Here is a 55,150-nt window from a genome sequence, read left to right on the forward strand (position 1 = left end):
AGCTACACATCACTGCTCTTTCAACTCCTTCCAGGCTTCGATGATCTGAAGCAAGCCGCTGTCGAAAACTGCGCAACTCTTTGAATTTCAAGGAGTTTTCCGTTTCGACTGCGCCGGAAGTGGGGCGAATTATAGACCTATGGAATCTGCCGTCAACCGTTAATTTCGCTTTTCTTTCAATAACTTGCGAATTGGTTAAAAAACATCCAATCAGATGAGAAAAGAGCGTCTTCTATATAGAAGAAGACTTAAAGGACGCCTTCTTCCTTCAACATAGCCACCCCACCTGCCCCCAGACCCAGCACCCGCTGCAGAACCTCTAACGTGTGCTCACCCAATAAAGGAGGCGCATGACGATATTCAACGGGGGTCTCCGATAATCGAATCGGGCTGGCCACCTGGGGCACCATTCCCGCCAATGCATGAGGCAGTTCGATCGCCAGACCGCGCGCCTTCACCTGTGGATCTTCAAACACCTGCGACAGATCATTGATCGGCCCACAAGGCACACCCGCCTGCTCCAATTGAGCAACCCACTCGGCCGTGGTCTTGAAGACCGTAGCTTGGCGGATCAACGGGATCAGCAGCGCGCGGTTCGCTACCCGCAGCTTGTTGGTCGCGAAGCGCGGATCATCCGCCCACTGCGGTTGCCCCGCGACTTCGGCGAACTTGCGGAACTGCCCGTCATTGCCCACGGTGAGGATGAAGTCGCCATCCGCCGTAGGAAAGTCCTGATAAGGCACGATGTTGGGATGGGCATTGCCCAGACGCTTTGGCGCACTGCCGGTGGTCAGGTAGTTCATCGCCTGGTTCGCCAGACATGCGACCTGTACATCCAGCAACGCCATATCGATGTGCTGGCCGCCACCGTCGTGATCGCGATGAGCCAATGCCGCGAGGATCGCTACCGTCGAATACAGCCCGGTAAGAATATCCGTTAGCGCCACGCCCACTTTCACCGGGCCAGCGCCTTCATCTCCTTCAGGTCGACCAGTCAGACTCATCAAGCCGCCGAGCCCCTGGATCATGAAGTCATAGCCCGCACGCTTGGCATAAGGCCCGGTCTGACCGAAGCCGGTAATGGAGCAATAGATCAAATTCGGGTTGAGCGCCTTCAGCGACTCATAGTCCAGACCATAGGCCGCCAGACCACCTACTTTGAAATTCTCAATCAGAATGTCCGACTTTGCCGCCAGGTCACGCACCAGCTTCTGCCCTTCAGGCCGGGTGAAGTCGATGGTGACCGATTGCTTGTTGCGGTTTGCCGAGAGGTAATAAGCCGCTTCCGACGTGTTCTCGCCGTAGGCGTCTTTAAGGAAGGGCGGGCCCCAGGCGCGGGTGTCATCACCATTGCCCGGGCGCTCGACCTTGATCACTTCGGCGCCAAGGTCGGCGAGGATCTGTCCGGCCCAAGGCCCGGCCAGCACTCGTGATAAATCCAGTACCCGTAGATGTGACAGCGCGCCCATGGTCCGCTCTCCTATTAATAGAACGCTTGCAGACCAGTTTGCGCACGCCCGAGGATCAGCGCGTGAACGTCATGGGTACCTTCATAGGTATTCACCACTTCCAGATTGACTAGATGACGAGCGACACCGAACTCATCGGAGATGCCATTGCCACCGAGCATGTCCCGCGCCATCCGCGCGATATCCAGCGACTTGCCGCAGGAGTTGCGCTTCATGATCGAAGTGATTTCAACGGCGGCGGTACCTTCGTCCTTCATCCGGCCCAAGCGCAGGCAGCCTTGCAGTGCCAGAGTGATTTCGGTCTGCATGTCGGCGAGTTTCTTCTGTACCAGCTGAGTTGCGGCCAGCGGACGACCGAACTGCTGACGATCCAGAGTGTATTGGCGCGCAGTGTGCCAGCAGAATTCGGCAGCGCCCAGCGCGCCCCAGGAAATGCCATAGCGTGCGGAATTGAGGCAGGTGAAAGGACCTTTCAGGCCACGGACATCCGGGAAGATGTTTTCTTCCGGCACGAACACGTTGTCCATGACAATCTCACCGGTGATCGAAGCGCGCAGGCCGACCTTGCCGTGAATCGCCGGAGCGCTCAGACCTTTCCAGCCTTTCTCCAGAACGAAACCACGGATGTCGCCAGCATCGTCCTTGGCCCAGACCACGAATACGTCAGCGATCGGGCTGTTGGTGATCCACATCTTCGCGCCAGTCAGGCTGTAGCCGCCATCGACTTTGCGCGCCCGGCTTATCATCGCGCCCGGATCGGAACCATGGTTCGGCTCGGTCAGGCCAAAGCAACCGATCCATTCGCCGGATGCCAGCTTCGGCAGGTACTTCTGCTTCTGTGCTTCGGTACCGAATTCGTTGATCGGCACCATCACCAGTGAGGATTGCACGCTCATCATCGAGCGATAGCCAGAGTCGACGCGCTCGACCTCTCGGGCAATCAGGCCGTAGCTGACATAGTTCAGACCGCTGCCACCGTATTGTTCGGGAATGGTCGCACCGAGCAGGCCGACTTCACCCATCTCGCGGAAGATTGCCGGGTCGGTCTTTTCATGACGGAAAGCTTCGAGCACACGCGGAGCGAGACTCTGTTGAGCGAACTGCGCGGCGGTGTCGCGGATCATCCGCTCTTCTTCAGTGAGCTGTTGATCCAGCAGCAGGGGATCGATCCAGTTGAAGCTAGCTTTACCGCCCATGAGTGTGCCCTCGCAATCGGGTGAATTAACGTGGCATTGATCCTAGGCGCGGTTCGCCGTCGGGGCAAACGAGGATTTCGCATTCTGTTGTGCTAATTTCTCACTCCGTACCGTCGCGAATAGCCTTTTATGCGGCGCATTAGTGAGGTTGACGTACATGCGCAGGAAGATCCCCAGCACCGCCGCCCTGATCAGTTTCGAAGCTGCCGCCCGCCATGAGAGCTTTACCCGTGCTGCTGAAGAACTGTCGCTCACCCAAGGCGCCATTTGCCGACAGATCGCCAGCCTGGAAGATTTCCTCAGCGTGGAACTGTTCCGACGCTCGCGACGTGGAGTGAAACTGACCGAGGCGGGTCTTTCCTACAGTCGTCGGGTGGCGACTCAGCTCGATGCAGTGGAGCGCGACACCCTCTCGGTAATGGGCCAGCAGGGCACCAACGTCATCGAGCTCGCCGTCGTCCCGACCTTCGGCACGCAATGGCTGCTGCCACGGCTCAAGGATTTTCAGCTCAAGCACCCGGAAGTGACCGTCAACCTGACCAACCGCACTCGGCCTTTCCTGTTTGCCGATACCGAATTCGATGCCGCGATCTATTTCGGTGATGCCGATTGGTCGGGTACCGAATCCCACAGGTTGATGGGCGAAAATCCGATGCCGGTGTGCAGCCCCTCCCTACTCGGCGATCACACGCAGCTGACAGCGCAAGCCATCGCTGAACTACCGCTGCTGCAGCAAACCACCCGACCTTACGCCTGGCGCCAATGGTTCAACTCGCAACAGCTGAATATTCCGCGCGACATGACCGGCCCACGCTACGAGCTATTCTCCATGCTTGCCCAGGCAGCCATGCACGACATGGGCGTCGCGCTGATTCCGCCGTTTCTGATCCAGCGCGAGCTGGCAGAGAAACGTCTGGTGGTTGCCAACCCTCAAGCGCTCTCCAGCATCAAGGCCTATTACCTGATGATTCCAGAGCGAAAGGTCGAATCGGCATCGCTGAAGGCATTTCGCGACTGGCTGGTAAATCAAGCGCAGAGCTACAGCCTAGAAGAATAAAGGCTTTGCGCAATACTTAACCCCGTAGTCAGAAAAACCAAAGCCCTACAGATATAACTATTTGTCGCTTTTGCGCAGACTGTATCCGAAAGTCGTACAGACGTCCCACAAGCTGCCAAACACGTGGCTTTGAGCCTCTAATGGCGACTCATTACTGCCCATTCACGCCACCGATGCGAATTTTTTTCAAATTCAGCCAGAATCCATGCAGGGCACGGCCTGCAAGGGGTTCAACTGGCCATCTGCGACATTCGGTCACGGCATGACTTGTAGTTAATTTTCCGTCACCCGTCATAATCCCTTGAAGGGCATAAAGTTCGCCTGCAAAATGCCGCGCCCCGCCCTGATTCGGCGGGATCGTGCTGATCGGCCGCCCCAGTCGCACCATCCGTAGTGCATGGGTTTACTCAATAAGATCACGCAGGAGATTTGACGTGCACATTGGTGTTCCTCTCGAAACCCAGACCGGTGAAACACGGGTTGCTGCAACCCCGGAAACCATCAAGAAGCTGATCAGCCAAGGCCATAAGGTCACTGTGCAAAGCGGCGCTGGCGTCAAAGCCAGTGTCGTCGACAGTGCCTATGAAGCGGCCGGCGCAAGCATTGGCAGCGCCAATGACGCGTTTGGCGCCGAGCTGATTCTCAAAGTGATCGCGCCAAGCGATGCCGAACTGACGCTGATCAAGCGCGGTGCGGTGCTGGTGGGCATGCTCAACCCATTCAACAACGAGACCATCGCGAAGATGGCCGAGTGCGGCATTACCGCGTTCGCCCTCGAAGCGGCGCCGCGTACCTCGCGGGCGCAGAGTCTTGATGTGCTGTCGTCGCAGGCGAATATCGCCGGCTACAAAGCGGTGTTGCTCGCGGCTCACTATTACCCACGCTTCATGCCGATGCTGATGACTGCTGCGGGCACCGTGAAAGCGGCGCGCGTGCTGATTCTCGGCGCGGGCGTGGCCGGTTTGCAGGCGATTGCCACAGCGAAACGTCTGGGTGCGGTGATCGAAGCCTCCGACGTGCGTCCAGCGGTGAAGGAACAGATCGAATCCCTCGGCGCGAAGTTCGTCGACGTGCCTTACGAGACCGATGAAGAGCGCGAATGTGCCGTCGGTGTCGGCGGTTACGCGCGGCCGATGCCGGCGAGCTGGATGCAGCGCCAGGCGCAGGCTGTGCACGAGCGCGCCAAGCAGGCCGATATCGTCATCACCACCGCACTGATTCCGGGCCGCAAAGCGCCGACGCTGCTCAGCGCCGAGACCGTGGCACAGATGAAACCGGGCTCGGTGGTCATCGACCTCGCCGCCGCCCAGGGTGGCAACTGCCCACTGACCGTCGCCGATCAGGTCGTTGTGGAAAACGGTGTGACCATCGTCGGCCCGACCAACCTCGCCGGTGAAGTCGCTGCCGATGCTTCGGCGCTGTACGCACGCAACCTGCTGGACTTCCTCAAGCTGGTGTTCACCAAGGAAGGCCAGTTCGACGTCAACCTCGAAGACGACATCGTCGCCGCGTGCCTGATGTGCCGCGACGGCCAAGTCATCCGCAAAAACGCCTAAGCAGGGATTCAGACGATGGAAGAGCTTATCTCCCCCGGTATCTACAACCTGATCATCTTCGTGCTGGCGATTTATGTCGGTTACCACGTGGTCTGGAACGTTACGCCTGCGCTGCACACGCCGTTGATGGCGGTGACCAACGCCATTTCCGCGATCGTGATCGTCGGCGCCATGCTCGCCGCTGCGCTGACCGTCACGCCGCTGGGCAAGACCATGGGCACGCTGGCAGTGGCACTGGCGGCGGTCAATGTGTTTGGTGGCTTCCTGGTCACCCGCCGCATGCTTGAGATGTTCAAGAAGAAAGCCCCGAAAGCAAAAGAAGAGGCGCCGAAGTAATGAGCATGAATCTCGTCACGACGCTCTACCTGATCGCGTCGATCTGCTTTATCCAGGCCCTCAAAGGCCTGTCGCACCCGACCACTTCGCGGCGCGGCAACCTGTTCGGCATGCTTGGCATGGCGTTGGCGATCCTCACCACGGTCGGCCTCATCTATAAATTGGGCGCTGAGCTGGCTACGGCTGGTATCGGTTATGTGATCGTTGGCTTGCTGGTCGGCGGTACCGCCGGCTCGATCATGGCCAAGCGCGTTGAAATGACCAAGATGCCGGAACTGGTAGCGTTCATGCACAGCATGATCGGCCTCGCGGCGGTGTTCATTGCTATTGCGGCGGTAGTTGAGCCGCAGTCGTTGGGTATCGTTAAACAACTGGGCGATGCGATTCCGGCAGGCAACCGTCTGGAGCTGTTCCTCGGTGCTGCGATCGGTGCGATCACCTTCTCGGGTTCGGTGATCGCCTTCGGCAAGCTCTCGGGCAAATACAAGTTCCGTCTGTTCCAGGGCGCACCGGTACAGTTCGCCGGTCAGCACAAACTCAATGCGGTTCTGGGTCTGGCTACGCTGGTGCTCGGCCTGACCTTCATGTTCACCGGCAACCTCACTGCATTCGCACTGATGCTGGCGCTGGCGTTCGTGATGGGCGTGCTGATCATCATCCCGATCGGCGGCGCCGACATGCCGGTGGTGGTGTCGATGCTCAACAGCTATTCCGGCTGGGCGGCGGCGGGCATCGGTTTTTCGCTGAACAACTCGATGCTGATCATTGCCGGCTCGCTGGTGGGTTCGAGCGGTGCGATCCTCTCGTACATCATGTGCAAGGCGATGAACCGCTCCTTCTTTAATGTACTGCTCGGCGGTTTCGGCAATACGGCAGACGCAGGTCCTGCCGGTGCGCAGGAAGCCCGTCCGGTGAAATCCGGCTCGGCTGATGACGCAACCTTCCTGCTGACCAACGCCGACACCGTGATCATCGTCCCGGGCTACGGTCTGGCAGTGGCCCGTGCACAACACGCACTGAAGGAACTGACCGAGAAGCTGACCCATCGCGGCGTGACCGTGAAGTACGCGATTCACCCGGTGGCCGGTCGCATGCCTGGGCACATGAACGTCCTGCTCGCCGAGGCCGAAGTGCCTTACGACCAGGTGTTCGAGATGGAAGACATCAACTCCGAGTTCGGTCAGGCCGACGTGGTGCTGGTGCTCGGCGCAAACGACGTGGTCAACCCGGCCGCGAAGAACGATCCGAAGTCACCGATTGCCGGTATGCCGATTCTCGAAGCGTTCAAGGCCAAGACCATCATCGTCAACAAGCGCTCGATGGCCAGCGGCTATGCCGGTCTGGACAACGAACTGTTCTATCTGGACAAGACCATGATGGTCTTCGGCGATGCGAAGAAAGTCATCGAAGACATGGTCAAAGCGGTCGAGTAATTCACCGCTGCAATAGCGAACGCCCCGACTTGTCGGGGCGTTTTTGTTTGCGCCAGACGCTGGACCATTTGCCTCGTTGTTGCAGATCCGGTAACGGTGTTTTACTGCAAACCCGCGAAATAGAGGCCTCGTTTGCGACCTTGGTAGCGGGACAGGCGCCGGCCAAATTAACTAGACTGCGCATCCTGCTACTCGTTGCCCGAGATAATAATCCATGTACCGTGACCGTATTCGCCTGCCTTCGTTGTTGGACAAAGTGATGAGCGCTGCCGACGCCGCTGCTCTGATTGAGGATGGCATGACCGTCGGCATGAGCGGTTTCACCCGCGCCGGCGAAGCCAAGGCCGTTCCCCATGCACTGGCCGAGCGCGCCAAGGTCACGCCGCTGAAGATCAGCCTGATGACCGGCGCCAGTCTGGGTAACGACCTCGACAAGCAACTGACCGAGGCCGGCGTGCTGTCGCGGCGCATGCCGTTTCAGGTCGACAGCACGTTGCGCAAAGCAATCAACGCCGGCGAAGTAATGTTCATTGACCAGCATCTCTCGGAAACCGTAGAGCAACTGCGCAACCAACAGTTGAAGCTGCCGGACATTGCCGTCATCGAGGCAGTCGCCATCACCGAACAAGGCCATATCGTGCCGACCACTTCGGTGGGCAACTCGGCCAGCTTCGCGATTTTCGCCAAACAAGTGATCGTCGAGATCAACCTGGCCCACAACGCCAACCTCGAAGGCCTGCACGACATCTATATCCCGACGTACCGCCCGACGCGGACGCCAATCCCGCTGGTGAAAGTCGACGATCGCATCGGCAGCACGGCAATTCCGATTCCGCCGGAGAAGATCGTTGCGATTGTCGTCACTCAACAATCGGACTCGCCGTCCACGGTGTCGGTACCGGACATCGACACCAACGCTATCGCCGAACACCTGATCACGTTCTTCAAGCAGGAAGTCGCGGCCGGCCGCATGACCAACAAGCTCGGCCCGCTGCAGGCTGGCATTGGCAACATCGCCAACGCGGTGATGTGCGGCTTGATCGACTCGCCGTTCGAAGAGCTGACCATGTATTCGGAAGTGCTGCAGGACTCGACTTTCGACCTGATCGATGCCGGCAAGCTGAGCTTCGCCTCGGGCAGCTCGATCACCCTGTCCGAGCGGCGCAACAGCGACGTGTTCGGCAACTTGGAGAAGTACAAGGACAAACTGGTTCTGCGGCCGCAGGAGATCTCCAATCACCCCGAGGTGGTGCGCCGTCTGGGCATCATCGGCATCAACACCGCGCTGGAGTTCGATATCTACGGCAACGTCAACTCCACCCATGTCTGCGGCACGCGGATGATGAACGGCATCGGCGGCTCCGGCGACTTCGCGCGCAATGCGCATCTGGCGGTATTCGTGACCAAGTCGATCGCCAAGGGTGGCGCGATTTCCAGCGTGGTGCCGATGGTCAGCCACGTCGACCATACCGAGCATGACGTCGACATCCTGGTGACCGAAGTCGGCCTCGCCGACCTGCGTGGCCTGGCGCCACGGGAGCGTGCACGAGTGATCATCGACAACTGCGTGCATCCGGACTTTCGCCAGGCACTGAATGACTACTTCAGCGCTGCCTGTGCAATCGGCGGTCATACCCCGCACATTTTGCGCGAAGCCCTGAGCTGGCATATGAACCTGGAAGAAACCGGGCGCATGCTGGCGGTGTGATTCACACAGATAACCACCGAGGCAAACACAGTTTTGCCTCGGTAGATGCGCGCGAGAAGCAGGATTTCAAAAAAACTGTACTGCTGTACCGGTCTTTTCCTACAGCAAAGCCCTACTCAATCCCCTGATACGAGCGGAAATGCACCAATCAAGTGCGGACAGGTACAGTTTGCCCAATTTCGACCCGTACACCATCCATAAACAGTTAACTGCTCACTCACAATACAAATGAACTGTATCTACAGAGACTATCCAAACGAGAGGATCATGGGCACCAGTCAAACCACTACCTGATCCCGCCACAAGCGGAAGGATGTCAACCATGGAACGTACACTCAGTTCCGAACTGTTCTTCGAAGACAAAGCTGTAAACACCCAGGCTTCCCTGCCTCTGCGCGTTATTGCCAACCTGATGTTGTGGCAGCGCCGCATCTCCAGCCGCCACCAACTGGCCCGTCTGGATTCGCGTCTGCTGGCTGACGCCGGTATCAGCGAAGCACAACGCTACGAAGAGCTGAGCAAGCCGTTCTGGCGCTAAGCAGCGTCGCTGGCTCTGGTCGTCAGACCCACCGCCAGCAACCCGAATTGCACAAGCAGAACCCGTCGTGGGAAACCACGACGGGTTTTGTTGTTTCAGGGCCTTGAATGCTCTAAACGCATATATGAACGAGTACAGGTACAATTTACGAAATACTCGAACATACCGGTACAGTTATCCAGAACCTTTGAAGTATCACTGGCCACCACTGGGCGAACCGCATCTGGCAGCCTAATATCCATGCAGAACGTGGCGAACGTTGCGCAACAGGCGTCTGACTCCTCAGATACCGAGCCACCTCTCACTACGGTTTATCCAAAGGAGTTCCATCATGACCCGTCTTCGCCTGCTCAGTGCCGCCGCCCTGCTGGCCGTGGCTGCCAACGCCAGTGCTACCAGTTTCATCGTGACCACCGACTCGATCGTCGGCGCGCTGAAAGCCACTTCCGACGCCACTTCCGATGTGACCTCCTCGTTCCGTGACGACAAGATCGTCCTCGCCGCCCGAGACGATGCCGCCAGCTTCGTGGCCAGCGAAGGCGATATCCGTGGAGTGAAGCTGGAAAGCGCGCTCGATCACATCCGCCATCAGGCGCCACAACTCAATGCCACCGATGCCCAATTGGCTCAGGCCATTCTGACCCTCTGATCGTTTGCGGAATTGCGGGACACGCCAGCCGTGTCCCGATGTTTCAACGCTGGCTCTGGCCCGGGCATTTGCGCTAGCCTTCAGGCTCGTTAACAGTTGTCGAGTCCCATGCGCTTTCTTCCAACTCTGCTCATCTCTTCTACTTTATTCACGGCCTGCTGGGCGATGTCCGCCAACGCCTTCGATGCTTTCAATGCGTCGACCCAAGGCACGGTGGTCAGCGGTTACGCTACCAGCATGGTGTCTTCTGCGCCGTTCGACCGTAAACTGCTGCTCGCCGCCCATGATGATGCGGCCGCCTTTGTTGCCAGTGACGGTGAATGGCGAGGCGCACGGCTGGAATCCGCGCTGCATTACCTGCGCAAAACCCGGCCGAAACTTCATGCCAGCGACCTTGAACTGGCAGAGGCAATTCTCGTCCAATAGTTATCCTTGTCCTTCCGGAGTCGTTCCATGCGTAGCCCGCTGATTGCTGCCGCCCTTGGCCTGTTTGTGTTGGCCGATGTGGCCCAGGCGCACACCCTGGTAGCCACCAGTAACATCATCGTTCGTGCCTCCCAGCGCAGCATCGATTTCACTTCCGATACCACCACGTCGATTCGCGATTCGAAAATCATCCGCGAAGCCCACGACGACGCCGCCAGTTTCGTCGCCAGCAACGGCGACATCCGTGGCGCGCACCTAGAAGCCGCCCTCAACACCTTGCGCACTCGCGTGCCGGAAGCGCGCGACGCCAGTGATCAGGTACTCGCCGAAGCCATTCTCGCACTGTGAAGTCCGTTGGCGCCTGGCTGCTGGCCGGGGTGTTGTTGCTGCTTGGCAACAGCGCCCACGCCGGCCTGCAATTGCGGCTCAAGACCGAGGGTCTGAGCCCGGCTCAACAACAGGCCAGTCAGGCGCTGATCGATGAGGCGATGGCGAAACTGCCGCCGAGCTTCATCGAGCGGCTGGATCGGCGCATCGACGTCGGCTGGACCGACGACATGCCTGCCAACGCTTACGGGCAGGCGACGCTGGTGTCCGAGCTCGATCTGAATCGCAAGCTGCTCGCCGGCCTCACCGATGGCAGCGCGGCGAAAGAGAAAACCAATCGCCCCCACGGCACTGTGCGCGAGGAACTGCTGGCCACGGTGCTGCACGAAATTACCCACATTTATGATCGCGCGCGTTTATGGCCGAGCGCCGAGCGCACGTTGATCCAACGCTGCACCCGACGCTTCAACAGCGCCGGGCTGATCGGCATTCCCGATGAGTGTCGCGGGCAGAACGGTCGCCGCTTCACCATCAGCGATGACCCGCGCATGCTTGACCTGGCCGGGTGGCAGCAATACGTTGGCCGCCGTGGCGAGCGTGAACAACACAACCGCCAGATCGCCCGCAGTCCGGATCTTTACGAGATCTCCAGTCCCAAGGAATTCGTTGCGGTCAACATGGAGTACTTCCTCCTCGACCCGAGTTACGCCTGCCGCCGCCCGGCGCTGTATCGCTACTACAAGGAACATTTCGGCTGGGCGCCGCCAGCGCAGGACGCCTGCAGCAAGAGCTTCGCCTTTCTCAATGCGGGCAATGACTTCGCCAAGCAGCCTCTGGGGCAAGTCGATCCGGAACGGGTCTACGCGGTCGATTACCTGCTGGCCGAGGCCAATCAGAACTGGGTCAGCCGCTGGGGCCACAGCATGTTGCGCCTGGTGATCTGCGCCCCCGGTCGCCCGCGTGGCCCGGATTGCCGCCTCGACCTCGATCAGCACCTGGTGCTGTCCTATCGCGCCTTCGTTGGCGATGTGCAGCTGTCGAGCTGGGACGGACTGGTCGGCAAATACCCGTCGCGGCTGTTCGTGTTGCCGCTGGCACAGGTGATCGACGAGTACACCAAGACCGAGCTGCGCAGCCTCGCTTCGGTGCCGCTGAACCTGTCTCGCAAGGAAATCGAAGGCGTGGTCGAACATGCTGCCGAAATGCACTGGAGCTACGACGGCAACTACTTCTTCCTGTCCAACAATTGCGCGGTAGAAGGCTTGAAACTGTTGCGCAGCGGCAGCAATAACAGCCAACTGGTCGGCCTCGACAGCATCATGCCCAACGGCTTGCTGGAAGTGCTCAAGGGCCGTGGTCTGGCCGACACCAGTGTGCTCGACGATCCGAAAGAAGCGCTGCGTCTGGGTTACCGCTTCGACTCCTTCCGCGATCGCTATCAAGCGATGTTCGATGTATTGAAGAAGCAGCTGCCGATCAAGCAGACCACTGTCGAAGACTGGCTGTCACTCAGCGCTGAACAACGCCGCGAATGGTTCGACCGCGCCGACCTGCGCACCAGCGCGGCGCTGTTGCTGCTCGAGCAAGCCAGTTTCCGCCGGCAGTTGTTGCTGGCGCAGGATGAGGTCAAGCAACGCTACCTCGGCGCCCGCGAGCTGGAAAACGGCGGCATGGACAAGGCCAACGCGACCTTGCAGCAGATCCTCGCCAACAGTGGTTTCCTCAGCCGCCCGGCGGAACTGCTCGACTCCAAGGGTTACGGACTGCCCCAGCCGAGCGAGTTCGGCCGACTGGAAGCGGAAAGCAGCCAGCGGCAGAAGAAGCTGCTGGCGCTGTCCGGCGACCTCGATACTGAAGTGCGCAAGCTGCTCGAACCCAAGCGCGCCGCCGAGATTGCCGCCAGCGAGGCCAACGTGAAGCAGATTGGCGAGCATTTGCGCAAACTGCACAAAGCTTCGGGCGGACTGCAATTACCCTGAGCAGAAAAAAAGGCTTCAGAACGCCTGTTCTGAAGCCTTTTTGTTTTCCCCTGCGGTCTTAGACGCGAGCCTTGCGCACGCCTTGGGACAGCGCCGAACAAAGGCTCAACACGCCATCGATGGCCTGTTCAGGCGTATCGGCACTGGCGATGTGATCGATCAACGCCGAGCCCACCACCACACCGTCAGCCAGACGCGCGATGGCCGCAGCCTGCTCCGGCGTACGGATACCGAAACCGATGCTGATCGGCAGATCGGTATGCCGACGCAGACGTGCAACCGCCTCTTCCACATGTTCCAGAGTCGCTGCACCGGCACCGGTGACACCGGCCACCGACACGTAGTAGACGAAACCGGAGCTGCCGTTGAGCACACGCGGCAGACGCGCGTCGTCGGTGGTCGGCGTGGTCAGGCGGATGAAGTCCAGGCCAGCAGCCTGCGCCGGGTCGCACAGCTCTTCGTTGTGCTCTGGTGGCATGTCGACCACGATCAGGCCGTCAACGCCAGCCTCTTTGGCTTCGGCGATGAAACGCTCGACGCCGAATTTGTGAATCGGGTTGAAGTAGCCCATCAACACTAGCGGCGTGTCGCTGTTGCCTTCACGGAACTCGCGAACCATTTGCAGGGTTTTCGCCAGATTCTGTTTGGCGCCCAGTGCGCGGATATTGGCCAGCTGGATCGCCGGGCCATCGGCCATCGGATCGGTGAACGGCATGCCCAGCTCGATCACATCGGCACCTGCGGCAGGCAGGCCTTTGAGGATTGCCAGCGAAGTGTCGTAGTCAGGATCACCTGCAGTGACAAAGGTCACCAGCGCGGCGCGGTTCTGTTGCTTGAGGTCGGCAAAGCGGGTTTGCAGGCGGCTCATCAGTGTTTCTCCTGCTGCGACTGTTGCATATGGTGCATCACGGTTTGCATGTCCTTGTCACCACGGCCCGAGAGGTTGACCACCATCAGGTGATCCTTCGGCAGCTTCGGTGCGCGCTTGAACACTTCGGCCAGAGCGTGGGCGCTTTCCAGGGCAGGAATGATCCCTTCCAGGCGGCAGCATTTGTGGAACGCTTCAAGAGCTTCGTCATCGGTTACCGAGGTGTACTGGACGCGGCCGATGTCATGCAACCAGGCGTGTTCAGGGCCGATGCCCGGATAGTCGAGGCCAGCGGAAATCGAGTGAGCGTCGATGATCTGCCCATCGTCGTCCTGCAGCAGGAAGGTGCGGTTACCGTGCAGCACGCCCGGCACCCCGCCGTTGAGGCTGGCCGCGTGCTTGCCGGTTTCGATGCCGTAACCGGCGGCTTCGACGCCGATGATCTCCACGCTCTTGTCATCGAGGAACGGGTGGAACAGGCCCATGGCGTTGGAACCGCCACCGATGCACGCCACCAGGCTGTCCGGCAGACGACCTTCCTGAGCTTGCAGTTGATCGCGTGTTTCCTTGCCGATGACGGCCTGGAAGTCGCGGACCATTGCTGGATAAGGGTGTGGGCCGGCCACAGTACCGATCAGATAGAAAGTGTTGTCGACGTTGGTCACCCAGTCACGCAGAGCTTCGTTCATCGCATCTTTGAGGGTGCCTGTACCGGCAACGACCGGAATGACTTCAGCGCCGAGCAGCTTCATGCGGAAGACGTTGGCCTGCTGACGTTCGATGTCGGTGGTACCCATGTAGATCACGCAGTCCAGCCCGAAACGCGCAGCAACGGTGGCCGTGGCCACGCCGTGCATGCCGGCGCCGGTCTCGGCGATGATGCGCTTCTTGCCCATGCGCCGCGCCAGCAGGATCTGGCCGATGCAGTTGTTGATCTTGTGCGCGCCGGTGTGATTCAGCTCTTCACGCTTGAGGTAGATCTTCGCGCCGCCGCAGAACTCGGTCAGGCGTTCGGCGAAATACAACGGGCTTGGACGTCCGACGTAGTCTCGCTGGAAGTAGGCCAATTCTTCCTTGAACGCCGGATCTTCCTTGGCCGCTTCGTATTCGCGAGCCAGGTCGAGGATCAACGGCATCAGGGTTTCCGCTACATAACGGCCACCGAACGCACCGAACAGGCCGTTGGCGTCAGGGCCGTTACGCAGATCAGAGGTGTTCGAAGTCTGGGTCATGGGTCGCTCCAGGTGAATTCGGTCAGAAGACAATGACGATCACTCTACCCCTGACTTTCCAGGCTGAAAACCGATAAGATCGCCACAACCTGTCAGGAAAACTCACAGATACCATGAGCCATGACCTTCCCCCGCTGAATGCCTTGCGCGCCTTCGAGGCCACCGCCCGTCTGAACAGTGTGAGTCAGGCTGCCGAACAGCTGCACGTCACCCACGGTGCGGTCAGCCGCCAGCTCAAGGTGCTTGAAGAACATCTAGGGGTGAGCCTGTTCGTCAAGGACGGACGCGGCTTGAAACTCACAGATGCCGGAGCGCGTCTGCGCGATGCCAGCGCTGAGGCGTTTGATCGGTTGCGCAGTGTTTGCGCCGAACTTACGCAAAGCACAGCGGATGCGCCGTTCGTGCTGGGTTGTTCCGGGAGCCTGCTGGCGCGCTGGTTTATTCCGCGTCTGGGGCGGCTGAATGCCGATTTGCCGGATCTGCGTCTGCACCTGTCGGCCGGTGAAGGCGATCTCGATCCCCGGCGCCCGGGCCTTGATGCGTTGTTGCTGTTCGCCGAACCACCGTGGCCGGCCGATATGCAGGTCTATGAACTGGCGGCGGAACGCATCGGCCCCGTAATGAGCCCGTTGTATAGCGGTTATCAGAAGCTGCACACCGCTGTGGCCGCAGATCTTTTTGATGAGCCCTTGCTGCACACCACCTCTCGCCCACAAGCCTGGCCCAGCTGGGCGCAGCAAAACCACCTCGATCCCAAGGCGTTGAAGCTCGGGCAAGGGTTTGAGCATTTGTATTATTTGCTGGAGGCGGCTGTTGCAGGTCTCGGCGTGGCAATCGCGCCGGAGCCGCTGGTAACCGAAGATCTGAAGGCGGGTCGCCTGGTTGCGCCGTGGGGCTTCTGCGAAACCCCGGCGCAACTGGCGTTGTGGCTACCCAAGCGCGCCGCAGATGGACGCGCCCGGCAACTGGCGCAATGGCTCAAGAACGAGCTGCGCCAGCCTGATCACTCACCGCGCTTGAACAAAAAGTAGGCGGCGAGCAGACCGATTGCACCGACAGCCACGCCGGCTGTGGTCCATGGGTGTTCCTGCGCGTAGTCACGAGTGGCAATGCCGGTCTCGCGGGTTTTCACTTTGACTTCTTCGTACGCGTCGCTGAGCAGATGACGGGAATGTTTCAGCGCACTTTCGGCGTTGCTTTTCAGCGCCTTGAGGGTCTTGCGCGACTCGTCCGAAGCATCGTCTTTCAAGCTTTCCAACGATTTGAGCAGACTCTCGATCTCGGCTTCCATGCTTTGCAACGAGGCTTTACGTAAAGAGGTGTTGGCCATGGTGGCTCTCCTGCATTGGTGATGAGTGGCGTGTGTTGGTTGGGACTTCAGCATGTCCAGAAAGTGCAGAAATTCTGAACTTCGGCAGCGCAGCGGCGCCGAATTCATCAGTGCAATTGCCTGCTAGGCTCAATTTCACACGCCATTCCAACCCAAGGAGAACGCCATGAGTGATCATCACACCTACAAGAAAGTCGAGCTGGTCGGCTCGTCCACTACCAGCATCGAAGACGCCATCAACAATGCACTGGCCGAGGCGAACAAAACCCTGCGCAATCTGGAATGGTTTGAAGTGACCGAAACCCGTGGCCACATCGAAAATGGCCAGGTAGCGCACTTTCAGGTCACGCTGAAAGTCGGCTTCAAGATTGCCGCCAGCTGAGTTTGAGCTAGTCTTCTGAACTTGCGCGCTGGCCGAGTGCCATAGGGAATGGCAAAGCGCTACAAGGTGAGCGCATCGGGTGGATGACTCGATGCCCGCCTCTTTCAATCCGACCAGGGAGTGCGACCGATGAAGAAGTTCATGTTGGCAGTAGGTTTGTTGAGCCTTGCGGGTGGTGCGTTTGCAGCCGGCAAGCCATGTGACGAGCTGAAAAGCGAAATCGCCGCGAAGCTCGACGCCAAAGGCGTTTCCGGATATTCGCTGGAAGTTGTCGACAAGGGTGCGGCGGCTGATGGTGACGTCGTCGGCAGTTGCGAAGGCGGCAGCAAGGAAATCGTCTACAAACGCGGTTGATTGCGCCTGAAATACAAAAGCCGACGTGGATGCGTCGGCTTTTTTGTGGGCTCCATGTGCCCGATGTGGGAGCGAGCTTGCTCGCGAAACCGGTGGGTCAGTCGACATATCGAGTGCCTGACACTCCGTCTTCGCGAGCAAGCTCGCTCCCACAAGGTATGTGTGGTGAATCTTAGCCCTTCATCACCTGCGCCAGCAGCTCGTACGAGCGCACGCGATCAGCATGCTCATACAAATCACTGGTGAAAATCAGCTCGTCCGCCTGGGTCTGCTCGATCAACACCTCAAGCTTGGCGCGGATCTTCTGCGGGCCGCCGACCATGGCGAGGCCGAGAAAATCGCCCACCGCCTCACGTTCATGGGGCAGCCACAGACCGTCCATGGTTTTCACCGGCGGACGCTGCACCAGGCTCTGGCCACGCATCAACGCAAGAATGCGCTGGTACACCGACGTCGCCAGGTAATCGGCTTGCTCATCGGTATCCGCTGCCACCAGCGGCACGCCGAGCATCACGTACGGCTTGTCGAGCACCGCCGACGGTTTGAAGTGATTGCGGTAGATACGGATCGCCTCGTGCATGAAGCGCGGCGCGAAGTGCGAGGCGAAGGCGTAAGGCAAGCCGCGCTCACCCGCCAATTGCGCACTGAACAGACTTGAGCCGAGCAGCCAGATCGGCACGTTGGTGCCGGTGCCGGGCATGGCGATCACCCGTTGCTCCGGGGTGCGCGGGCCGAGGTAGCGCATCAGTTCGGCAACGTCTTCAGGGAAGTCGTCAGCGCTGCCCGAGCGCTCACGGCGCAAGGCGCGGGCGGTCATCTGGTCAGAGCCGGGCGCGCGGCCCAGACCCAAGTCGATGCGTCCCGGGTACAGGCTCTCGAGGGTGCCGAACTGCTCGGCAATCACCAGCGGCGCATGGTTGGGGAGCATCACCCCGCCGGAACCGACGCGGATCGTCGACGTGCCTCCGGCCAGATAGCCGAGCAACACCGAAGTGGCCGAACTGGCGATGCCGTCCATGTTGTGGTGTTCGGCGACCCAGAAGCGCGTGTAGCCGAATTTCTCGGCATGCTGCGCCAGGTCCAGCGAGTTGCGCAGCGATTGCCCCGCGCTGCCGTTTTCGCGCACCGGCACCAGATCGAGGGTGGAAAATTTAACATCGGACAGTTTTTTCATGAACCTGCATCTCCGGGTGGGGAGGCAGGTTTTTCTTGCGAACGAAAACCTGCCAAATCCATAAGCGTGTTTTATGGAATGAGGGCATATACCCGAGATTCAATAGCAGCGACGAAATTTCCTACTAAAAAAGTCAACGATTCAGCCAGGCTGAACTTTGTTCCGCCGTCTATCCTCAGAAGCCTTGCTAGTAAAAACCGCGACGGCGCGGCGTTCCGCGCCATATTTGAGGAGGCAGACATGGCTATCGTGAAAAAGGCATCGGCGCATTGGGAAGGCGATCTGAAAACCGGTCTCGGCTCGATCTCCACCGAAACCGGCGTACTGCGCGAAGCGCCGTACGGCTTCAAGGCGCGCTTTGAAGGCGGCAAAGGCACCAACCCGGAAGAATTGATCGGCGCGGCCCACGCCGGGTGCTTCTCCATGGCGTTTTCGATGATTCTCGGCGATGCCGGCCTGAAGGCAGACAGCATCGACACCAACGCCGAAGTCACCCTCGATCAGGTTGACGGCGGCTTCGCGATCACTGCGGTGAAGCTGATTCTCAAGGCGAAAATCCCGGGCGCAACTCAGCAGCAGTTTGAAGAGCTGAGCAACAAGGCCAAGGAAGGGTGCCCGGTTTCCAAGGTGCTGAATGCGAAGATCACGCTTGAGGCTTCGCTGGTCAGTTGATTCGGCGTTTGCCGGGCTGACGCCTTCGCGAGCAGGCTCGCTCCCAGAGGGGGATTTGTGCACGTCGCAGATCCAGTGTGTTAGCGAGCTTGCTCGCGAAGGCAGTCTCGAAACCTGCTCAGCGGCCGGCAATTAATACAAGGTGTGAGCAAAGTCAGAACCCGCTCTGCAGAATTGTGGTCGAATAATCGACAGCAGCTTCAGCGCACACCCGTGCGCGCTGCCTCAAGGAGCTTCATCGATGAAACGTATTGGCTTGGCGATTCTTTGCAGTGCACTGGCCACGTCCGCTTTCGCAGCCCCCAAAAAATGCGAGGAGCTTAGAAAGGAGATCGAGATCAAGATCCAGGCGAAGGCGATCCCAACGTACACCCTTGAAATCATCACGGCAGAAGAGGCGAAGCAGCACGACTCGGCCATGATCGTCGGTTCTTGCGAGAACGGCACCAAGCGGATTATCTATCAGAGAAACGATAGCTGATTGCCTATCACGGCACGCAATTGATCTGCCGCTCGTTGGCAACGATCTGCCCCTGACGATTGATCAAGCGTGCACTTGGCGTGAAGGCCAGCGATCGGGCCTCAAGGCGGTAACGCTGCCCGGCCTCGAAGTGTTCATAGGGCACGGTCATGTAACACAGCCGCTCTTGCGGATCGGTATCCATGCCCTGACCACCCCCGAATACTTCGAAGTCAAAGCGCACGGTGAGCTCATGACTACCGGGCGTCACCTGAAAAAACCGTCCGTCGCGCAAGCGCTGTTTATCCAGGCGCTCGGCCATCAGCACTTTGCCGCCGGGGGTAGGCATGGCGAAGTCGACCCAGGCTTTGTCTGGATCGGCCGCCGGCAACGGGCTCTGACAACCGGCGAGCACACTGGCGGCCAGCAATGTCGTCAACTTGCGCATGATCGATATCCTTTGACGGGATTTGCAGCATAGCGCCGATCAACTGCTCTGACAGCCCGCCGGTGTGCCCTGGCCGACAACCTTGCGCTGTTCGTCATAAAGCTTGGCCCAAGGCCGGAAGCCGATGCTGCCCGCCTGCAGCTGATAGCGCTGGCCGGCGTTGAAATCCTTGAATTTCACGCTCAACTGGCAATCGCGCCACAGCGGTTCGGCAGTCGGGCCGATGTTGGTGGCCTCGACCGGGAATTGATAGCGCACCTTCAGCTCATGGCTGCCGGGCTGCACTTCGAAATAACGTTTGTCGACAGCCTGTGTGGCATCGACTTGTACGGCTTGCAGCGCCGTGTCGTGTTGGCGAGCGTCAAGATCGATCCAGGCTTGCGAAGGGTCGGGGTCGGGCATTCCGAATCCGGCACAACCGGCCAGCGTCAGCAGGCCTCCTGTCAGCATCAACATGCGCATAGCGGTGCTCCTTGAGGCGGGATAGTCTTGGGGCAGACTTTCCGGGGAATTTCTTATTTTGATCAGGCCATTTTCTAGCCTTGGGTTACTTGATCGCGTTTTTCCGATTTTGTTTCCGGGTGTGTTGTTTTTGTTGCTCAACGGTTGCACCAGCGTCAGCTATTACAGCCAGTTGGCCAGCGGCCAACTGCAATTGCTGCGCGCACGGGAGCCGGTCGAAAAAGTCATTGCCGACCCCAGCCGCGATGCCAGATTGCGCGCGCATCTGGCTCAATCACAAAAGGCCCGCACGTTCGCCAGCGAGCATCTGCACTTGCCGGACAACCAGAGCTATCGTCTCTACGCCGACATCGGCCGGCCGTTCGTGGTGTGGAACGTGTTCGCCACCGCAGAGTTTTCCCTGACGCCGCAGAATCACTGCTTCCCGATTGCCGGCTGCGTGGCCTATCGCGGCTACTACAGCCAGAGCGCCGCCCGTGGCGAAGCGGCGCTTCAGCGCTTGCAGGGCATGGACGTGTCGATCGGCGGGGTCGAGGCGTACTCGACGCTCGGCTGGTTCAATGACCCGATCCTCAATTCGATGATGGGCTGGGGCGACGAACGACTGGCCACGCTGATCTTTCATGAACTGGCGCACCAGAAGTTCTATGTGAAGGACGACACTGAATTCAACGAGTCTTTCGCCACCTTCGTCGAGCAGGAAGGCACGCGGCAATGGCGCGCGTTCCGCGGGCTGCCGGCGGAGTCGGATGCCAGGCTCAAGCAGCGTGACCAGTTCATCGGTCTGGTACTCGACACGCGCTCACGGCTGGAGACGCTGTATGCGCAGCCGCTGTCGGTTGAGCAGATGCGTGAGCGCAAAGCAGCTGAATTCGAGCGCTTGCGCCGGGAGTATCGGGTCATGCGCGACAGTCAGTGGGCCGGGGACAAACGCTATGACGCTTGGGTCAATGCGCCACTGAACAACGCGCGGTTGTTGCCGTTCGGGCTGTATGACCAGTGGGTGCCGGCGTTTGCGGCGCTGTTCAGGCAAATGGATGGGGATTGGCTGAGGTTTTATGCCGAGGTTGAGCGGTTGGGACGGTTGCCGGTTGATGAGCGTAAGGCGGCTTTGAGGGCCTTGGCAGTTCCTGAGTCCTCCAGCGGCTGACGGGCCTCATCGCTGGCAAGCCAGCTCCCACAGGGACAGCGGTGAGCCTGAAGAATCGCTAACCTGTGGGAGCTGGCTTGCCAGCGATAGCCATCTGCTCAGCGCTGCAAAAACGCCTGATGCAACTCGTCCAAAGTTTCAAAGTGATAAGCCGGCGCCTCGGCATTCAGTTCTTCAAAACTGCCGAACCCATAGCCCACCGCCGCTGCATCCAGGCCATTGCTGCGCGCGCCGATCAGGTCGTGCTTGCGATCGCCGATCATCAGGGTCTGCGCGGGGTCCAGGCGTTCTTCCTCAAGCAAGTGCGCAATCAGCTCAACCTTGTTGGTCCGCGTGCCGTCCAGTTCGCTGCCGTAGATCACTTTGAAGTGGCGGGCGAAGTCGAAGTGCCGGGCGATCTCGCGGGCGAACACCCACGGTTTGGAGGTGGCGATGTACAACTGCCGCCCCTGCCCGCTCAAGGTTTCCAGCAACGGCGTGACCCCGTCGAACACCCGATTCTCATAGAGGCCGGTGACCTTGAAGCGCTCGCGATAGAAATTCACCGCTTCCCAGGCCCTGGCCTCGTCGAAGTCGTAGAACTGCATGAACGCTTGCAGCAGCGGCGGGCCGATGAAGTGTTCCAGTTTGCTCAGGTCCGGTTCGTCGATGCCGAGATTGGCCAAGGCAAATTGAATTGAGCGGGTGATGCCCTCACGCGGGTCGGTCAGGGTGCCATCGAGGTCGAACAGTACGGTCTGGTAATGCATGGAAATTCCCGAGCAGGTGTAGGCGATTCAGAGCTGGTCGTAGCCTTCGGCCAGATGCAGGTCCTTGAGCTTGACGTAATTCGCCGCGCTGTAGGTGAAGAAGGCGTTTTCCTTGTCGGTCAGCGGGCGCACTTGCTTGACCGGGCTGCCGACATACAGAAAGCCACTCTGCAGGCGCTTGCCCGGCGGCACCAGGCTGCCGGCGCCGATGATCACATCGTCTTCCACCACGGCACCGTCCATGACGATGCTGCCCATGCCGATCAATACGCGGCTGCCCACGGTGCAGCCGTGCAGCATGACCTTGTGGGCGATGGTCACGTCGTCCCCGATCAGCAATGGAAAGCCGTCCGGGTTGAACGGGCCGGCGTGGGTGATGTGCAGCACACAGCCGTCCTGCACGCTGGTGCGCGCACCGATGCGGATGCGGTGCATGTCGCCACGGATCACCGTCAGCGGCCAGACCGAGCTGTCTGCGCCAATTTCGACGTCGCCGATCACCACCGCCGAACCGTCGACGAATGCGCCGTTGCTCAGGCGGGGGGTGTGATTCTGGTATTTGCGAAGGGACACGATTAGTTCTCTCTCTGTCGCCGATAGCTGCGGTGAGTGTCGATTGTAATTAAGATGGGCGCATGTTTCTTCCAGCCAAGGTGCCAACCGTGAGCGTGAACAACCCTCTTTTGCAGTCCTACGACCTGCCGCCGTTCTCCACGATCCGTGCCGAACACGTCCTGCCCGCCATCGAAACCATCCTCGCGGACAACCGCGCCGCCATCGCCGAAATTCTCAAGACCCAGGGCAAGAACCCGACCTGGGCCGGTCTGGTGCTGGCGATGGACGAACTCAATGATCGTCTCGGTGCGGCGTGGAGCCCGGTCAGCCATCTTAACGCCGTGTGCAACAGCGCCGAACTGCGTGAAGCCTACGAGTCGTGCCTGCCGGCCCTGAGCGCCTACTCCACCGAGATGGGCCAGAACCGCGAACTGTTCCAGGCGTATGAAGCGTTGGCCAACAGTCCGGAAGCTGCCAATTTTGACGTCGCGCAAAAAACCATCCTGGAACACGCCCTGCGCGATTTCCGTCTGTCGGGTATCGATCTGCCGGAAGCCGAGCAGAAACGTTACGCCGAAGTGCAGAGCAAACTGTCAGAGCTGGGCAGCCGCTTCTCCAACCAACTACTCGACGCCACCCAGGCGTGGACCAAGCACATCACCGACGAAGCCGCCCTCGCCGGTCTGACCGATTCGGCCAAGGCGCAGATGGCTGCCGCAGCCCAGGCCAAAGGCCTCGACGGCTGGCTGATCACCCTGGAATTCCCCAGCTACTACGCCGTGATGACCTATGCGCAGGACCGCGCACTGCGCGAAGAAGTCTACGCCGCCTACTGCACCCGTGCCTCGGACCAAGGCCCGAATGCTGGCCAGAACGACAACGGTCCGGTGATGGAAGAAATCCTCGAACTGCGTCAGGAAGTGGCCCGATTGCTGGGCTTCGCCAGTTTCGCCGAGCTGAGCCTGGCGACGAAAATGGCCGAATCCAGCGATCAGGTGCTGAGCTTCCTGCGCGATCTGGCCCAACGCAGCAAGCCGTTCGCCGCGCAGGATCTGCAACAGCTGCGCGCTTACGCCGCCGAACAGGGCTGCGCCGACCTGCAAAGCTGGGACAGTGGTTTCTACGGCGAAAAACTCCGCGAGCAGCGTTACAGCGTCGCTCAGGAAACCCTGCGAGCCTACTTCCCGATCGACAAAGTCCTCAGCGGCCTGTTCGCCATCGTCCAGCGTTTGTACGGCATCGAGATCGCCGAGCAGAAAGGCTTCGACACCTGGCATCCGGACGTCCGCCTGTTCGAGATCAAGGAAAACGGCCAGCACGTCGGCCGCTTCTTCTTCGACCTGTATGCCCGCGCCAACAAGCGTGGCGGCGCATGGATGGACGGCGCCCGCGACCGTCGTCGCACCGTCGACGGTGTGCTGCAAAGCCCAGTCGCCAATCTGGTGTGCAACTTCACCCCGGCCGACAGCGGCAAGCCTGCGCTGCTGACCCATGATGAAGTGACCACCCTGTTCCACGAGTTCGGCCACGGCCTGCATCACCTGCTGACCCGCGTCGAACACGCTGGCGTATCCGGCATCAATGGCGTGGCCTGGGACGCAGTCGAGCTGCCGAGCCAGTTCATGGAAAACTGGTGCTGGGAGCCGGAAGGCCTCGCGCTGATCTCCGGCCACTACGAGACCGGCGAGCCACTGCCGCAGGACCTGCTGGAAAAAATGCTCGCGGCGAAGAATTTCCAGTCCGGGCTGATGATGGTGCGTCAGCTGGAATTTTCGCTGTTCGACTTCGAACTGCACGCCACCCACGGCGATGGCCGCAGCGTGGCGCAAGTGCTCGAGGGCGTGCGTGACGAAGTGTCGGTGATGCGTCCACCGGCTTACAACCGCTTCCCCAACAGCTTTGCGCACATTTTCGCCGGCGGTTACGCAGCGGGTTACTACAGCTACAAGTGGGCTGAAGTGCTGTCCGCCGATGCCTTTTCGAAATTCGAGGAAGACGGCGTGCTTAACGCTGAAACCGGTCGGGCGTTCCGCGAGGCGATTCTGGCGCGCGGCGGCTCGCAGGCACCGATGGTGCTGTTCGTCGACTTCCGTGGCCGTGAGCCGTCGATCGACGCGCTGTTGCGCCACAGCGGCCTGAGTGAGGACGCGGCAGCATGAGCGACGGCCCTGTGATCACCAAGAAGCGCTTTATCGCCGGGGCGGTCTGCCCGGCGTGCAGCGAGCCGGACAAGTTGATGATGTGGAACGAAGACGGCGTGCCGCACCGCGAATGCGTGGCTTGCGGCTACTCCGACACCCTCAACGAGCAGGGCCTGTCGGTGCCCAAAGAACTGGGCACGCGGGTCAATACCAGTGCGCTGAAGCCTGCCGCCGACAAAAAGGTCCAGGCCGTGCAGTTCTTCCCCAACCCCAAGTTGAAGAAAAAGCCCGACGAGCAACAGTGACAACTACCGCCACCTGCCGATGATCGTCGTCAGGTGGCGGTAACTATCTACCACCTCGCCCCCGCGCTTCGTGATTAGGCTGGTCAATCCAGCCCTCTCTCACGGAAGACGCCATGCCTGACACCAACCCACTCCTGCAACAATGGCAGTTGCCGCCCTGGTCGGCGATACGCGCCGAACATCTGCTGCCGGCAGTCGAGCGCATCGTTGCCGACAACCTGCTGGTTATTGAAAACGTCATCGCCACTCAAGTCGATCATCCCAACTGGGACGACGTGGTCATTGCCATTGATGAAGCCGATGCACGCCTGAATGAAACCATGGCGATTATCGAATTCCTTTCGGTCAGACATGCCGATGATCCCGAGTGGTTGGCGCAGGAAGCGCTCAGCACCCACGCTGCACAGCATTACAAGGCTGCGAAGGCCGGCAATCGACAGTTGCTCCAGGTTTATCAACGATTGGCACAGAGCTCCATAGCCGCCAGCTTCAGTGATGCACGCAAAGCCTCGCTGGCGAAAATCCTGCGCAGGTTTCACCTGGCCGGCAGCGAATTGTCGAGTGCGCAGCGCACGGATCTGACGCGATTGAACGGCGAAATCGATCTGCTGGAAAAGCGCTTCATGAGCAATCTCAGATCGGTCAACGCTGCATGGAGCAAGGACATCGACGATGCAGCGCTGTTGGCAGGACTGCCGGCCGAAACGCAGGCGCATCTGGCCGCCAATGCCAAGAATGCCGGGCTGTCCGGGTGGCGGCTGACACTCGATCAGAACACTTACGATCAGGTCATGAAGCGGGCGCGGCACCGCGGTTTACGTGAAGAGTGTTTCAAAGCCTGGTGCACCCGCGCTTCGGATCAGGGGCCATACGCCGGCCGCTTCGACAACGGACCGGTGCTGCACAAGCTGCTGGCGGCGCGTCATGCCAAAGCCCGTCTGTTGGGTTTCGACAATTTCGCTCAACTGCGACTGCTCGACCGCATGGCCGTGGATACTGACCAGGTCCGCCGTTTTCTGCAGCAGCAGATCGCCCTCAACGCAGCGGCGCTTGCGCGCGAAACCGATGACCTGCAAGCCTCTGCACGCCAGTACGGTATTGATCAGATAGAAGCGTGGGATCACGACTTCCTCGCCGAGCAATTGCGCTTGAAACAGTTGGGCGGCGAGGAGCAGGACCTGCGCCTGTTTTTTCCGCTGGACGCCATACTGCAGAGCCTGTGCCGCTTCAGTGAGCACATGTTCGGCATCAGGATCAGCGAAAACATTCGCCTGGAGACTTTCAACGAAAACGTGCGCCTGTTCGAAGTCAGCGAGCATGAGCAAGCGGTCGGCTTCATCTACATCGACCCGTTCCACCGCGCCGCTGGCGCCGACTACGCCTGGACAGGTGTACTGCGCAACCGACGGATCAATGCGGAAGGCCGGCCATCACTGCCGATAGCCTCGCTTCAATGCAATTACACGGCCGCCGCCGACGGGCTGAATCTGCTGGCACATCAGGATCTGCGCGTGCTGCTGCACGAATTCGGCCATTGCCTGCATCACGTGCTGACACATTCGCCGCACTACAATCTTTCCGGCATTTCGCAACTGAGCCGCGACGCTGCCGAGTTTGTCGGGCAGCTGTTCGAGAAATGGGCGCTATCCGGGCAATTCCTGCGCTGGCTGGGTACGCATCATCAGAGCGGTGAGCGCCTGTCGCAAACGCAGGCCGACGCCGCGTTTTCCACCACCGACATCCAGCGCAGCCGAGAGACGGCGATGCTGCTGCTGAGCGCGCTGTTCGACTTCGAACTGCATCGCAGTCACGGCGACGGTCGCACTGTTCAACAAGTGATGGCGGATGTGCAAAGCGCATTCCCGGGCCTGCATATTCCAGCCTACTGCCGCTTCGCCAACAGCTGCGATTATCTGGTCACCGGTTACGAGGCTTCGCTTTACGCCTACAAATGGTCGGGTGTGCTGGCGAGCGAGGCGTTCAAACGCTTCGAACGTGAAGGTCTGTTCAATGAACAGACGGGCCGGGACCTGCGCAAGCACCTGCTGTCGGGAGACAGACAGTCACTCCCCGCCGCGCTGCAAGCGTTCTTGGGTAAACCGATCGACAGCGCGCTGTTTCCTGCACCAGCCGATTGAGCTGATCAACGCTGGACGTGCGCCGAGTCGAACCAGCTCTTCATCGAACACATGGCGAATGCACTGGTGCTGCATTCGCCATTGATCAGGGCTTCGTGCAACCGATCGACATCGGCCTGCATCACGTAGCGCACGCTGTCGTGGAAATGCTGACTGTCACCAAAACCGCCCTCGGTCATTTCCTTGAGCGCCTGCTCTTTGCTCCAGCCCTGCACCACCACGCGGTACATCGCCGCCATCAGACCGGTGCGGTCAGAACCGTGCTTGCAGTGCATGAGCACCGGGCCGTCGGCTTCGGCGGACTGAATCGCGCGCAGAGCCTTGAGCACATCGCTGTCGTCGACGTGATTGGTGCGATACGGCAGTTGCACTTGCTTGATGCCCGGCGCGGAGAGCCAATCGCTATCAGCATCAGGCAGGAAGTTGATTACGGTGACGACATGCAGATCGTTCAACAGCGGCACCGCGCTGCGGCTGGGCAAGGCGCTGCGATACAGCGTCGGTGACATGCGGAACAGGTTGAACTGCGCCTCAACCGGCTGTGCCCACTCGGCCGGGCGAGATGCCGTGGCGTCGGCCGCCCGGGCTGCAATGCCATGCAACAGGGCAACAAGCGAAAAACATAACGCGGGGAAAAAGCGCACTCGAGACATGCTGGGCTGACCGTTTCGGCAATCTTCATTGAAGGAATTGCAGCTTCGCTTTTGAGCGGTCAACGCGCCGTGAGCCGGTCGTCAAAGAAACGTGAATCGTCGCTTCGCCGGGCTTTTTTCCAGGAAAACGGTTTTTCTTGATGCTTAGCCTGCTACCATTTGTCACATGATGTTGCAGACGTGGCGCCCTTTTTCGGGACAGCCCCTCGTCATCGCGACGCAAAATTCCTCGAGCTGCTCGCAGAAGCGGCTGACTTCTATGCCTGATGAGGTGCCCCCCATGTCTGATCAAGATCGAGACAACCCGCGGCGTGAGTTCTTGCGCAAATCCCTGACCCTGATTCCGGTGGTCACACTTGCCGGTACCGGCCTGGGCAGCAGCGTGCTGCAAGCCGCACCTGAAAGCACACCGGCGCCTGCCGCAGCAAAACCGGCCGCGGCTGGCGCCGGTGAGTATCAGCCGAGCTTTTTCACCGCCGAAGAATGGGCGTTCATCAACGCTGCCGTCGCCCAGTTGATCCCCAACGATGCGCAGGGCCCGGGCGCGCTTGAAGCCGGCGTGCCGGAATACATCGACCGGCAGATGAACACCCCGTACGCCGCCGGTGCCCTGTGGTACATGCAAGGCCCATTCAATGCCGACGCTGCGCCGGAGATGGGCTGGCAGAGCAAACTGGTACCCAAAGACATCTATCGCCTCGGCATCGCCGCCACGGATCAGTGGGTAAAAGGTCTCAGCGGTAAAACATTTGCCGAGCAAGACAGCGCTACCCGAGACGATTTGCTCAAGCAACTCGAAGCCGGCAAGCCGCAGTTCGATGCGGTGCCGGCGAAGATTTTCTTCAATCTGCTGCTGCAAAACACCAAGGAAGGTTTCTTCTGCGACCCGATCCACGGTGGCAATAAAGGCATGGTCGGCTGGACGATGATCGGTTTCCCCGGCGCCCGCGCCGATTTCATGGATTGGGTGGAACGCAACGAGCAATACCCCTTCCCGGCAGTGTCGATTCGCGGCGAGAGGGCGTAAGCATGGCAACGGTAATGAAGAAGGTTGATGCAGTCATCGTCGGTTTCGGCTGGACGGGGGCGATCATGGCCAAGGAACTCACCGAGGCGGGCCTCAACGTGCTGGCGCTGGAGCGTGGGCCGATGCAGGACACTTACCCCGACGGCAACTATCCGCAGGTGATCGACGAACTCACCTACAGCGTGCGCAAGAAACTCTTTCAGGACATCTCCAAAGAGACGGTGACCATTCGCCACAGCGTCAACGACATCGCCCTGCCCAACCGCCAGTTGGGCGCGTTCCTGCCGGGGAATGGCGCCGGCGGCGCCGGTCTGCACTGGTCGGGCGTGCACTTTCGCGTCGACCCGATCGAGTTGCGCATGCGCAGCCACTATGAAGAACGCTACGGCAAAAGCTTCATCCCCAAGGACATGACCATCCAGGATTTCGGCGTCAGCTATGAAGAGCTGGAACCGTTTTTTGACTTCGCGGAAAAAGTCTTCGGCACCTCCGGCCAGGCCTGGACGGTGAAAGGCCAACTGGTCGGTCAGGGCAAGGGCGGCAACCCATACGCGGCGGATCGCTCCAATCCATTTCCGTTGGAAGCGCAGAAGAACACCGTATCCGCACAGCTGTTCGGCAAAGCGGCTACAGAAGTCGGTTACAAACCCTACAACCTGCCTTCGGCAAATACCTCTGGGCCGTACACCAATCCCTACGGCGCACAGATGGGGCCGTGCAATTTCTGCGGATTCTGCAGCGGCTACGTCTGCTACATGTATTCCAAGGCCTCGCCGAACGTGAACATTCTGCCGGCGCTCAAGCCCCTGCCGAATTTCGAACTGCGGCCCAACTCCCATGTACTGCGGGTCAACCTCGACAGCAGCAAGTCCAAAGCCACCGGTGTCACCTACATCGACGGCCAGGGCCGCGAGATCGAGCAGCCGGCGGACCTGGTGATCCTCGGCGCGTTCCAGCTGCACAACGTGCGTCTGATGCTGCTCTCCGGGATCGGCAAACCCTACGACCCGATCAGCGGCGAAGGCGTGGTCGGGCGTAACTTCGCCTACCAGAACATGGCCACCATCAAGGCCTTCTTCGACAAGGACACCCACACCAACAACTTCATCGGCGCTGGCGGCAACGGCGTGGCGGTGGACGACTTCAACGCCGATAACTTCGATCACGGCCCGCACGGCTTTGTCGGTGGTTCGCCGATGTGGGTCAACCAGGCTGGCAGTCGACCGATTGCCGGCACCTCGAACCCGCCGGGCACGCCGGCCTGGGGCAGCGCGTGGAAACGCGCCACCGCCGATTACTACACCCACCAGGTGTCGATGGACGCCCACGGCGCGCACCAGTCCTACCGTGGCAACTACCTCGATCTCGATCCGGTGTACCGCGATGCCTACGGCCTGCCGCTGCTGCGCATGACCTTCGACTGGCAGGAAAACGACATCAAGATGAACCGCTTCATGGTCGAGAAAATGGGCAAGATCGCCCAAGCCATGGGCCCGAAAGCCATTGCGGTGATCGGCAAGCAGGTCGGCGACCACTTCAACACCGCCTCGTACCAGACCACCCACCTCAACGGTGGCGCAATCATGGGTACCGATCCGAAGACCAGCGCGCTGAACCGCTATTTGCAGAGCTGGGACGTGCACAACGTGTTCGTCCCGGGCGCCTCGGCGTTCCCGCAGGGCCTGGGCTACAACCCGACCGGACTGGTGGCGGCGCTGACCTACTGGTCGGCGAAAGCGATCCGCGAGCAATACCTGAAAAACCCCGGCCCGCTGGTGCAGGCTTAAGGAGCGATGACCATGAAAACTTTCGTTATCGCCACCCTCGCCCTGCTCGGCAGCACTGCAATTTATGCGGCCGATGTTGATCAAAATCTGATCAAACAAGGTGAATACCTCGCCCGCGCCGGTGACTGCGTGGCCTGTCACACCGCCAAGGGCGGCAAGCCGTTCGCCGGCGGGCTGCCGATGGAAACACCGATCGGCACGATCTACTCGACCAACATCACCCCGGATAAAACCGGCTTGCGCGATTACAGCTTCGAGGACTTCGACCAGGCCGTGCGCCACGGTGTGGCCAAAAACGGCAGCACGTTGTACCCGGCGATGCCTTACCCGTCCTACGCGCGGGTCAACCAGGCCGACATGCAAGCGCTGTACGCCTACTTCATGCACGGCGTCGAACCGGTGGCGCAGGAGAACAAGGCCAGCGACATTCCGTGGCCGTTGAGCATGCGCTGGCCGCTGATGGGCTGGCGCTGGCTGTTCGCACCGAAGGTCGAGGATTACCAGGCCACATCGGCCGATCCGGTGATCGATCGTGGCGCATACCTGGTCGAAGGCCTCGGCCACTGCGGCGCCTGTCACACCCCGCGCGCCCTGACCATGCAGGAAAAATCCCTGAGCGCGGCGGACGGCAGCGAATTCCTCGCCGGCAGTGCGCCGCTGGAAGGCTGGATCGCCAAGAGCCTGCGCGGCGATCACAAGGATGGCCTCGGCAGCTGGAGCGAAGAACAACTGGTGCAGTTTCTCAAGACCGGGCGCAGTGATCGCAGCGCAGTATTCGGCGGCATGAGTGATGTGGTCACCCACAGCATGCAATACATGAGCGACGCCGACCTCACCGCGATTGCCCGCTATCTCAAATCACTGCCGGCCAATGACCCGGCGGATCAGCCGCATCAGTACGACCAGAAAGTAGCCAAAGCGCTGTGGAACGGTGACGACAGCCAACGCGGCGCGTCGGTGTACATCGACAACTGCGCGGCCTGCCACCGTACCGATGGTCATGGCTACACCCGGGTGTTCCCGGCGCTGGCGGGCAATCCGGTGCTGCAGACGGATGACCCGACCTCGCTGATTCATATCGTGCTCAAGGGCGGGACTTTACCGGCAACGCACACCGCGCCATCGACCTTCACCATGCCCGGTTTCGCTTGGCGCCTGTCGGATCAGGAAGTCGCGGATGTGGTGAGTTTCATTCGTGGCAGCTGGGGCAACAAGGGTGCGCCAGTGAAAGCTGCCGATGTTGCCGAGTTGCGTACGGAGGATATGAAGCAGACCTCCGGTGACGATCTGGGCCAAGTGACGCAACACAACTGACCACTCGCCCGGCGGCACTAGCCAGATGAGGATCGCCTCGATACTGTGCGCATATACAGTATCGGGGCGTTTTCATGTCTATTCCATTGCCACCTCGCGGTCGCGGCACCGCAACCAACCCGCACAACCGCTTTGCGCCGAGTCGTTCGGTGGCCGAGGACGATGGCTGGTATCAGGAAGTGCCAGAGACGCAAAACACCGAAGTGATCATCGAGAAGGCCAAATCGATCATCAGCCGCAACACCTCGCCGGATCTGCCCTTCGACCGTTCGGTAAATCCCTATCGCGGCTGCGAACACGGCTGCATCTATTGCTATGCACGGCCCAGCCACGCCTATTGGGACATGTCACCGGGCCTGGATTTCGAAACCCGGCTGATTGCCAAGACCAATGCCGCCCAGGTCCTTGAGGAACAGCTGAGCAAACCCGGCTATCAATGTGCGCCGATCAATCTCGGCTCCAATACCGACCCGTATCAGCCCATCGAGCGCGAACACAAGATCACCCGTCAGACCCTGGAAGTGCTGCTGCGATACCGACATCCGGTGACCATCGTCACCAAAGGTTCGCTGATTCTGCGCGATCTCGATTTGCTGACCGAGTTGGCGCAGCAACGGCTGGTAACGGTGATGATCAGCTTGACCACGCTGGATGATGAACTCAAACGCATCCTCGAACCCCGCGCCGCTGCGCCCAAGGCACGCCTGCGCGCGATCCGGGTCATGCGTGAAGCAGGCATTCCGGTCGGCGTGCTGTGTTCGCCGATGATTCCGATGATCAATGACAGCGAAATCGAAAGCCTGCTCACCGAGGCCCACACCGCCGGTGCGCAAAGCGCCGCCTACATGATGCTGCGCCTGCCGCTGGAAGTCGCGCCGCTGTTTGAGGAGTGGTTGCAGGCGCACTATCCACAACGTGCCGCCCATGTGCTGAGCCTGATCCGCCAGAGTCGCGGCGGCGAACTCTACGACAGCCGTTTCGGTGCGCGGATGCGCGGCGAAGGACCGTTTGCCGACCTGCTCGCACAAAGATTTGCCAAGGCCATCAAAAAGCTTGGCCTGAACAAACGCGAGGGCTATAACCTCGACTGCTCGGCCTTCTGTCCGCCGGGTCGCCAGATGTCGTTGATTTAGCGACAATTGGCTTTGGGTTGACGGGTTGGAATCCTTCCGCCGAAACACGCCGGTCACGTTTTTTGTGACCTGGAACACACGTTCTAGAGCGTTTGATTCAGTTTCAGTTAAGTTTCGGCGGCTACCTTGTTCATCGAGTGACTGACGGGTCGGGATGACCCGGATGGTTTAAACAGCCACTGGCTTCATACCGGAATACCGGGGAAGACTCCCTGAATCCGCACAAGAGGATGAATCATGAGTGACAAGGATAAACAGTCGTTGGCTGCCTCGGCGCAAAGCCCTGAAGCACAATCCGCCGATGCAGCACTGCGACAGATCGTTGATGGCTTTTTACGCTTTCACCATGACGTTTTTCCGCAGCAGGAAGAACTGTTCAAGAAGCTCGCCACCGCTCAGGCGCCCAAGGCGATGTTCATCACCTGCGCCGACTCGCGCATCGTTCCCGAGCTGATCACCCAGAGCTCACCGGGCGATCTGTTCGTTACCCGTAACGTCGGCAACGTAGTGCCGCCCTACGGTCAGATGAACGGCGGCGTCTCCACCGCGATCGAATACGCGGTACTGGCGCTGGGCGTGCAACACATCATCATTTGCGGCCACTCCGATTGCGGCGCCATGCGCGCGGTACTCAACCCCGACAGCCTGGAAAAAATGCCGACGGTCAAAGCCTGGCTGCGCCACGCTGAAGTCGCGAAAACCATGGTGCACGACAACTGCAACTGCACCGACGAAAAAGACAGCATGCCGATCCTCACCGAGGAAAACGTCATCGCCCAACTGCAGCACTTGCGTACCCATCCTTCGGTAGCCTCGCGCATGGCGAACGGTCATCTGTTCATCCATGGCTGGGTCTACAACATCGAAACCAGCGAAATCAAAGCTTACGACGCGGACCAGGGTCGTTTCCTGCCTCTCGACGGCAGCCATCCGATTCCTGTGGCGACGCCCAAAGCGCGCTTCTAAATCTTCCCAACAATCTGTGTGGTATGACGCCGGCCGCTGATTCAGCGGCCCGGCCTCGCCACGCCTGAAGAAAACTTCGGGAGAATCGCCATGCGTGCGGCTCAATTGAAAGCTGTGTTGCCACGGGAGCTGCTCGCCTCCGTGGTTGTGTTTCTGGTCGCCCTGCCGCTGTGCATGGGCATCGCGATTGCCTCAGGGCTGCCGCCGGCAAAAGGTCTGATCACCGGCATCATCGGCGGTCTGGTGGTCGGTTGGCTGGCGGGGTCGCCGTTGCAGGTCAGCGGTCCGGCAGCGGGTCTGGCGGTGCTGGTTTTCGAGCTGGTGCGCCAGCATGGCATCGAGATGCTCGGGCCGATCCTGCTGCTCGCCGGTTTTCTGCAACTGGTCGCCGGGCGACTGAAGCTTGGCTGCTGGTTTCGCGTCACGGCGCCAGCGGTGGTCTACGGCATGCTCGCGGGCATTGGCGTGTTGATTGTGCTCTCGCAAATCCATGTGATGCTCGATGCCAAGCCGCAGCCTTCCGGGCTCGACAACCTCACGGCGTTCCCGGCGGCCGTAGCGCAAGCCTTGCCGTCGTTCGGCTGGCAGGCGGGTCTGCTCGGCTTGTCGACGATTGCGGTAATGTGGCTGTGGGAAAAATTCCGCCCGCATTCGCTGCGCTTCATTCCCGGCGCATTGCTCGGGGTGGGTCTGGCGACGGTGGCGAGCCTGATGCTGGCGTTGCAGGTCAAACGCGTCGAGGTACCGGCGAATCTGGCCGAAGCGATCGATTGGCTCAAGCCAGCCGACCTGATGAATCTGGCTGACCCGACGCTGCTGATCGCCGCGTTCGCCGTGGCGTTTATCGCCAGTGCCGAAACGCTATTGTCGGCGGCAGCGGTGGACCGCATGCACAGCGGCGTGCGTTCGGACTTCGACCGTGAACTGTCGGCGCAAGGTGTCGGCAACATGCTCTGCGGTCTGGTCGGCGCGCTGCCGATGACCGGGGTGATCGTGCGCAGTTCGGCCAACGTTCAGGCTGGTGCGACCACACGCTACTCGACGATTTTCCATGGCCTGTGGCTGCTGGCATTCGTGCTGTTGCTGTCGAGCGTGCTGCAAAGCATCCCGGTGGCAAGCCTGGCGGGGGTGCTGGTGTATACCGGCTTCAAACTGGTCGACCTGAAAGCTTTCCGTGGTCTGGGTCGGTACGGGCGGATGCCAATGTTCACCTACGCCGCTACAGCGTTGGCGATCATCTTTACTGACCTGCTCACCGGTGTGCTGATCGGCTTCGGTCTGACGATGTTGAAGCTGGCATTCAAGGCTTCGCGCCTGAAGATCAGCCTGATCGACTTGCCGCAGGACGGCGAGATGGAACTGCGTCTGGTTGGTGCAGCGACGTTCCTCAAAGTGCCGGCGCTGACTCAAGTGCTGGGCAGCATTCCCCACGGCACGACGGTGCATGTGCCGCTGAACAACCTCAGCTACATCGACCATTCGTGTCTGGAGTTGCTTGAGGAATGGGGCCGGGCGAATGCGGCGAAGGGGTCGAAGCTGTTGATCGAGTCGCGTGGGTTGAAGCGCAGGCTGGAAGGCCGCGTGCGGACCAATACCGGGATTGGTGCGGCGGGTTAGAACTCGACCTCAAAACGCAAACCCTGTGGGAGCGAGCCTGCTCGCGAAAGCGGTGTATCAGCCAACAGAGATGTTGAATGATCGACCGCATTCGCGAGCAGGCTCGCTCCCACATTGCATCTAGGGTGTATGAGGGTTATGCAGCAGGCTGGTCGAGTTCCAGACCCACACCCAACCGGCGGCCCATGCACGGCCAGCGTTTCCACGCCGCGCCAGTGTCCGGACTGCTGAGTTTTTCGCGGTAGGCTTCTACCGACTCCAAAGCAAAACTCTCTTCGTTGAGCATCTCGTCGATCGCGTGATGCACCGCTTCGTCCAGTTGGTTGGCGAATTCCTCACCGATCAATTGGTGAGCAATCAGGTTGGCGACCGTCATGTCCAAGGGGATCAATGGCTGGCCGAAATGCTTGATGTACAGGTCGTTGACCTCTTCGACAAAGCGGTGCGCCAGATAGGCCTCGTCGAGCAGACTGTCCAGGCCGACATGCCCGGCCATTATCGCCGGCGGCTGGAGGAAATACTGCTCGGCGATTTTCAGCACCGGTTTGATCTGCGATTCGATTCCCGCTTCCCTGGCGACTTCATTGGCTGCATCCAGCAGGTCCGGTACTTCATCGATGTAGGCGGCGACAAAACGCGTCAGCACGCCCTGGGCGTCGGCTTCCGGCAACTGGATCGCCGGGTGCAGGTGAGGCAGCTTGCTTTCCAGCTGACGGGTCAGCAGGCCGGTGTCTTTTTCGTGCTGTTGGGCTTTTTGGATCTGCTCGCGCAATGCGGCGGTGTTCATGAAAACTCCAGGAAACAAGGCAATGAAATAGGGAAGACATAACTTAGCTGGCTTACGAAAAACGCTAAGACGCATTTGTCATAATTATTTCATCCTTGATGCAGCTGCGTTATATCCATTCGCCACCACTCGTCTGCATCCTTCTCCATTCGGGCACTTGAACGCAAGCGCCGGGTGTTTCAGCTCATTTACGTGCCCGGGTTGCAATTCCCGGGCGCTGTCTATACTCGCCAATGAATGGAGTTAGCTGATGACGCCCGACTGCACCCGCAGCAAGGCCCGGCGATTCAAGTTCGTAGTCTGATGCAGCCGCTCCCTTGCCGCAGGCGATACGCCGGCGGGATAACAAGAACGATAAGGGGAACCCGCAATGATGCGACATCCACATGTCTGGATGGGCCTCCTGTTGTGGTCGATTTTCAGCCCGGCCAACGCGGCATGGACTGTGAATATGGCGCCTGGAGCGACTGAAATCAGTCACGCAGTATTCGACCTGCACATGACCATTTTCTGGATCTGTGTGGTGATCGGGATCATCGTCTTCGGCGCCATGTTCTGGTCGATGATGGTGCACCGCCGCTCTACCGGCCAGGTCGCGGCCAAATTCCACGAAAGCACCGGCGTCGAGATCATGTGGACCATCGTGCCGCTGCTGATCCTGGTGGCCATGGCCGTCCCCGCCACCGCGACGCTGATCAAGATGTACGACACCAGCGAGCCGGACATCGATATCCAGATCACCGGTTATCAGTGGAAGTGGCACTACAAATACCTGGGCCAAGACGTCGAGTTCTTCAGCAATCTGGCCACCCCCGCCGAACAGATTCACAACAAGGAAGCCAAGGGCGAGCATTACTTGCTCGAAGTCGACAAGCCGCTGGTGCTGCCGATCGGCGCCAAGGTGCGCTTTCTGGTGACCTCGGCTGACGTCATTCACTCCTGGTGGGTGCCGGCGTTTGCGGTCAAGCGCGATGCGATTCCCGGGTTCGTCAACGAAGCCTGGACGCGCATCGACAAACCCGGCCTCTACCGTGGCCAGTGCGCCGAATTGTGCGGCAAGGACCACGGCTTCATGCCGATCGTGGTCGAGGTCAAGGAGCAGGCCGACTACGAAAAATGGCTCGCCGAGCGCAAGGCCGAGGCCGCGCAACTTAAAGAACTGACCAGCAAAGAATGGACCCTCGACGAACTCAAGGAGCGCGGCGACAAGGTTTATCACACCACTTGCGTGGCCTGTCACCAGGCTGAAGGCCAGGGCCTGCCGCCGATGTTCCCGGCGCTCAAGGGCTCGAAAATCGCCACCGGGCCGATCAAGGATCACCTGAGCATCGTCTACCACGGCAAACCCGGTACCGCCATGGCGGCGTTCGGCAAACAGCTGTCAGAAGTCGATATCGCAGCGGTCGTGACTTACGAACGTAACGCCTGGGGCAACAACAAGGGCGACATGGTCACGCCAAAAGAAGTGCTGGAGCTGAAACAGGCGGAAAGCAAATGAGCCGGTCAATTGCGTATTCAGTGAACCGGTCGGGGCAGCGCGCTCCGGCCCGCCCCGTCCACTTTCGTGAAGGAGACCGGCCATGAGCGCTGTCATCGATGACCACGGTCACGCCGACCACGCCCACGGCCCCGCCAAAGGCCTGATGCGCTGGGTGCTGACCACCAACCACAAGGACATCGGCACGCTGTACCTGTGGTTTGCCTTCTGCATGTTCCTGCTCGGCGGCTCGTTCGCCATGGTCATTCGCGCCGAGCTGTTCCAGCCCGGCCTGCAGATCGTGCAGCCGGAATTCTTCAACCAGATGACCACCATGCACGGTCTGGTCATGGTGTTCGGCGCGGTGATGCCGGCATTCGTCGGCCTCGCCAACTGGATGATTCCGCTGATGGTCGGCGCGCCGGACATGGCCCTGCCACGGATGAACAACTTCAGCTTCTGGCTGTTGCCGGCGGCGTTTCTGCTGCTGGTCTCGACGCTGTTCACCCCGGGTGGCGGGCCAAATTTCGGCTGGACCTTTTATGCGCCGCTGTCGACGACCTACGCGCCGGAAAGCGTGACGTTCTTCATCTTCGCCATCCACTTGATGGGCATCAGTTCGATCATGGGCGCGATCAACGTAGTCGCGACCATCCTCAACCTGCGCGCGCCCGGCATGACCCTGATGAAAATGCCACTGTTCGTCTGGACCTGGCTGATCACCGCGTTTCTGCTGATCGCAGTGATGCCGGTGCTGGCCGGCTGCGTGACGATGATGCTCATGGATATTCACTTCGGCACCAGTTTCTTCAGTGCTGCCGGCGGCGGTGACCCGGTGCTGTTCCAGCATGTGTTCTGGTTCTTCGGCCACCCCGAGGTGTACATCATGATCCTGCCGGCGTTCGGCGCGGTCAGCCAGATCATCCCGACCTTCGCGCGCAAGCCGCTGTTCGGCTACACCTCGATGGTCTATGCCACGGCGAGCATCGCGTTCCTGTCGTTCATCGTCTGGGCGCACCACATGTTCGTGGTCGGCATCCCGCTGGTGGGCGAGCTGTTCTTCATGTACGCGACCATGCTGATCGCCGTGCCTACGGGTGTGAAAGTGTTCAACTGGGCGAGCACCATGTGGCAAGGCTCGATGACCTTCGAGACACCGATGCTGTTTGCCGTGGCGTTCGTCATCCTGTTCTCGATTGGCGGTTTCTCCGGGCTGATGCTGGCGATCGCCCCAGCGGACTTCCAGTATCAGGACACCTACTTTGTCGTCGCGCATTTCCACTATGTGCTGGTACCGGGGGCGATCTTCGGCATCTTCGCCTCGGCTTATTACTGGCTGCCAAAGTGGACCGGGCACATGTACGACGAAACCCTCGGCAAGCTGCACTTCTGGCTGTCGTTCGTCGGCATGAACCTGACCTTCTTCCCGATGCACTTCGTCGGTCTTGCGGGAATGCCGCGACGGATTCCGGACTACAACCTGCAGTTCGCCGATTTCAACATGGTCTCGTCGATCGGCGCATTCATGTTCGGCGCCACGCAGATTTTCTTCCTGTTCATCGTCATCAAGACCATCCGTGGCGGCGCACCGGCCCCGGCGAAACCGTGGGACGGTGCCGAAGGGCTGGAGTGGAGCGTGCCGTCGCCAGCGCCGTATCACACCTTCACCACGCCGCCGGAAGTGAAATGAACACCTGCTGTTTTTTGCAATGTGTGCAGAGGCACAGATCCCCAGTGGATGCTCACAGATCTCCTGTGGATGTACACAGATCCCCTCTCCACAAAAGCTTCACCGGCCACCAGGGAACACGAGGAAACATGAATCATGGCTGACTCGATCTCGCTGAAGAAACTCGTCACCCGCCTGCTGCTGGTGGTGGTGGCGATGTTTGTCTTCGGTTTTGCCTTGGTGCCGATCTACGACGTGATGTGCAAAGCCTTCGGCATCAACGGCAAGACCGGCAGCCAGTACTCAGGCGAGCAAGTGGTCGACACCTCCCGCCAGGTGCGCGTGCAGTTTCTCTCGACCAACACCGCCGACATGCCGTGGGACTTTTACCCGAAACACGACGAGCTGACCGCCAACCCCGGCGCGGTCAACGAAATGGTGTTCATCGCGCGCAATCCCACCGACAAACCGATGAGCGCGCAAGCGGTGCCGAGCATCGCGCCGAGCAACGCGGCGGCGTTTTTCCACAAGACCGAATGCTTTTGTTTTACCCAGCAGGTGCTGCAGCCCGGTGAACAGATCGAAATGCCGGTGCGTTTCATCGTTGACCGCGACATGCCCAAGGAAGTGAAGCACCTGACGCTGTCCTACACGCTGTTCGATATCACCGCCCGACATCCGCCGGTGGCTGTTAACACTGGCGGTTGAGCGTGGCCGATAAGGAGAACAATAAATGGCAACTCATGAGCATTATTACGTCCCGGCCCAGAGCAAATGGCCGATCATCGCCACGCTCGGGATGTTCGTCACCGTGTACGGCCTCGCCACCTGGTTCAACGATCTCAAGGCCGCACGCCCGGATTCCCACGGCCCATTGATCTTTTTCGTCGGTGGCCTGCTGCTGGCGTACATGCTGTTCGGCTGGTTCGGTGCGGTGATCAAGGAAAGTCGCGCGGGGCTGTACAGCCCACAGCTGGACCGCTCGTTCCGCTGGGGCATGAGCTGGTTCATCTTTTCCGAGGTGATGTTCTTCGTCGCCTTCTTCGGCGCACTGTTCTATATCCGCGTCGTGTCGGCACCGGGGCTGGCCGGCGAAGGCAGCAAGGGCCTGTCGGAAATGCTCTGGCCGAACTTCGAATACGTCTGGCCGTTGCTGAACAACCCAGACCCGAAACTGTTCCCACCGCCCAAGGATGTCATCAGCCCTTGGGGCCTGCCGCTGCTCAATACGATCCTGCTGGTCAGCTCCAGTGTGACCATCACCATCGCCCACCATGCGCTGAAGAAAGGCCATCGCGGCGCACTGAAACTGTGGCTGGCGATTACCGTACTGCTGGGCATCGCGTTCCTCGGCTTCCAGGCCGAGGAATACATCCATGCCTACCAAGAGCTGGGGCTGACCCTCGGCTCGGGCATCTACGGCGCGACATTCTTCATGCTCACCGGCTTCCACGGCGCCCACGTGACCATCGGCACGATCATCCTGTTCGTGATGCTGATGCGCATCATGAAAGGCCATTTCGACAACGAGCACCAGTTCGGTTTCGAAGCGGCGAGCTGGTATTGGCACTTCGTCGACGTGGTCTGGATCGGCTTGTTCTTCTTCGTTTACGTCCTCTGACTGCTGGCGCTACCAGGGCGCATGGGACACCAACTGGCCGCTGTAGAAACCCCAGGCCATCAGGCCGACGGTGACCACGGCCAGTGCCACCCGAACACTCAAGGCGATGACCAGCCGATTGGAGCTGCTGTCGTCCTTGACCAGGAAAAACAGGCCGCTGAACAGGCTGACGACCGTGGCAATCAGCATCAGGACGATCGCTGCTTTGAACATGGCAAGACTCCGGGGGACAGGCGATGCACTTGAGTATAGCGATCGCGATGACTGACTTTATGGCGCGCCCATGAAGTGCTTTCGCCCGGGCGTGATTCCCACTGTCGTGGTGGCGCTGTTGCTGCCGCTGATGGTTGCACTGGGCTTCTGGCAACTGGGCCGGGGTGCGGAGAAAACCGCGCTGCTGGCCAGTCATGCCGAACGTCGCGTGGCCGAACCGCTGGCCAGCAGCGAACTGCTCGGCAACGCCGACCCGGCTTACCGCCGCGTGCGCCTGCACGGCCAGTTCGATCCGGCCCACACCCTGTTGCTGGACAACCGCCAGCGTGGCGGCAAGGTCGGCGTCGAATTGCTGCAACCGTTTCAGGACCAACGCAGCGGCCTCTGGCTGCTGGTCAATCGCGGCTGGCTGCCATGGCCCGATCGGCGCGTGCCGCCGCAATTCACGACACCGGCCGAGGCGCTGACGCTCGACGCCTGGGTCTATGTCGCCCCCGGCGCAACGTTCCAGTTGCACGCCGATCCGGTCAGCCATGTCTGGCCGCAAACCATTACCGCCGTCGTGCCGGGCAAATTGTGGCAAACCCTGGAGCGCGACGGCTTCGCCTACGAATTACGCGCCGAACCCGGGCCGGCCAGCTACCAGACCGATTGGCCGGTAGTCGCGATGGGCCCGGAAAAACACCTCGGCTACGCCGTGCAATGGTTCGCCATGGCCACGGCGTTGCTCGGGCTCTACCTCTATTTGGGCTGGCACAACGCAAAGGAGAAACGCCATGGGAAGCGCCATGAATCCACCCAGCATGTCTGAGGCCAAACCCGTTCCGAGCCGCCGGCGCGGGCGCATTCAATTGTTGCTGATCGTGCTTGGCGTGGTCGGGCCGATGCTGCTCGCCACCGGCATGTACAAATTGCAGTTCTGGGTGCCGGAAGGACGCAGCTACCACGGCGAGCTGATCGGCAACGGCCAGACCCGCGCCGACCTCGGCGTGCAGGCCGATGAGCAGCGCTGGCAGATTCTGGTCACGGCGCCGAAGGATTGTGCCGTCGATTGCCAGCAACTGGTTTATCTGGCGCGGCAGATCCAGATCAGCCTCGGCCGCGAAGCCGGGCGCGCCAGCCACGCCCTCGCCGCCGCGCAACCACTGAGCGCTGATTACGCCGCAAAACTCGACCGTGAATATCCGCAGTTGCAGCGCTATCCGCTGGATGCCGGGGTGTTCGCCAGGACCACCGGCGATAAAGCTGTGCCGCAGCTGTGGATCGTCGACCCGCACGGCAATCTGGTGCTGCGTTACGAGCCGAATGTGAAGGGCAAGGATCTGCTTAACGACCTGCGGCATCTGCTGAAACTGTCGAACATCGGATGAGGGCATCGTCATGGCCAAACCTGGATTTCGCCTCGCGCTGTTTGCCACCCTGCTGGCGCTGATTGTCGTGCTGCTCGGCGCCTACACCCGCCTGACCCACGCCGGCCTCGGCTGCCCGGACTGGCCAGGCTGCTACGGCTTTATCAGCGTGCCGAAAAGCGAGGCGCAACTGGCCCATGCCGAACTGCATTTCCCTGACGCGCCAGTGGAGGCGCACAAGGGCTGGAACGAGATGATCCACCGCTACTTCGCCGGCACTCTGGGTTTGCTGATTTCAGTGCTGGCCGGGCGCGCCTGGGTAAACCGGCGCCATCCGGGCCAGCCGGTGAAACTGCCGCTGTTTCTGCTGGCGGTGGTCATCGCCCAAGCGGCGTTCGGTATGTGGACGGTGACGCTCAAGCTCTGGCCGCAAGTGGTCACCGGGCATTTGCTCGGCGGCTTTGCCACGTTGAGTCTGCTGTTCCTGCTGACGCTGAGGTTGTCCGGCGTGCTGCCGGCGCTGACCGTACCCAAGCGCCTGCAATACTGGGCGACGGCGGGCCTGCTGCTGGTGATCGGCCAGATCGCCTTGGGCGGCTGGGTCAGTTCCAACTACGCAGCGGTGGCCTGCATCGACTTCCCCACCTGCCATGGCCAATGGCTGCCTGCGGCGGACTTCGCCAACGGTTTCCACCTGACCCAGCACATCGGCCCGAATTATCTCGGTGGACAACTCGATAGCGACGCGCGCACGGCCATTCATCTGACACACCGCATCGGCGCTTTGCTGGTGACCGTCGTACTGCTCGGTCTGGCGTGGCAGTTGAAAGTGGTGGGCATGACGCGTCTGGCCGGGCTGGTGCTGATCGCCCTTGCCGCGCAGATCACCCTCGGCATCAGCAACGTGCTGTTTCATCTACCGCTGCCAGTGGCCGTCGCCCATAACGCCGGCGGTGCGGCGCTGTTACTGACGCTGGTGCTGGTCAATTATCACGCGCGCACCAGCCTGCTGCGGGTGAGCCAACCGGTGCTGGCGCGCTGGCGCTTGAGTGCGCACAAACCTGTCGTCGCGCCCATCGCATTGAAAGGAGAAACGCCATGGCGAGTCTGATCGGCCAGCGTGCAGCGCAAGCGCTGTGGCGCGATTATCTGGAGCTGACCAAACCGAAAGTCGTGGTGCTGATGCTGATCACCTCGCTGGTCGGCATGTTCCTCGCCACCCGCGCGGGCGTGCCGTGGACGGTGCTGGTGTTTGGCAATCTGGGCATTGCCTTGTGCGCCGGCGGTGCGGCGGCGGTCAATCATGTGGTCGATCGGCGCATTGATGCGGTAATGGCGCGCACGCACAAACGGCCGCTGGCCGAAGGCCGGGTTTCACCTGCGGCGGCGCTGACCTTCGCCTTGGTGCTGGCATTGCTCGGCCAGGCGCTGCTGCTGACCTTCACCAATCAGCTGACCGCTTGGCTGACTCTCGCCTCGCTGCTCGGTTACGCGGTGGTCTACACCGGTTTCCTCAAACGCGCGACGCCGCAGAACATCGTCATCGGCGGCCTCGCTGGTGCCGCGCCGCCGCTGCTGGGCTGGACCGCCGCCACCGGCCATGTCAGCGCCGAACCGCTGTTGCTGGTGCTGATCATCTTCGCCTGGACCCCGCCGCACTTCTGGGCGCTGGCGATTCATCGCAAGGAGGAATACGCCAAGGCCGACATTCCGATGCTGCCGGTGACCCATGGCGAGCACTACACCAAAGTGCACATTCTGCTGTACACCTTTGCGTTGCTGGCAGTGAGCCTCTTGCCCTACGTGATTCACATGAGCGGCGTGCTGTATCTGGTCTGTGCGCTGGCGTTGGGCGCGAGGTTTCTGCAATGGGCCGTGGTGCTGTACCGTGGCACTCGGCCGCACGCGGCGATCAACACCTTCAAGTACTCTATTTATTACTTGTTCCTGTTGTTCATCGCCCTGCTCGTAGACCACTACTTACTGTTGAACCTATGACCCGAACCCAGAAAACCGTCTTCATCCTCGTCGCCGTGATCGCGCTGATCCTCGGACTTACCGTGAATAAAGTGCTGAACGGCAAAGGCCAGGGCGATCCGACTGCGCTGATCGACGCCGGCATTATCCTGCTGCCGCAGAGCCGCAACCTGCCGGACGTGACCATGACCGATCAGGACGGCAAACCAGTTGCCATCGACGAGTTGAAAGGCAAGTGGAGTCTGTTGTTCTTCGGTTATACCTTCTGCCCGGACATCTGCCCGACCACCCTGGCGCAACTGCGGCAGATCAAGAGTGAATTGCCGAAAGAGGCTGTGGATAAATTGCAGATCGTGCTGGTCAGCGTTGACCCCAACCGCGATACGCCGAAGCAGTTGAAACAGTACCTGGGCTACTTCGATCCGCAGTTCATTGGCCTGACGCCTTCATCTATCGAGGAGCTGCAGAAGGTGGCGAACGCGGTGAGCATTCCGTTCATTCCGGCTGATACCAGCAAGCCGAATTACACCGTGGATCACAGCGGCAATCTCGCCGTGATCGGCCCGGACGGCACACAGCGCGGGTTTATCCGCGCGCCGTTGAACAATGCCAAGCTGGTGGCGCAGTTGCCGGCGATGCTTGAGCGCAAGTGACAGTTCAAAAGCTAAAAAGCCCCTCACCCTAACCCTCTCCCAGAGGGAGAGGGGACTGACCGAGGTGTTTATTCGAATTGCGCCGACCTGCAATTGTGAGTCGATCTCAGGCTCGAAAAGCTTGAAGGTCGGCCCCCTCTCCCTCGGGAGAGGGCTGGGGTGAGGGGAAGCTTCAAGGCAGGTCGCAAGCCAGGCACCAGACACAAAAAAGGGGACGCCATTGGCGTCCCCTTTTTCATTGCAGCAACCTGAATCAGAACGCCGGCAACACCGCGCCTTTGTACTTCTCGGTAATGAACTGCTTCACTTCCGGGCTGTGCAGCGCAGCAGCCAGTTTCTTCATCGCGTCGCTGTCCTTGTTGTCCGCGCGGGACACGAGGATGTTCACGTACGGCGAGTCGTTGCCTTCGATCACCAGCGCATCCTTGGACGGATCAAGCTTGGCTTCCAGCGCGTAGTTGGTGTTGATCAGCGCCAGATCAACCTGAGTCAGCACGCGCGGGATGGTCGCGGCTTCCAGTTCACGGATCTTCAGGTCTTTCGGATTCTCGGCGATGTCTTTGACGGTCGACAGGATGTTTTTTGAATCCTTGAGCTTGATCACGCCAGCCTTGTCCAGCAGCAACAGCGCACGGCCGCCGTTGGTGGCGTCGTTCGGGATCACCACGTTGGCACCACCGGGCAGGTCCTTCAGATCCTTGAGCTTGCTCGAATAAGCACCCAGCGGCTCCAGGTGCACGCCGGTCACGGCGACGAGGCTGGTGCCCTTGGCCTTGTTGAACTCATCGAGGTACGGCTGGTGCTGGAAGAAGTTGGCGTCCAGACGCTTTTCAGCGACCTGTACGTTCGGCTGAATGTAGTCGGTGAAGACCTTGACCTTCAGATCCACGCCTTCCTTGGCCAGGGCCGGTTTGACGAATTCGAGGATTTCCGCGTGCGGCACCGGGGTGGCGGCAACGGTCAGGGTCTCGGCGTGGGCCGAAAACGCCGCAACAGCGGCGAAAGCAGCGATCAGTTTTTTCATTCAGCTAACTCCTTGTGAGGGCGCCCGCCAGCGAATGGCCCGCGCCTCTTGATTAAAAAACCGCTTATTTGCGCGAGAAATGCACGACCAGACGGTCGCCAACCATTTGCAGCACTTGCACCAGAATCAACAGCAGCACCACGGTGACGATCATCACGTCAGTCTGGAAACGCTGGTAGCCGAAACGGATCGCCAGGTCGCCCAGACCACCGGCGCCGACCACACCGGCCATCGCCGTGTAGGACACCAGTGTAATCGCTGTCACCGTAATCGCTGCGAAGATGCCCGGACGGGCTTCCGGCAGCAAGGCGTTCATGATGATCTGCCGCGTGGTCGCGCCCATCGACTGGGTCGCTTCGATGATGCCGCGATCGACTTCGCGCAGCGCGGTTTCCACCAGACGCGCGAAGAACGGCGTGGCGCCCACCACCAGCGGCGGGATCGCCCCGGCCACACCCAGCGAGGTGCCGGTGATCAGCACGGTGAACGGGATCATCACGATCAGCAGAATGATGAACGGCAGCGAACGCAAGATGTTCACCACCAGCGACAGCACGGCGTAGAGGCCACGGTTCTCCAGCAACTGACGCGGGCTGCAGAGAAACAGCAGCACGCCCAGCGGCAGACCGAGCAGCACCGTGAACAACAGCGAACCGCCGAGCATCAGCATGGTGTCGCCAGTCGCCAGCCAGATTTCATACCAGTCGATATTGGCGAAGAAACTCATTAGGTCGGCCATTAGCGCAACACCTCCATGTGAACGTCAGCGGCGGTGAAGCGGGCAAACGCCGCTTCCATGTCGCCACCGGTGACAGCGAGGGTCAGTTGCCCGTACGGAATGTCTTTGATGCGGTCGATGCGACCGGCAAGGATGCTGTAGTCGACGCCGGTTTCCCGCGCGACGGTGCCGAGCAACGGCGCGTAGGTCGCCTCGCCCTGAAAGGTCAGACGCACGATGCGCCCGGGCACATGGGCGAAGTCGTCACGCTGCTCGCTCTCGTCGATCTGCTCGCTTTCCTGGACGAAACGCTTGGTGGTCGGGTGCTGCGGATGCAGGAACACATCGGCCACCGGACCCTGCTCGACGATCACGCCAGCGTCCATCACCGCGACCTGATCGCAGACGCGACGGATCACGTCCATCTCGTGGGTGATCAGGACGATGGTCAGTTTCAGTTCGCGGTTGATTTCGGCCAGCAGTTGCAGGACCGATGCCGTGGTCTGCGGGTCGAGGGCGCTGGTGGCCTCGTCGCACAGCAGAATTTTCGGCTTGGTCGCCAGCGCACGGGCAATGCCGACGCGTTGCTTCTGACCGCCGGACAATTGCGCCGGGTACTTTTTCGCGTGGTCGGACAGACCGACCCGCGCCAGCAGCTCGGCCACGCGATGGTTGATTTCGCTGCTCGACAACTCACCGGCCAGGGTCAGCGGCAGGGCCACGTTGTCGGCGACGGTCTTGGAGGCGAGCAGGTTGAAGTGCTGGAAGATCATCCCGACCTGCTGGCGGAAACGGCGCAGGCCGTTGGCGTCCAGTGCGGTGACTTCTTCGCCGTCGACGATGATCTTGCCGCCACTGGAATCTTCCAGACGATTGATCAGACGCAGCAGGGTACTTTTGCCCGCACCGGAATGGCCAATCAGGCCGAACACCTGGCCGTTCTCGATGGCGAGACTGGTCGGGTGCAGCGCGGGAATATCCTTACCGGCAACGCGGTAAGTCTTGTGGACGTTTTGAAACTCGATCACGTAGCGAACCTTGTGGGGCGCGTTGGAAAAGGATCAGCGGTTAGCCGGGCGCGCATTTTAGCCTGTCCGTATAGAGGTTCTTAGCATTTATTTCGCAATTAACCTTCGATTTGGCAATAACAAGATCAAAGGTCATAAAAAAGGAACGCTCCGAGCGCCTCATCAGTCACTAGTTAAGCGACTTGAAACCCTGGGTGCCGTGCCCGGGAATCACTCAAGGGTCTGCGGAAGGCATCCGGGGCCAAACGAGGAGTTTACGTCTGATGAGCATCAAAAAGCCTGCACCTGCTAAAAGCGAAATGGCCGGGACCGACACCCCGGATCGCGCCAACACCAATGCCAAGCTCGACAGCCTGGAAGAATTCCGTTCCGACGCCACCGGTCAGGCACTGCGCACCAATCAGGGCGTGAAGATCGCCGACAACCAGAACACCCTCAAAGCCGGGCCGCGCGGGCCGTCGCTGCTGGAAGACTTCATCATGCGTGAAAAGATCACGCACTTTGACCATGAGCGCATTCCAGAGCGCATCGTCCATGCGCGCGGTACCGGCGCCCACGGTTTCTTTCAGACCTACGAGAACCATGCAGCACTGACCAAGGCCGGCTTCCTACAGGATCCGGGCAAGAAGACGCCAGTGTTCGTGCGCTTTTCCACGGTGCAGGGGCCACGTGGTTCCGGCGATACCGTGCGTGACGTGCGTGGCTTTGCGGTGAAATTTTTTACCGATGAAGGCAACTTCGACCTGGTCGGCAACAACATGCCGGTGTTCTTCATTCAGGACGCGATCAAGTTCCCGGACTTCGTCCACGCGGTGAAACCCGAGCCGCACAACGAAATTCCCACCGGCGGCTCGGCTCACGACACGTTCTGGGACTTCGTCTCGCTGGTGCCGGAATCGGCGCACATGGTCATCTGGGCGATGTCCGACCGGGCGATCCCGAAAAGCCTGCGCAGCATGCAGGGCTTTGGCGTACACACCTTCCGCCTGATCAACGCCGAGGGCAAATCACGCTTCGTCAAATTCCACTGGCGCCCTACCGCCGGCACTTGCTCGCTGGTGTGGGACGAGGCGCAGAAGCTCGCCGGTAAGGACACCGACTACCACCGCCGCGACCTGTGGGAAGCGATCGAGATGGGCGATTACCCGGAATGGGAACTGGGCGTGCAGATCGTCGAAGAAGAGAACGAACACGATTTTGACTTCGACATCCTCGACCCGACCAAGATCATCCCCGAAGAAATCGTTCCGATTACGCCGCTGGGCAAAATGACCCTGAACCGCAACCCGGACAACTTCTTCGCGGAAACCGAGCAGGTCGCTTTCTGCCCTGGCCACATCGTGCCAGGCATCGACTTCTCCAATGACCCGCTTCTGCAAGGTCGGCTGTTTTCCTACACCGACACGCAGATCAGCCGACTCGGCGGGCCGAACTTCCATGAGCTGCCGATCAACCGTCCGGTGGCGCCGTTCCACAACGGCCAGCGCGATGCACAACACCGCACCACCATCGACAAGGGCCGCGCTTCTTACGAGCCAAACTCGATCGACGGCGGCTGGCCGAAAGAAACCCCGCCGGCGGCACAGGACGGTGGTTTCGAGAGCTACCCGGAGCGCATCGACGCAGCGAAGATCCGTCAGCGCAGCGAATCGTTCAGCGATCACTTCTCCCAGGCCCGCTTGTTCTTCAACAGCATGAGCGAGCACGAGAAAGAGCACATCATCGCTGCCTACAGCTTCGAGCTGGGCAAGGTCGAGCGTGAGTTCATCCGTGCCCGTGAAGTGAACGAAATCCTCGCCAATATCGACCTGACCCTGGCCAAACGCGTGGCGGAAAACCTCGGCTTGCCGGCGCCAGCCAAAGGCACGGTCGAAGTGCGCAAGACCTCGCTGGAGCAATCGCCAGCGCTGAGCCAGGCCAACCTGCTGCCGGGCAATATCAAGACGCGCAAGGTGGCGATTCTCGCGGCCAACGGAGTTGATGCTGCGGCCATCGATGCGATGAAGAAAGCGCTGGAAGCCGAAGGCGCTCACGCAAAACTGCTCGGCCCGACCTCGGCGCCAGTGACAGCCGCTGACGGCAAGGCATTGCCGGTGGATGCGTCGATGGAAGGCATGCCTTCAATTGCGTTCGATGCGGTGTTCGTACCGGGTGGCGCGGCGTCGATTACCGCGTTGAGCGGTGACGGCGTAGCGCTGCACTATCTGCTGGAGGCCTACAAGCACCTGAAGGCGATCGCGCTGCACGGCGAGGCCAAGCAGTTGCAGGACTTGCTGAAGCTCGATGCGGATGCGGGGCTGTTGCAGGGGGCGGATGTGGGTGCGTTGACCAAACCGTTCTTCGCCGCGATTGGCGAGCATCGGGTCTGGGCGCGGGAGCCTAAGGCCAAGGCGATTCCGGCTTAAGATCTTTATTGGCTGAGCGGACGCTTTCGCGAGCAGGCTCGCTCCCACAGGTACGCTGTTGCACCTGTGGGAGCGAGCCTGCTCGCGAAGCTTTTTAAGGCTTGCGCGGGCTTAAAACCATCTGCGCCGGCACTGTGCGCAGGATCTGCTTGTCGATCTGCAAATCAAAATCTGGATCGAGCTTCTTGACTCGCTTGCTCAGCAACGTCGCCAGCCAGGGATAATCCGCGGTGCGCGGCGCCTGAATGCTGACGGCGCATTCGTAATTCACCACATCGGCGGCGATCGCATCGAGTTGTCGTTGCAGCTTGTGAATATCGCCGATGTTCAACGCAACGGTGGTGCTTTCGGCGGTCGGGTCGATGACCTTGGCTTTCGGCCTGGCTTCGGCAGCCAGCAGTGCGGCCTCAGCCTTTTCCAGCTCGGCCTTGCGCGCTTCGGTGATCGCGCCGTTGACGCCGCCGGTCAGCGCGGGCGCTTTGGGCATCAGGGCGCGAGCACGGCTCAATGCAGTGGCTGCAGCGTTGACATCGCCTTTTTGCAGGACGATCTGGCTGCGGCGCAGGTACGCCTCGGCCAGCTGCCGCTGGTATTGCTCCAGGGATTGATCATTGGGGGTTGCGGCCTGCAACGCGGCCAACTGGTCTTCGGCGGTGGCCAGTTCGCTGCTGGCGAGGCTTTGCTCCAGCTGTGCGATGGCCGTAGCCCGCGCATCCGGGACTTCAGCCACCGGCGGCGTGCTTTGGCAGGCGCCCAGCAGCACTGAAAATGCGACAAGGAGCAGATAACGGGAGGCGAACGGCTTCATTCCTGCGACTCTCTAATTGCGCAAAAAGCGGCCAAGTCTACACCCCACGACGGGGCAGAACAAAACTCAACAGAAACAGCGCGGCTGCCGTCACCACGATCGACGGCCCCGCCGGGGTGTCCTTGAACCACGACAACGCCAGCCCGCCGCACACCGCGAGCATGCCCAGCAGGCTCGCGCCCAGCGCCATCTGCTCCGGCGAACGGGCGTGACGCTGTGCCGCAGCCGCAGGGATGATCAGCAGCGAAGTGATCAGCAGCACCCCGACGATTTTCATCGCCACGGCGATCACCACCGCGATCAACAGCATCAGCGCCAAGCGCAAACCCGCAACCGGCAGGCCTTCGACCCGCGCCAATTCTTCGTGCACGGTGACCGCCAGCAGCGGCCGCCACAGCGTCACCAGCAACACCAGCACCGCCGCAGTGCCGCCGAGAATCCACGCCAGGTCGCTCGGACTGATCGCCAGCAAGTCGCCAAACAGATAGGCCATCAGGTCGATCCGCACTTCATGCATGAAGCTTAGTACCACCAGGCCGAGAGAGAGCGTGCTCGGTGCAAGAATTCCCAACAGCGTGTCGGACGCCAGCGGCTGACGCTGTTGCAGCGTCACCAAGAGCACCGCCAGCAGCAGGCAACCGACCGTTACCGCCACCGTCGGGCTGACGTCCAGCAGAAAGCCCAGCGCCACGCCGAGCAGTGCGGCGTGGGACAGCGTATCGCCGAAATAGGCCATGCGCCGCCACACCACAAACGAGCCGAGCGGTCCGGCCACCAGCGCCAGGGCCAGACCTGCAAGCAGGGCATACAAAAGAAAATCAGCCATGCTTGCAGCCGTCTCCATGAACATGAGGTTGCCCGCCGAGCGGGCCTTTGACCACCGAACCGTGCAGGTCGTGGGCGTGGTCGTGATGGTGGTGATAGATCGCCAGACTCGGCGCGTTCTTGCCGAACAGTTCGACGAATGCCGGATCGCCGCTGACCTGCTCGGGGTGCCCGGAGCAGCAGACGTGGCGGTTGAGGCAGACCACCTGATCGGTGGTGCTCATCACCAGATGCAAATCGTGGGACACCATCAGCACGCCGCAACCGTGGCGGTCGCGCAGCCGGGTGATCAGGCTGTACAGCTCGGCCTGCCCGGCCACGTCGACGCCCTGCACCGGCTCATCGAGCACCAGCAGCTCAGGCTCACGCAGCAGTGCCCGAGCCAGCAGCACGCGCTGCATTTCGCCGCCGGAAACGCTCTGCACCGGGCTGTCGATCACGTGTTCGGCGCCGACCTCCTTCAATGCGGCCAAGGCACGCGAACGATCGACGCCAGGCACCAGGCGCAGGAAGCGCAGCACTGACAGCGGCAGGGTCGGGTCGACATGCAGCTTCTGCGGCATGTAGCCGACGCGCAGTTTCGGTTTGCGCCAGACGCTGCCGCTGTTTGGCTTCAACAGCCCGAGCACGGCGCGTACCAGCGTGGTTTTGCCGGCGCCGTTGGGGCCGATCAGGGTGACGATCTGCCCCGGCTCGACGCTCAGCTCGATGTTGTCCAGCACGGTCTGCCCGGCAAACGTGACGGCGACCTGTTCCAGACGGATCAGCGCATTGCTCATCAGGCCCCCTGGCAACCGGCGCACAGGCCGACCACTTCGACGGTCTGCGCTTCGACGATGAAACCGACGTCTTTGGCGCTGCTGATGATCGCGTCGCTGATCACTTTTTGCTCAAGTTCGATGGCGGCGTGGCACTCGCGGCAGATCAGGAACTGGCCCTGATGCGCGTGTTCAGGATGCACGCAGCCAACGAAGGCGTTGAGCGACGAGATGCGATGGACCAGGCCGTTTTCCAGCAGGAAATCCAGTGCGCGGTACACCGTAGGCGGCGCGGCGCGGCGGCCGTCCTGCTCGCTGAGCACCGCGAGGATGTCGTAGGCACCCAGCGGCTTGTGGCTTTGCCAGACCAGTTCCAGCACGCGGCGGCGCAGGGCAGTCAGACGCAAACCTTTCTGCGCGCACAAGGTATCGGCCTCGGACAGAGCGCTGTGCACGCAATGGGAGTGGTCGTGGGGACGGCTGGCAATAGGGGTAATAGGGGTAATAGGCATGAGCGGCGACGAGATTTGCTGGAGACGTTATTATGTTACCCGTTCTCGCTTCCTTGAGTGGTCATCGTGTCCCGACTTTTTTCTGTTTTCGTGGCTTTTGTTGCCAGTTTTCTGCTGATCGGTACGGCTCAGGCCGAGGTCAAAGTGCTCACCAGCATCAAGCCGTTGCAGTTGATTGCCGCTGCCGTGCAGGACGGCGTGGCGATTCCCGAGGTGCTGCTGCCGCCGGGTGCCTCGCCGCACAATTACGCCCTGCGCCCGTCCGACGTACGGAAGGTGCAGTCGGTCGATCTGCTCTACTGGATCGGCCCGGACATGGAAGGTTTCCTGCCGCGCGTACTCGGCGGTCGCAGCCTGCCGAGCGTCGCGGTGCAGGATCTGCCTGGCCTCAACCTGAGGCATTTCGGCGCGGACAACCATTCCCATGCCGAAGAAGCCGACGAGCATGATCACGATCATCGCCCCGGCTCGCTGGATGCACATTTGTGGCTGTCACCGGTCAATGCGCGGGTGATCGCCGACAAAATGGCTGCCGACCTCAGCGCCGCCGACCCGGCCAATGCCCAGCGTTATCAGAGCAATGCCAAAGCCTTCGATGCACGTCTGGATGCGCTGGATCAGCGTTTGAAGAAGCGCCTGGCCAATGTCGAAGGCAAGCCGTACTTCGTCTTCCACGAAGCCTTCGATTATTTCGAAGACGCTTATGGGCTGAAGCACGCCGGGGTGTTCGCGGTGGCCGCCGAAGTACAACCCGGCGCCCAGCACGTCGCGGCGATGCGCAAGCGTTTGCAGGAAGTGGGCAAGACCTGTGTGTTCAGCGAACCGCCATTGCGTCCGCGCCTGGCGGAAACACTGGTGGCTGGCCTGCCGGTGAAGCTGGCGGAACTGGATGCGTTGGGCGGGTACACCCCGGCGACGGCTCAGGGCTATGAGCAGGTGTTGGAAAAGTTGGGCAATGATTTGGCGGGATGCCTGGAATCGTTGTAACAACACAAACCCTGTGGGAGCGAGCCTGCTCGCGAAAGCGGTGGGTCAGTCAGCAAGAATGCTGAACGGGCCGCCGCCTTCGCGAGCAGGCTCGCTTCCACAGGTTCATGTTTGCTTGGCGAATCTACTCAGAGGGCGAAAGGCAACGGTGTGCTGACCTTCTGCCGCTGCGCCAGGCGCTGCTCGAATTCCTGCGGATCGTGAATCAACACATCCTGCCCGGCGAACTGCTCGGCGGCGATCAAGCGTGACAGCCAGAACCGCACACAGGCCACACGCAACATCGTTGGCCAGAGCTCAGCCTCCGCCGCCGTGAACGGCCGCAGCGCCGCATAGGCACCGAGAAACGCACGCGCACGCGGGCCATCGATCACGCCCTCGTCGTCCGAACACCAGTCATTCAAGGCAATTGCCACGTCGTACAGCATCGGCCCCGAGCAGGCGTTGTAGAAGTCGATCAGCCCGGTCAGGTGGGTGCCTTCGAACATGGCGTTGTCGCGGAACAGGTCGGCGTGAATGTTCGCCCGAGGCAGTGCAAGGATCTTGTCTTTGCGCTCGGTGATCTCATCCAGCGCCTTTTGCAGCAAGGCACGCGGCTCATCGCTCAGGTGCGAGAGAAATTCAGTGCCCTCCTCCAGCATCCAGTCCAGCCCACGATCGGTCTTGCGCTTGATCATGCGTTCGCCTTGAGTCGCCAGGTGCAGATGCGCCTGCAACTCGCCGACCTGGGCGCAATGCTGGGCGTTGG

General features: G+C 60.5%; 57 protein-coding genes (1 of these 57 cut by a window edge). 36 read left to right on the forward strand and 21 right to left on the reverse strand.

The genetic code is table 11. The annotated features are described in order from the left end of the window. Positions 1-248 precede the first annotated feature (248 nt). Together D8U61_RS07475 and D8U61_RS07480 are read right to left on the reverse strand one after the other, a co-directional pair. On the reverse strand, positions 249-1,469 hold the full coding sequence (locus D8U61_RS07475; protein WP_130926699.1) for a CaiB/BaiF CoA-transferase family protein: 1,221 nt from the start codon (positions 1,467-1,469) through the stop codon (positions 249-251). 14 nt (positions 1,470-1,483) lie between these two features. After that, positions 1,484-2,665: an acyl-CoA dehydrogenase gene (locus D8U61_RS07480; protein ID WP_024015035.1), complete on the reverse strand. Its 1,182-nt coding sequence runs from the start codon at positions 2,663-2,665 to the stop codon at positions 1,484-1,486. Positions 2,666-2,822: 157 nt separating this feature from the next. Between D8U61_RS07480 and D8U61_RS07485 the strand changes: the two genes are divergently transcribed. The 10 genes from D8U61_RS07485 to D8U61_RS07530 all read left to right on the forward strand — a co-directional run bounded on the left by D8U61_RS07485 (position 2,823) and on the right by D8U61_RS07530 (position 12,674). Further along, positions 2,823-3,722 (forward strand): LysR family transcriptional regulator, encoded by a 900-nt coding sequence (locus D8U61_RS07485; RefSeq protein WP_130888824.1) that lies wholly within the window; start codon positions 2,823-2,825, stop codon positions 3,720-3,722. Positions 3,723-4,156: 434 nt separating this feature from the next. Next, on the forward strand, positions 4,157-5,278 hold the full coding sequence (locus tag D8U61_RS07490; RefSeq protein WP_071173988.1) for a Re/Si-specific NAD(P)(+) transhydrogenase subunit alpha: 1,122 nt from the start codon (positions 4,157-4,159) through the stop codon (positions 5,276-5,278). A 15-nt stretch (positions 5,279-5,293) separates the two neighbouring features. Beyond that, entirely contained in the window at positions 5,294-5,614 is a 321-nt protein-coding gene (locus D8U61_RS07495; protein ID WP_003220416.1) for an NAD(P) transhydrogenase subunit alpha, read from the forward strand. Continuing rightward, on the forward strand, positions 5,614-7,047 hold the full coding sequence (locus D8U61_RS07500) for an NAD(P)(+) transhydrogenase (Re/Si-specific) subunit beta (RefSeq protein WP_110644713.1): 1,434 nt from the start codon (positions 5,614-5,616) through the stop codon (positions 7,045-7,047). The genes D8U61_RS07495 and D8U61_RS07500 overlap by 1 nt, the downstream gene beginning before the upstream one ends. Before the next feature lie 214 nt (positions 7,048-7,261). Further along, complete coding sequence (locus tag D8U61_RS07505; RefSeq protein ID WP_130926700.1) at positions 7,262-8,755, forward strand: acetyl-CoA hydrolase/transferase family protein; 1,494 nt, start codon at positions 7,262-7,264, stop codon at positions 8,753-8,755. A gap of 322 nt (positions 8,756-9,077) precedes the next feature. Further along, on the forward strand, positions 9,078-9,293 hold the full coding sequence (locus D8U61_RS07510; RefSeq protein WP_007911656.1) for a DUF1127 domain-containing protein: 216 nt from the start codon (positions 9,078-9,080) through the stop codon (positions 9,291-9,293). Between the two features lie 331 nt (positions 9,294-9,624). Then, a complete protein-coding gene (locus D8U61_RS07515; RefSeq protein ID WP_016772298.1) occupies positions 9,625-9,942 on the forward strand; it encodes a DUF2388 domain-containing protein in 318 nt (105 codons plus the stop codon). A 108-nt stretch (positions 9,943-10,050) separates the two neighbouring features. Beyond that, the gene (locus D8U61_RS07520) at positions 10,051-10,368 is read left to right on the forward strand and encodes a DUF2388 domain-containing protein (RefSeq protein ID WP_095182269.1); all 318 of its coding nucleotides are present in this window, start codon (positions 10,051-10,053) and stop codon (positions 10,366-10,368) included. Positions 10,369-10,395: 27 nt separating this feature from the next. After that, on the forward strand, positions 10,396-10,716 hold the full coding sequence (locus D8U61_RS07525) for a DUF2388 domain-containing protein (RefSeq protein ID WP_041476450.1): 321 nt from the start codon (positions 10,396-10,398) through the stop codon (positions 10,714-10,716). Continuing rightward, positions 10,713-12,674, forward strand: a complete 1,962-nt coding sequence (locus D8U61_RS07530) for a DUF4105 domain-containing protein (RefSeq protein ID WP_130926701.1) — start codon at positions 10,713-10,715, stop codon at positions 12,672-12,674. The genes D8U61_RS07525 and D8U61_RS07530 overlap by 4 nt, the downstream gene beginning before the upstream one ends. Positions 12,675-12,732: 58 nt before the next feature. Here D8U61_RS07530 and trpA read toward each other — a convergent pair whose 3' ends face one another. Both trpA and trpB read right to left on the reverse strand, forming a co-directional pair. After that, a complete protein-coding gene (gene trpA / locus D8U61_RS07535) occupies positions 12,733-13,542 on the reverse strand; it encodes a tryptophan synthase subunit alpha (protein ID WP_024015029.1) in 810 nt (269 codons plus the stop codon). Continuing rightward, on the reverse strand, positions 13,542-14,774 hold the full coding sequence (gene trpB / locus D8U61_RS07540; RefSeq protein ID WP_016772302.1) for a tryptophan synthase subunit beta: 1,233 nt from the start codon (positions 14,772-14,774) through the stop codon (positions 13,542-13,544). The genes trpA and trpB overlap by 1 nt, the downstream gene beginning before the upstream one ends. A gap of 113 nt (positions 14,775-14,887) precedes the next feature. Here trpB and D8U61_RS07545 point away from each other — a divergent pair, with 113 nt between their 5' ends. Then, complete coding sequence (locus D8U61_RS07545; protein WP_122751344.1) at positions 14,888-15,805, forward strand: LysR family transcriptional regulator; 918 nt, start codon at positions 14,888-14,890, stop codon at positions 15,803-15,805. Here the strand turns inward: D8U61_RS07545 and D8U61_RS07550 are convergent. Next, positions 15,778-16,104 (reverse strand): DUF883 family protein, encoded by a 327-nt coding sequence (locus D8U61_RS07550; RefSeq protein WP_039757078.1) that lies wholly within the window; start codon positions 16,102-16,104, stop codon positions 15,778-15,780. The two genes, D8U61_RS07545 and D8U61_RS07550, sit on opposite strands and share 28 nt — an antisense overlap. 166 nt (positions 16,105-16,270) lie before the next feature. Between D8U61_RS07550 and D8U61_RS07555 the strand changes: the two genes are divergently transcribed. Continuing rightward, on the forward strand, positions 16,271-16,486 hold the full coding sequence (locus tag D8U61_RS07555) for a dodecin (protein ID WP_016772305.1): 216 nt from the start codon (positions 16,271-16,273) through the stop codon (positions 16,484-16,486). Between the two features lie 129 nt (positions 16,487-16,615). Further along, positions 16,616-16,840 carry a DUF1161 domain-containing protein gene (locus tag D8U61_RS07560; protein ID WP_024015026.1) on the forward strand — a complete coding sequence of 75 codons (225 nt, stop codon included), beginning with the start codon at positions 16,616-16,618 and terminating at the stop codon, positions 16,838-16,840. 172 nt (positions 16,841-17,012) lie between these two features. Here the strand turns inward: D8U61_RS07560 and D8U61_RS07565 are convergent, their stop codons facing one another. After that, on the reverse strand, positions 17,013-18,014 hold the full coding sequence (locus D8U61_RS07565) for an LLM class flavin-dependent oxidoreductase (RefSeq protein ID WP_016772307.1): 1,002 nt from the start codon (positions 18,012-18,014) through the stop codon (positions 17,013-17,015). A 240-nt stretch (positions 18,015-18,254) separates the two neighbouring features. On the opposite strand from D8U61_RS07565, the gene D8U61_RS07570 reads away from it, so the two are divergent. Next, complete coding sequence (locus D8U61_RS07570; RefSeq protein ID WP_016772308.1) at positions 18,255-18,686, forward strand: OsmC family protein; 432 nt, start codon at positions 18,255-18,257, stop codon at positions 18,684-18,686. Between the two features lie 241 nt (positions 18,687-18,927). Beyond that, on the forward strand, positions 18,928-19,167 hold the full coding sequence (locus D8U61_RS07575; protein ID WP_024015024.1) for a DUF1161 domain-containing protein: 240 nt from the start codon (positions 18,928-18,930) through the stop codon (positions 19,165-19,167). Positions 19,168-19,174: 7 nt separating this feature from the next. Here the strand turns inward: D8U61_RS07575 and D8U61_RS07580 are convergent, their stop codons facing one another. Together D8U61_RS07580 and D8U61_RS07585 are read right to left on the reverse strand one after the other, a co-directional pair. After that, positions 19,175-19,594 (reverse strand): hypothetical protein, encoded by a 420-nt coding sequence (locus D8U61_RS07580; protein WP_016772310.1) that lies wholly within the window; start codon positions 19,592-19,594, stop codon positions 19,175-19,177. Between the two features lie 39 nt (positions 19,595-19,633). Next, on the reverse strand, positions 19,634-20,056 hold the full coding sequence (locus D8U61_RS07585; RefSeq protein ID WP_016772311.1) for a hypothetical protein: 423 nt from the start codon (positions 20,054-20,056) through the stop codon (positions 19,634-19,636). Between the two features lie 58 nt (positions 20,057-20,114). On the opposite strand from D8U61_RS07585, the gene D8U61_RS07590 reads away from it, so the two are divergent. Continuing rightward, a complete protein-coding gene (locus D8U61_RS07590; protein WP_130926702.1) occupies positions 20,115-21,206 on the forward strand; it encodes an aminopeptidase in 1,092 nt (363 codons plus the stop codon). 98 nt (positions 21,207-21,304) lie between these two features. Here the strand turns inward: D8U61_RS07590 and D8U61_RS07595 are convergent, their stop codons facing one another. Beyond that, positions 21,305-21,955, reverse strand: coding sequence for an HAD family hydrolase (locus D8U61_RS07595; RefSeq protein ID WP_016772313.1), 651 nt, complete (start codon positions 21,953-21,955; stop codon positions 21,305-21,307). A 27-nt stretch (positions 21,956-21,982) separates the two neighbouring features. Then, the gene (locus D8U61_RS07600; protein ID WP_016772314.1) at positions 21,983-22,528 is read right to left on the reverse strand and encodes a gamma carbonic anhydrase family protein; all 546 of its coding nucleotides are present in this window, start codon (positions 22,526-22,528) and stop codon (positions 21,983-21,985) included. Between the two features lie 62 nt (positions 22,529-22,590). Here D8U61_RS07600 and prlC point away from each other — a divergent pair, with 62 nt between their 5' ends. From prlC to D8U61_RS07615, 3 genes are all read left to right on the forward strand, one after another. Then, complete coding sequence (gene prlC, locus D8U61_RS07605) at positions 22,591-24,669, forward strand: oligopeptidase A (protein WP_177433316.1); 2,079 nt, start codon at positions 22,591-22,593, stop codon at positions 24,667-24,669. Continuing rightward, positions 24,666-24,956: a YheV family putative zinc ribbon protein gene (locus tag D8U61_RS07610; protein ID WP_016772316.1), complete on the forward strand. Its 291-nt coding sequence runs from the start codon at positions 24,666-24,668 to the stop codon at positions 24,954-24,956. The genes prlC and D8U61_RS07610 overlap by 4 nt, the downstream gene beginning before the upstream one ends. 113 nt (positions 24,957-25,069) lie before the next feature. Further along, entirely contained in the window at positions 25,070-27,094 is a 2,025-nt protein-coding gene (locus D8U61_RS07615) for a M3 family metallopeptidase (protein WP_130926703.1), read from the forward strand. 5 nt (positions 27,095-27,099) lie between these two features. Here the strand turns inward: D8U61_RS07615 and D8U61_RS07620 are convergent, their stop codons facing one another. Further along, the gene (locus tag D8U61_RS07620) at positions 27,100-27,747 is read right to left on the reverse strand and encodes a tyrosine-protein phosphatase (protein ID WP_073470771.1); all 648 of its coding nucleotides are present in this window, start codon (positions 27,745-27,747) and stop codon (positions 27,100-27,102) included. A gap of 280 nt (positions 27,748-28,027) precedes the next feature. Here D8U61_RS07620 and D8U61_RS07625 point away from each other — a divergent pair, with 280 nt between their 5' ends. The 6 genes from D8U61_RS07625 (at position 28,028) to D8U61_RS07650 (ending at position 35,591) form a co-directional block, all read left to right on the forward strand. Further along, complete coding sequence (locus D8U61_RS07625) at positions 28,028-28,774, forward strand: gluconate 2-dehydrogenase subunit 3 family protein (protein ID WP_130899515.1); 747 nt, start codon at positions 28,028-28,030, stop codon at positions 28,772-28,774. 2 nt (positions 28,775-28,776) lie between these two features. Further along, the gene (locus D8U61_RS07630) at positions 28,777-30,561 is read left to right on the forward strand and encodes a GMC family oxidoreductase (protein WP_130926704.1); all 1,785 of its coding nucleotides are present in this window, start codon (positions 28,777-28,779) and stop codon (positions 30,559-30,561) included. Positions 30,562-30,573: 12 nt separating this feature from the next. After that, positions 30,574-31,875 carry a cytochrome c gene (locus D8U61_RS07635; protein ID WP_130926705.1) on the forward strand — a complete coding sequence of 434 codons (1,302 nt, stop codon included), beginning with the start codon at positions 30,574-30,576 and terminating at the stop codon, positions 31,873-31,875. Positions 31,876-31,949: 74 nt separating this feature from the next. Beyond that, complete coding sequence (locus D8U61_RS07640; protein WP_130926706.1) at positions 31,950-33,008, forward strand: PA0069 family radical SAM protein; 1,059 nt, start codon at positions 31,950-31,952, stop codon at positions 33,006-33,008. A gap of 237 nt (positions 33,009-33,245) precedes the next feature. Beyond that, entirely contained in the window at positions 33,246-33,974 is a 729-nt protein-coding gene (locus D8U61_RS07645; protein ID WP_016772323.1) for a carbonic anhydrase, read from the forward strand. A 90-nt stretch (positions 33,975-34,064) separates the two neighbouring features. Next, entirely contained in the window at positions 34,065-35,591 is a 1,527-nt protein-coding gene (locus tag D8U61_RS07650) for a SulP family inorganic anion transporter (RefSeq protein ID WP_125927300.1), read from the forward strand. Between the two features lie 136 nt (positions 35,592-35,727). Here D8U61_RS07650 and D8U61_RS07655 read toward each other — a convergent pair whose 3' ends face one another. Next, positions 35,728-36,378: a hypothetical protein gene (locus D8U61_RS07655; protein WP_016772325.1), complete on the reverse strand. Its 651-nt coding sequence runs from the start codon at positions 36,376-36,378 to the stop codon at positions 35,728-35,730. A gap of 370 nt (positions 36,379-36,748) precedes the next feature. On the opposite strand from D8U61_RS07655, the gene coxB reads away from it, so the two are divergent. The 4 genes from coxB (at position 36,749) to D8U61_RS07675 (ending at position 41,145) form a co-directional block, all read left to right on the forward strand. Continuing rightward, positions 36,749-37,876 carry a cytochrome c oxidase subunit II gene (gene coxB / locus D8U61_RS07660; RefSeq protein WP_016772326.1) on the forward strand — a complete coding sequence of 376 codons (1,128 nt, stop codon included), beginning with the start codon at positions 36,749-36,751 and terminating at the stop codon, positions 37,874-37,876. 82 nt (positions 37,877-37,958) lie between these two features. Then, complete coding sequence (ctaD, locus tag D8U61_RS07665) at positions 37,959-39,545, forward strand: cytochrome c oxidase subunit I (protein WP_016772327.1); 1,587 nt, start codon at positions 37,959-37,961, stop codon at positions 39,543-39,545. A 135-nt stretch (positions 39,546-39,680) separates the two neighbouring features. Next, positions 39,681-40,232, forward strand: coding sequence for a cytochrome c oxidase assembly protein (locus D8U61_RS07670; protein ID WP_071173968.1), 552 nt, complete (start codon positions 39,681-39,683; stop codon positions 40,230-40,232). A gap of 25 nt (positions 40,233-40,257) precedes the next feature. Next, positions 40,258-41,145, forward strand: coding sequence for a cytochrome c oxidase subunit 3 (locus D8U61_RS07675; RefSeq protein ID WP_016772329.1), 888 nt, complete (start codon positions 40,258-40,260; stop codon positions 41,143-41,145). Positions 41,146-41,154: 9 nt separating this feature from the next. On the opposite strand, the gene D8U61_RS07680 is transcribed toward D8U61_RS07675, so the two are convergent. Next, positions 41,155-41,358: a twin transmembrane helix small protein gene (locus D8U61_RS07680; RefSeq protein ID WP_016772330.1), complete on the reverse strand. Its 204-nt coding sequence runs from the start codon at positions 41,356-41,358 to the stop codon at positions 41,155-41,157. 70 nt (positions 41,359-41,428) lie between these two features. Between D8U61_RS07680 and D8U61_RS07685 the strand changes: the two genes are divergently transcribed. Genes D8U61_RS07685 through D8U61_RS07705 form a run of 5 tightly spaced genes read left to right on the forward strand, consistent with a single transcriptional unit; the run spans position 41,429 to position 45,337 of the window. Next, positions 41,429-42,169, forward strand: a complete 741-nt coding sequence (locus D8U61_RS07685; protein ID WP_130926707.1) for an SURF1 family protein — start codon at positions 41,429-41,431, stop codon at positions 42,167-42,169. Beyond that, complete coding sequence (locus D8U61_RS07690; protein WP_056791251.1) at positions 42,135-42,728, forward strand: hypothetical protein; 594 nt, start codon at positions 42,135-42,137, stop codon at positions 42,726-42,728. The genes D8U61_RS07685 and D8U61_RS07690 overlap by 35 nt, the downstream gene beginning before the upstream one ends. Positions 42,729-42,738: 10 nt before the next feature. Continuing rightward, on the forward strand, positions 42,739-43,818 hold the full coding sequence (locus D8U61_RS07695) for a COX15/CtaA family protein (RefSeq protein WP_130926708.1): 1,080 nt from the start codon (positions 42,739-42,741) through the stop codon (positions 43,816-43,818). Further along, entirely contained in the window at positions 43,806-44,705 is a 900-nt protein-coding gene (gene cyoE, locus D8U61_RS07700) for a heme o synthase (protein WP_071173963.1), read from the forward strand. The genes D8U61_RS07695 and cyoE overlap by 13 nt, the downstream gene beginning before the upstream one ends. Beyond that, the gene (locus D8U61_RS07705) at positions 44,702-45,337 is read left to right on the forward strand and encodes an SCO family protein (protein WP_076564836.1); all 636 of its coding nucleotides are present in this window, start codon (positions 44,702-44,704) and stop codon (positions 45,335-45,337) included. The genes cyoE and D8U61_RS07705 overlap by 4 nt, the downstream gene beginning before the upstream one ends. Positions 45,338-45,590: 253 nt before the next feature. On the opposite strand, the gene D8U61_RS07710 is transcribed toward D8U61_RS07705, so the two are convergent. From D8U61_RS07710 to D8U61_RS07720, 3 genes are all read right to left on the reverse strand, one after another. Further along, positions 45,591-46,361, reverse strand: a complete 771-nt coding sequence (locus tag D8U61_RS07710) for a MetQ/NlpA family ABC transporter substrate-binding protein (RefSeq protein WP_016772336.1) — start codon at positions 46,359-46,361, stop codon at positions 45,591-45,593. Positions 46,362-46,425: 64 nt separating this feature from the next. Next, positions 46,426-47,100 (reverse strand): methionine ABC transporter permease, encoded by a 675-nt coding sequence (locus D8U61_RS07715; protein WP_016772337.1) that lies wholly within the window; start codon positions 47,098-47,100, stop codon positions 46,426-46,428. After that, positions 47,100-48,107 (reverse strand): methionine ABC transporter ATP-binding protein, encoded by a 1,008-nt coding sequence (locus D8U61_RS07720; protein ID WP_073470783.1) that lies wholly within the window; start codon positions 48,105-48,107, stop codon positions 47,100-47,102. The genes D8U61_RS07715 and D8U61_RS07720 overlap by 1 nt, the downstream gene beginning before the upstream one ends. A 263-nt stretch (positions 48,108-48,370) precedes the next feature. Here D8U61_RS07720 and katE point away from each other — a divergent pair, with 263 nt between their 5' ends. Then, positions 48,371-50,512 carry a catalase HPII gene (katE, locus tag D8U61_RS07725; protein WP_130926709.1) on the forward strand — a complete coding sequence of 714 codons (2,142 nt, stop codon included), beginning with the start codon at positions 48,371-48,373 and terminating at the stop codon, positions 50,510-50,512. Positions 50,513-50,606: 94 nt separating this feature from the next. Here the strand turns inward: katE and D8U61_RS07730 are convergent, their stop codons facing one another. Genes D8U61_RS07730 through D8U61_RS07745 form a run of 4 tightly spaced genes read right to left on the reverse strand, consistent with a single transcriptional unit; the run spans position 50,607 to position 53,415 of the window. Then, entirely contained in the window at positions 50,607-51,320 is a 714-nt protein-coding gene (locus D8U61_RS07730) for a PA5502 family lipoprotein (RefSeq protein WP_024014992.1), read from the reverse strand. Positions 51,321-51,357: 37 nt separating this feature from the next. Then, positions 51,358-52,146, reverse strand: coding sequence for a zinc ABC transporter permease subunit ZnuB (znuB, locus tag D8U61_RS07735; RefSeq protein WP_016772340.1), 789 nt, complete (start codon positions 52,144-52,146; stop codon positions 51,358-51,360). Beyond that, positions 52,139-52,924: a zinc ABC transporter ATP-binding protein ZnuC gene (gene znuC, locus D8U61_RS07740; RefSeq protein WP_024014991.1), complete on the reverse strand. Its 786-nt coding sequence runs from the start codon at positions 52,922-52,924 to the stop codon at positions 52,139-52,141. The genes znuB and znuC overlap by 8 nt, the downstream gene beginning before the upstream one ends. Next, on the reverse strand, positions 52,924-53,415 hold the full coding sequence (locus D8U61_RS07745) for a Fur family transcriptional regulator (RefSeq protein WP_125927305.1): 492 nt from the start codon (positions 53,413-53,415) through the stop codon (positions 52,924-52,926). Before D8U61_RS07745 ends, znuC begins: the two co-directional genes overlap by 1 nt. 66 nt (positions 53,416-53,481) lie before the next feature. Between D8U61_RS07745 and D8U61_RS07750 the strand changes: the two genes are divergently transcribed. Beyond that, positions 53,482-54,402 (forward strand): zinc ABC transporter substrate-binding protein, encoded by a 921-nt coding sequence (locus tag D8U61_RS07750; RefSeq protein ID WP_130888810.1) that lies wholly within the window; start codon positions 53,482-53,484, stop codon positions 54,400-54,402. 128 nt (positions 54,403-54,530) lie between these two features. On the opposite strand, the gene D8U61_RS07760 is transcribed toward D8U61_RS07750, so the two are convergent. Further along, positions 54,531-55,150 carry the 3' portion of a homoserine kinase gene (locus D8U61_RS07760; protein WP_125927308.1) on the reverse strand. It continues 334 nt past the right edge of the window, so the window shows 620 of its 954 coding nt (coding positions 335-954); its start codon lies beyond the right edge, outside the window; its stop codon occupies positions 54,531-54,533.

The organism is Pseudomonas sp. Sample_14 (assembly GCF_004307515.1).
Taxonomy (GTDB): Bacteria; Pseudomonadota; Gammaproteobacteria; order Pseudomonadales; family Pseudomonadaceae; genus Aquipseudomonas; species Aquipseudomonas atacamensis.

What these genes read in the sequence shown, in the direction of transcription:
- D8U61_RS07475 (WP_130926699.1), bottom strand. Translation starts at nt 1,469, where the DNA reads ATGGGCGCGCTGTCACATCTACGGGTACTGGATTTATCACGAGTGCTG.
- D8U61_RS07480 (WP_024015035.1), bottom strand. Translation starts at nt 2,665, where the DNA reads ATGGGCGGTAAAGCTAGCTTCAACTGGATCGATCCCCTGCTGCTGGAT.
- D8U61_RS07485 (WP_130888824.1), top strand. Translation starts at nt 2,823, where the DNA reads ATGCGCAGGAAGATCCCCAGCACCGCCGCCCTGATCAGTTTCGAAGCT.
- D8U61_RS07495 (WP_003220416.1), top strand. Translation starts at nt 5,294, where the DNA reads ATGGAAGAGCTTATCTCCCCCGGTATCTACAACCTGATCATCTTCGTG.
- D8U61_RS07500 (WP_110644713.1), top strand. Translation starts at nt 5,614, where the DNA reads ATGAGCATGAATCTCGTCACGACGCTCTACCTGATCGCGTCGATCTGC.
- D8U61_RS07505 (WP_130926700.1), top strand. Translation starts at nt 7,262, where the DNA reads ATGTACCGTGACCGTATTCGCCTGCCTTCGTTGTTGGACAAAGTGATG.
- D8U61_RS07510 (WP_007911656.1), top strand. Translation starts at nt 9,078, where the DNA reads ATGGAACGTACACTCAGTTCCGAACTGTTCTTCGAAGACAAAGCTGTA.
- D8U61_RS07515 (WP_016772298.1), top strand. Translation starts at nt 9,625, where the DNA reads ATGACCCGTCTTCGCCTGCTCAGTGCCGCCGCCCTGCTGGCCGTGGCT.
- D8U61_RS07520 (WP_095182269.1), top strand. Translation starts at nt 10,051, where the DNA reads ATGCGCTTTCTTCCAACTCTGCTCATCTCTTCTACTTTATTCACGGCC.
- D8U61_RS07525 (WP_041476450.1), top strand. Translation starts at nt 10,396, where the DNA reads ATGCGTAGCCCGCTGATTGCTGCCGCCCTTGGCCTGTTTGTGTTGGCC.
- trpA (WP_024015029.1), bottom strand. Translation starts at nt 13,542, where the DNA reads ATGAGCCGCCTGCAAACCCGCTTTGCCGACCTCAAGCAACAGAACCGC.
- trpB (WP_016772302.1), bottom strand. Translation starts at nt 14,774, where the DNA reads ATGACCCAGACTTCGAACACCTCTGATCTGCGTAACGGCCCTGACGCC.
- D8U61_RS07545 (WP_122751344.1), top strand. Translation starts at nt 14,888, where the DNA reads ATGAGCCATGACCTTCCCCCGCTGAATGCCTTGCGCGCCTTCGAGGCC.
- D8U61_RS07550 (WP_039757078.1), bottom strand. Translation starts at nt 16,104, where the DNA reads ATGGCCAACACCTCTTTACGTAAAGCCTCGTTGCAAAGCATGGAAGCC.
- D8U61_RS07555 (WP_016772305.1), top strand. Translation starts at nt 16,271, where the DNA reads ATGAGTGATCATCACACCTACAAGAAAGTCGAGCTGGTCGGCTCGTCC.
- D8U61_RS07560 (WP_024015026.1), top strand. Translation starts at nt 16,616, where the DNA reads ATGAAGAAGTTCATGTTGGCAGTAGGTTTGTTGAGCCTTGCGGGTGGT.
- D8U61_RS07565 (WP_016772307.1), bottom strand. Translation starts at nt 18,014, where the DNA reads ATGAAAAAACTGTCCGATGTTAAATTTTCCACCCTCGATCTGGTGCCG.
- D8U61_RS07570 (WP_016772308.1), top strand. Translation starts at nt 18,255, where the DNA reads ATGGCTATCGTGAAAAAGGCATCGGCGCATTGGGAAGGCGATCTGAAA.
- D8U61_RS07575 (WP_024015024.1), top strand. Translation starts at nt 18,928, where the DNA reads ATGAAACGTATTGGCTTGGCGATTCTTTGCAGTGCACTGGCCACGTCC.
- D8U61_RS07580 (WP_016772310.1), bottom strand. Translation starts at nt 19,594, where the DNA reads ATGCGCAAGTTGACGACATTGCTGGCCGCCAGTGTGCTCGCCGGTTGT.
- D8U61_RS07585 (WP_016772311.1), bottom strand. Translation starts at nt 20,056, where the DNA reads ATGCGCATGTTGATGCTGACAGGAGGCCTGCTGACGCTGGCCGGTTGT.
- D8U61_RS07595 (WP_016772313.1), bottom strand. Translation starts at nt 21,955, where the DNA reads ATGCATTACCAGACCGTACTGTTCGACCTCGATGGCACCCTGACCGAC.
- prlC (WP_177433316.1), top strand. Translation starts at nt 22,591, where the DNA reads ATGTTTCTTCCAGCCAAGGTGCCAACCGTGAGCGTGAACAACCCTCTT.
- D8U61_RS07610 (WP_016772316.1), top strand. Translation starts at nt 24,666, where the DNA reads ATGAGCGACGGCCCTGTGATCACCAAGAAGCGCTTTATCGCCGGGGCG.
- D8U61_RS07615 (WP_130926703.1), top strand. Translation starts at nt 25,070, where the DNA reads ATGCCTGACACCAACCCACTCCTGCAACAATGGCAGTTGCCGCCCTGG.
- D8U61_RS07620 (WP_073470771.1), bottom strand. Translation starts at nt 27,747, where the DNA reads ATGTCTCGAGTGCGCTTTTTCCCCGCGTTATGTTTTTCGCTTGTTGCC.
- D8U61_RS07625 (WP_130899515.1), top strand. Translation starts at nt 28,028, where the DNA reads ATGTCTGATCAAGATCGAGACAACCCGCGGCGTGAGTTCTTGCGCAAA.
- D8U61_RS07630 (WP_130926704.1), top strand. Translation starts at nt 28,777, where the DNA reads ATGGCAACGGTAATGAAGAAGGTTGATGCAGTCATCGTCGGTTTCGGC.
- D8U61_RS07635 (WP_130926705.1), top strand. Translation starts at nt 30,574, where the DNA reads ATGAAAACTTTCGTTATCGCCACCCTCGCCCTGCTCGGCAGCACTGCA.
- D8U61_RS07640 (WP_130926706.1), top strand. Translation starts at nt 31,950, where the DNA reads ATGTCTATTCCATTGCCACCTCGCGGTCGCGGCACCGCAACCAACCCG.
- D8U61_RS07645 (WP_016772323.1), top strand. Translation starts at nt 33,246, where the DNA reads ATGAGTGACAAGGATAAACAGTCGTTGGCTGCCTCGGCGCAAAGCCCT.
- D8U61_RS07650 (WP_125927300.1), top strand. Translation starts at nt 34,065, where the DNA reads ATGCGTGCGGCTCAATTGAAAGCTGTGTTGCCACGGGAGCTGCTCGCC.
- D8U61_RS07655 (WP_016772325.1), bottom strand. Translation starts at nt 36,378, where the DNA reads ATGAACACCGCCGCATTGCGCGAGCAGATCCAAAAAGCCCAACAGCAC.
- coxB (WP_016772326.1), top strand. Translation starts at nt 36,749, where the DNA reads ATGATGCGACATCCACATGTCTGGATGGGCCTCCTGTTGTGGTCGATT.
- ctaD (WP_016772327.1), top strand. Translation starts at nt 37,959, where the DNA reads ATGAGCGCTGTCATCGATGACCACGGTCACGCCGACCACGCCCACGGC.
- D8U61_RS07670 (WP_071173968.1), top strand. Translation starts at nt 39,681, where the DNA reads ATGGCTGACTCGATCTCGCTGAAGAAACTCGTCACCCGCCTGCTGCTG.
- D8U61_RS07675 (WP_016772329.1), top strand. Translation starts at nt 40,258, where the DNA reads ATGGCAACTCATGAGCATTATTACGTCCCGGCCCAGAGCAAATGGCCG.
- D8U61_RS07680 (WP_016772330.1), bottom strand. Translation starts at nt 41,358, where the DNA reads ATGTTCAAAGCAGCGATCGTCCTGATGCTGATTGCCACGGTCGTCAGC.
- D8U61_RS07685 (WP_130926707.1), top strand. Translation starts at nt 41,429, where the DNA reads ATGAAGTGCTTTCGCCCGGGCGTGATTCCCACTGTCGTGGTGGCGCTG.
- D8U61_RS07690 (WP_056791251.1), top strand. Translation starts at nt 42,135, where the DNA reads ATGGGAAGCGCCATGAATCCACCCAGCATGTCTGAGGCCAAACCCGTT.
- D8U61_RS07695 (WP_130926708.1), top strand. Translation starts at nt 42,739, where the DNA reads ATGGCCAAACCTGGATTTCGCCTCGCGCTGTTTGCCACCCTGCTGGCG.
- cyoE (WP_071173963.1), top strand. Translation starts at nt 43,806, where the DNA reads ATGGCGAGTCTGATCGGCCAGCGTGCAGCGCAAGCGCTGTGGCGCGAT.
- D8U61_RS07705 (WP_076564836.1), top strand. Translation starts at nt 44,702, where the DNA reads ATGACCCGAACCCAGAAAACCGTCTTCATCCTCGTCGCCGTGATCGCG.
- D8U61_RS07710 (WP_016772336.1), bottom strand. Translation starts at nt 46,361, where the DNA reads ATGAAAAAACTGATCGCTGCTTTCGCCGCTGTTGCGGCGTTTTCGGCC.
- D8U61_RS07715 (WP_016772337.1), bottom strand. Translation starts at nt 47,100, where the DNA reads ATGGCCGACCTAATGAGTTTCTTCGCCAATATCGACTGGTATGAAATC.
- katE (WP_130926709.1), top strand. Translation starts at nt 48,371, where the DNA reads ATGAGCATCAAAAAGCCTGCACCTGCTAAAAGCGAAATGGCCGGGACC.
- D8U61_RS07730 (WP_024014992.1), bottom strand. Translation starts at nt 51,320, where the DNA reads ATGAAGCCGTTCGCCTCCCGTTATCTGCTCCTTGTCGCATTTTCAGTG.
- znuB (WP_016772340.1), bottom strand. Translation starts at nt 52,146, where the DNA reads ATGGCTGATTTTCTTTTGTATGCCCTGCTTGCAGGTCTGGCCCTGGCG.
- znuC (WP_024014991.1), bottom strand. Translation starts at nt 52,924, where the DNA reads ATGAGCAATGCGCTGATCCGTCTGGAACAGGTCGCCGTCACGTTTGCC.
- D8U61_RS07745 (WP_125927305.1), bottom strand. Translation starts at nt 53,415, where the DNA reads ATGCCTATTACCCCTATTACCCCTATTGCCAGCCGTCCCCACGACCAC.